General features: G+C 70.0%; 47 protein-coding genes, 1 other RNA gene and 1 pseudogene (2 of these 49 cut by a window edge). 28 read left to right on the top strand and 21 right to left on the bottom strand.

The window, feature by feature from the left end:
• From ACYQ8Q_RS13945 to ACYQ8Q_RS13955, 3 genes are all read right to left on the bottom strand, one after another.
• A protein-coding gene (locus ACYQ8Q_RS13945) for a bifunctional DNA primase/polymerase (RefSeq protein WP_460064912.1) crosses the window boundary here: on the bottom strand, positions 1-504 show its 5' portion. Its footprint begins 204 nt before the window's first position; the window shows 504 of its 708 coding nt (coding positions 1-504); its start codon is at positions 502-504; the stop codon falls past the left edge of the window.
• A 97-nt stretch (positions 505-601) separates the two neighbouring features.
• Positions 602-1225 carry a TetR/AcrR family transcriptional regulator gene (locus ACYQ8Q_RS13950; RefSeq protein ID WP_460064914.1) on the bottom strand — a complete coding sequence of 208 codons (624 nt, stop codon included), beginning with the start codon at positions 1223-1225 and terminating at the stop codon, positions 602-604.
• A 16-nt stretch (positions 1226-1241) separates the two neighbouring features.
• A complete protein-coding gene (locus ACYQ8Q_RS13955) occupies positions 1242-2237 on the bottom strand; it encodes a Gfo/Idh/MocA family protein (protein ID WP_460064916.1) in 996 nt (331 codons plus the stop codon).
• A 98-nt stretch (positions 2238-2335) separates the two neighbouring features.
• Here ACYQ8Q_RS13955 and ACYQ8Q_RS13960 point away from each other — a divergent pair, with 98 nt between their 5' ends.
• Genes ACYQ8Q_RS13960 through ACYQ8Q_RS13970 form a run of 3 tightly spaced genes read left to right on the top strand, consistent with a single transcriptional unit; the run spans position 2336 to position 5799 of the window.
• Positions 2336-3634, top strand: a complete 1299-nt coding sequence (locus tag ACYQ8Q_RS13960) for a multidrug effflux MFS transporter (RefSeq protein WP_460064917.1) — start codon at positions 2336-2338, stop codon at positions 3632-3634.
• Positions 3598-4755, top strand: a complete 1158-nt coding sequence (locus ACYQ8Q_RS13965; protein WP_460064919.1) for a serine hydrolase domain-containing protein — start codon at positions 3598-3600, stop codon at positions 4753-4755. The genes ACYQ8Q_RS13960 and ACYQ8Q_RS13965 overlap by 37 nt, the downstream gene beginning before the upstream one ends.
• A 42-nt stretch (positions 4756-4797) precedes the next feature.
• Positions 4798-5799 (top strand): small ribosomal subunit Rsm22 family protein, encoded by a 1002-nt coding sequence (locus ACYQ8Q_RS13970; protein ID WP_460064921.1) that lies wholly within the window; start codon positions 4798-4800, stop codon positions 5797-5799.
• Here ACYQ8Q_RS13970 and ACYQ8Q_RS13975 read toward each other — a convergent pair.
• Positions 5796-7436 carry an alkaline phosphatase D family protein gene (locus ACYQ8Q_RS13975; protein ID WP_460064922.1) on the bottom strand — a complete coding sequence of 547 codons (1641 nt, stop codon included), beginning with the start codon at positions 7434-7436 and terminating at the stop codon, positions 5796-5798. The genes ACYQ8Q_RS13970 and ACYQ8Q_RS13975 overlap by 4 nt on opposite strands.
• A gap of 156 nt (positions 7437-7592) precedes the next feature.
• On the opposite strand from ACYQ8Q_RS13975, the gene ACYQ8Q_RS13980 reads away from it, so the two are divergent.
• Positions 7593-8363 carry an SDR family oxidoreductase gene (locus tag ACYQ8Q_RS13980; protein ID WP_460073306.1) on the top strand — a complete coding sequence of 257 codons (771 nt, stop codon included), beginning with the start codon at positions 7593-7595 and terminating at the stop codon, positions 8361-8363.
• A 268-nt stretch (positions 8364-8631) separates the two neighbouring features.
• Here the strand turns inward: ACYQ8Q_RS13980 and ACYQ8Q_RS13985 are convergent, their stop codons facing one another.
• Positions 8632-9855: a D-alanyl-D-alanine carboxypeptidase family protein gene (locus ACYQ8Q_RS13985; RefSeq protein ID WP_460064923.1), complete on the bottom strand. Its 1224-nt coding sequence runs from the start codon at positions 9853-9855 to the stop codon at positions 8632-8634.
• 248 nt (positions 9856-10103) lie between these two features.
• Here ACYQ8Q_RS13985 and ACYQ8Q_RS13990 point away from each other — a divergent pair, with 248 nt between their 5' ends.
• Together ACYQ8Q_RS13990 and ACYQ8Q_RS13995 are read left to right on the top strand one after the other, a co-directional pair.
• Positions 10104-11570 carry an ABC transporter permease gene (locus tag ACYQ8Q_RS13990; protein WP_460064925.1) on the top strand — a complete coding sequence of 489 codons (1467 nt, stop codon included), beginning with the start codon at positions 10104-10106 and terminating at the stop codon, positions 11568-11570.
• 111 nt (positions 11571-11681) lie between these two features.
• Entirely contained in the window at positions 11682-12395 is a 714-nt protein-coding gene (locus ACYQ8Q_RS13995) for an ABC transporter ATP-binding protein (RefSeq protein ID WP_460064927.1), read from the top strand.
• 57 nt (positions 12396-12452) lie between these two features.
• Here ACYQ8Q_RS13995 and ACYQ8Q_RS14000 read toward each other — a convergent pair whose 3' ends face one another.
• Positions 12453-12779 (bottom strand): nuclear transport factor 2 family protein, encoded by a 327-nt coding sequence (locus ACYQ8Q_RS14000; protein ID WP_460064928.1) that lies wholly within the window; start codon positions 12777-12779, stop codon positions 12453-12455.
• 134 nt (positions 12780-12913) lie between these two features.
• On the opposite strand from ACYQ8Q_RS14000, the gene ACYQ8Q_RS14005 reads away from it, so the two are divergent.
• The 4 genes from ACYQ8Q_RS14005 (at position 12914) to ACYQ8Q_RS14020 (ending at position 14553) form a co-directional block, all read left to right on the top strand.
• Positions 12914-13477: a DoxX family protein gene (locus ACYQ8Q_RS14005; RefSeq protein WP_460064929.1), complete on the top strand. Its 564-nt coding sequence runs from the start codon at positions 12914-12916 to the stop codon at positions 13475-13477.
• A gap of 52 nt (positions 13478-13529) precedes the next feature.
• Positions 13530-13913, top strand: a complete 384-nt coding sequence (locus ACYQ8Q_RS14010; protein WP_460064930.1) for a MazG-like family protein — start codon at positions 13530-13532, stop codon at positions 13911-13913.
• A gap of 113 nt (positions 13914-14026) precedes the next feature.
• Entirely contained in the window at positions 14027-14299 is a 273-nt protein-coding gene (locus tag ACYQ8Q_RS14015; RefSeq protein ID WP_460064931.1) for a type II toxin-antitoxin system Phd/YefM family antitoxin, read from the top strand.
• Positions 14296-14553 (top strand): Txe/YoeB family addiction module toxin, encoded by a 258-nt coding sequence (locus ACYQ8Q_RS14020; protein ID WP_055511941.1) that lies wholly within the window; start codon positions 14296-14298, stop codon positions 14551-14553. The genes ACYQ8Q_RS14015 and ACYQ8Q_RS14020 overlap by 4 nt, the downstream gene beginning before the upstream one ends.
• Before the next feature lie 37 nt (positions 14554-14590).
• Here the strand turns inward: ACYQ8Q_RS14020 and ACYQ8Q_RS14025 are convergent, their stop codons facing one another.
• Together ACYQ8Q_RS14025 and ACYQ8Q_RS14030 are read right to left on the bottom strand one after the other, a co-directional pair.
• The gene (locus ACYQ8Q_RS14025) at positions 14591-16747 is read right to left on the bottom strand and encodes a tetratricopeptide repeat protein (protein ID WP_460064933.1); all 2157 of its coding nucleotides are present in this window, start codon (positions 16745-16747) and stop codon (positions 14591-14593) included.
• Positions 16744-17154 (bottom strand): hypothetical protein, encoded by a 411-nt coding sequence (locus ACYQ8Q_RS14030; protein ID WP_460064935.1) that lies wholly within the window; start codon positions 17152-17154, stop codon positions 16744-16746. Before ACYQ8Q_RS14030 ends, ACYQ8Q_RS14025 begins: the two co-directional genes overlap by 4 nt.
• A gap of 228 nt (positions 17155-17382) precedes the next feature.
• On the opposite strand from ACYQ8Q_RS14030, the gene ACYQ8Q_RS14035 reads away from it, so the two are divergent.
• Together ACYQ8Q_RS14035 and ACYQ8Q_RS14040 are read left to right on the top strand one after the other, a co-directional pair.
• Entirely contained in the window at positions 17383-17652 is a 270-nt protein-coding gene (locus ACYQ8Q_RS14035; RefSeq protein WP_460064938.1) for a hypothetical protein, read from the top strand.
• Positions 17645-18283: a DUF6879 family protein gene (locus tag ACYQ8Q_RS14040; RefSeq protein ID WP_460064939.1), complete on the top strand. Its 639-nt coding sequence runs from the start codon at positions 17645-17647 to the stop codon at positions 18281-18283. The genes ACYQ8Q_RS14035 and ACYQ8Q_RS14040 overlap by 8 nt, the downstream gene beginning before the upstream one ends.
• A gap of 115 nt (positions 18284-18398) precedes the next feature.
• On the opposite strand, the gene ACYQ8Q_RS14045 is transcribed toward ACYQ8Q_RS14040, so the two are convergent.
• The gene (locus tag ACYQ8Q_RS14045) at positions 18399-19259 is read right to left on the bottom strand and encodes a hypothetical protein (RefSeq protein ID WP_460064942.1); all 861 of its coding nucleotides are present in this window, start codon (positions 19257-19259) and stop codon (positions 18399-18401) included.
• A gap of 991 nt (positions 19260-20250) precedes the next feature.
• Here ACYQ8Q_RS14045 and ACYQ8Q_RS14050 point away from each other — a divergent pair.
• Both ACYQ8Q_RS14050 and ACYQ8Q_RS14055 read left to right on the top strand, forming a co-directional pair.
• On the top strand, positions 20251-25146 hold the full coding sequence (locus tag ACYQ8Q_RS14050) for a polymorphic toxin type 27 domain-containing protein (RefSeq protein WP_460064944.1): 4896 nt from the start codon (positions 20251-20253) through the stop codon (positions 25144-25146).
• Positions 25147-25189: 43 nt separating this feature from the next.
• Positions 25190-25597, top strand: coding sequence for a hypothetical protein (locus tag ACYQ8Q_RS14055; protein ID WP_460064946.1), 408 nt, complete (start codon positions 25190-25192; stop codon positions 25595-25597).
• 337 nt (positions 25598-25934) lie between these two features.
• Here the strand turns inward: ACYQ8Q_RS14055 and ACYQ8Q_RS14060 are convergent, their stop codons facing one another.
• Positions 25935-27629 (bottom strand): TIGR04141 family sporadically distributed protein, encoded by a 1695-nt coding sequence (locus ACYQ8Q_RS14060; RefSeq protein ID WP_460064947.1) that lies wholly within the window; start codon positions 27627-27629, stop codon positions 25935-25937.
• Between the two features lie 195 nt (positions 27630-27824).
• Here ACYQ8Q_RS14060 and ACYQ8Q_RS14065 point away from each other — a divergent pair, with 195 nt between their 5' ends.
• The 6 genes from ACYQ8Q_RS14065 to ACYQ8Q_RS14090 all read left to right on the top strand — a co-directional run bounded on the left by ACYQ8Q_RS14065 (position 27825) and on the right by ACYQ8Q_RS14090 (position 38441).
• On the top strand, positions 27825-29948 hold the full coding sequence (locus ACYQ8Q_RS14065) for an N-6 DNA methylase (protein WP_460064950.1): 2124 nt from the start codon (positions 27825-27827) through the stop codon (positions 29946-29948).
• Positions 29949-30027: 79 nt separating this feature from the next.
• Entirely contained in the window at positions 30028-32124 is a 2097-nt protein-coding gene (locus ACYQ8Q_RS14070; RefSeq protein ID WP_460064951.1) for a type I restriction-modification system subunit M, read from the top strand.
• On the top strand, positions 32121-33371 hold the full coding sequence (locus tag ACYQ8Q_RS14075) for a restriction endonuclease subunit S (RefSeq protein WP_460064953.1): 1251 nt from the start codon (positions 32121-32123) through the stop codon (positions 33369-33371). The genes ACYQ8Q_RS14070 and ACYQ8Q_RS14075 overlap by 4 nt, the downstream gene beginning before the upstream one ends.
• A 7-nt stretch (positions 33372-33378) precedes the next feature.
• Positions 33379-34620 (top strand): AAA family ATPase, encoded by a 1242-nt coding sequence (locus ACYQ8Q_RS14080; RefSeq protein ID WP_460064956.1) that lies wholly within the window; start codon positions 33379-33381, stop codon positions 34618-34620.
• Entirely contained in the window at positions 34617-35231 is a 615-nt protein-coding gene (locus ACYQ8Q_RS14085; protein ID WP_460064959.1) for a DUF4276 family protein, read from the top strand. The genes ACYQ8Q_RS14080 and ACYQ8Q_RS14085 overlap by 4 nt, the downstream gene beginning before the upstream one ends.
• A gap of 6 nt (positions 35232-35237) precedes the next feature.
• Positions 35238-38441 carry a type I restriction endonuclease subunit R gene (locus ACYQ8Q_RS14090; protein ID WP_460064960.1) on the top strand — a complete coding sequence of 1068 codons (3204 nt, stop codon included), beginning with the start codon at positions 35238-35240 and terminating at the stop codon, positions 38439-38441.
• Between the two features lie 43 nt (positions 38442-38484).
• Here ACYQ8Q_RS14090 and ACYQ8Q_RS14095 read toward each other — a convergent pair whose 3' ends face one another.
• A complete protein-coding gene (locus ACYQ8Q_RS14095) occupies positions 38485-38898 on the bottom strand; it encodes an ATP-binding protein (protein ID WP_460064962.1) in 414 nt (137 codons plus the stop codon).
• Between the two features lie 242 nt (positions 38899-39140).
• Between ACYQ8Q_RS14095 and ACYQ8Q_RS14100 the strand changes: the two genes are divergently transcribed.
• The 3 genes from ACYQ8Q_RS14100 (at position 39141) to ACYQ8Q_RS14110 (ending at position 41891) form a co-directional block, all read left to right on the top strand.
• A complete protein-coding gene (locus ACYQ8Q_RS14100; protein WP_460064965.1) occupies positions 39141-39992 on the top strand; it encodes a helix-turn-helix domain-containing protein in 852 nt (283 codons plus the stop codon).
• Between the two features lie 11 nt (positions 39993-40003).
• On the top strand, positions 40004-40195 hold the full coding sequence (locus ACYQ8Q_RS14105) for a hypothetical protein (protein ID WP_460064968.1): 192 nt from the start codon (positions 40004-40006) through the stop codon (positions 40193-40195).
• Positions 40196-40274: 79 nt separating this feature from the next.
• Positions 40275-41891 (top strand): serine/threonine-protein kinase, encoded by a 1617-nt coding sequence (locus tag ACYQ8Q_RS14110; RefSeq protein ID WP_460064970.1) that lies wholly within the window; start codon positions 40275-40277, stop codon positions 41889-41891.
• Positions 41892-41919: 28 nt separating this feature from the next.
• Here the strand turns inward: ACYQ8Q_RS14110 and ACYQ8Q_RS14115 are convergent, their stop codons facing one another.
• The 6 genes and pseudogenes from ACYQ8Q_RS14115 to ACYQ8Q_RS14140 all read right to left on the bottom strand — a co-directional run bounded on the left by ACYQ8Q_RS14115 (position 41920) and on the right by ACYQ8Q_RS14140 (position 48466).
• Complete coding sequence (locus ACYQ8Q_RS14115; protein WP_460064973.1) at positions 41920-44031, bottom strand: AIPR family protein; 2112 nt, start codon at positions 44029-44031, stop codon at positions 41920-41922.
• A 51-nt stretch (positions 44032-44082) separates the two neighbouring features.
• Positions 44083-45384: a hypothetical protein gene (locus ACYQ8Q_RS14120; RefSeq protein ID WP_460064976.1), complete on the bottom strand. Its 1302-nt coding sequence runs from the start codon at positions 45382-45384 to the stop codon at positions 44083-44085.
• 322 nt (positions 45385-45706) lie between these two features.
• An RNA gene (rnpB, locus tag ACYQ8Q_RS14125) (RNase P RNA component class A) lies at positions 45707-46111 on the bottom strand.
• 115 nt (positions 46112-46226) lie between these two features.
• Positions 46227-47006, bottom strand: a pseudogene (locus tag ACYQ8Q_RS14130) (DMT family transporter); the annotation flags it as partial.
• Positions 47007-47025: 19 nt separating this feature from the next.
• Positions 47026-47847, bottom strand: a complete 822-nt coding sequence (locus ACYQ8Q_RS14135) for a helix-turn-helix domain-containing protein (RefSeq protein WP_460064979.1) — start codon at positions 47845-47847, stop codon at positions 47026-47028.
• Positions 47848-47887: 40 nt separating this feature from the next.
• On the bottom strand, positions 47888-48466 hold the full coding sequence (locus ACYQ8Q_RS14140) for a Uma2 family endonuclease (protein WP_460064982.1): 579 nt from the start codon (positions 48464-48466) through the stop codon (positions 47888-47890).
• Positions 48467-48637: 171 nt separating this feature from the next.
• Here ACYQ8Q_RS14140 and ACYQ8Q_RS14145 point away from each other — a divergent pair, with 171 nt between their 5' ends.
• On the top strand, positions 48638-49405 hold the full coding sequence (locus ACYQ8Q_RS14145) for a MerR family transcriptional regulator (protein ID WP_460064984.1): 768 nt from the start codon (positions 48638-48640) through the stop codon (positions 49403-49405).
• The gene (locus tag ACYQ8Q_RS14150; RefSeq protein WP_460064987.1) at positions 49402-50028 is read left to right on the top strand and encodes a hypothetical protein; all 627 of its coding nucleotides are present in this window, start codon (positions 49402-49404) and stop codon (positions 50026-50028) included. Before ACYQ8Q_RS14145 ends, ACYQ8Q_RS14150 begins: the two co-directional genes overlap by 4 nt.
• Here ACYQ8Q_RS14150 and ACYQ8Q_RS14155 read toward each other — a convergent pair.
• Complete coding sequence (locus ACYQ8Q_RS14155; protein ID WP_460064990.1) at positions 49979-51412, bottom strand: RNB domain-containing ribonuclease; 1434 nt, start codon at positions 51410-51412, stop codon at positions 49979-49981. The two genes, ACYQ8Q_RS14150 and ACYQ8Q_RS14155, sit on opposite strands and share 50 nt — an antisense overlap.
• A gap of 76 nt (positions 51413-51488) precedes the next feature.
• On the opposite strand from ACYQ8Q_RS14155, the gene yaaA reads away from it, so the two are divergent.
• Positions 51489-52271: a peroxide stress protein YaaA gene (yaaA, locus tag ACYQ8Q_RS14160; RefSeq protein WP_460064992.1), complete on the top strand. Its 783-nt coding sequence runs from the start codon at positions 51489-51491 to the stop codon at positions 52269-52271.
• Positions 52272-52345: 74 nt separating this feature from the next.
• Positions 52346-53044: a bifunctional 4-hydroxy-2-oxoglutarate aldolase/2-dehydro-3-deoxy-phosphogluconate aldolase gene (eda, locus tag ACYQ8Q_RS14165; RefSeq protein WP_460064994.1), complete on the top strand. Its 699-nt coding sequence runs from the start codon at positions 52346-52348 to the stop codon at positions 53042-53044.
• Here eda and ACYQ8Q_RS14170 read toward each other — a convergent pair.
• Genes ACYQ8Q_RS14170 through ACYQ8Q_RS14180 form a run of 3 tightly spaced genes read right to left on the bottom strand, consistent with a single transcriptional unit; the run spans position 53016 to position 56101 of the window.
• Positions 53016-54494: a bifunctional RNase H/acid phosphatase gene (locus ACYQ8Q_RS14170; RefSeq protein ID WP_460064995.1), complete on the bottom strand. Its 1479-nt coding sequence runs from the start codon at positions 54492-54494 to the stop codon at positions 53016-53018. The genes eda and ACYQ8Q_RS14170 overlap by 29 nt on opposite strands.
• Before the next feature lie 12 nt (positions 54495-54506).
• Positions 54507-55250 carry a zinc ribbon domain-containing protein gene (locus tag ACYQ8Q_RS14175; protein WP_460073308.1) on the bottom strand — a complete coding sequence of 248 codons (744 nt, stop codon included), beginning with the start codon at positions 55248-55250 and terminating at the stop codon, positions 54507-54509.
• Positions 55247-56101, bottom strand: coding sequence for a Nif3-like dinuclear metal center hexameric protein (locus ACYQ8Q_RS14180; RefSeq protein ID WP_358998298.1), 855 nt, complete (start codon positions 56099-56101; stop codon positions 55247-55249). Before ACYQ8Q_RS14180 ends, ACYQ8Q_RS14175 begins: the two co-directional genes overlap by 4 nt.
• 847 nt (positions 56102-56948) lie before the next feature.
• Here ACYQ8Q_RS14180 and ACYQ8Q_RS14185 point away from each other — a divergent pair.
• Positions 56949-57671 carry the 5' portion of a hypothetical protein gene (locus ACYQ8Q_RS14185; protein WP_460064996.1) on the top strand. It continues 426 nt past the right edge of the window, so the window shows 723 of its 1149 coding nt (coding positions 1-723); it begins with the start codon at positions 56949-56951; the stop codon falls past the right edge of the window.

Consider the following 57671-nt stretch of genomic DNA (forward strand, 5'->3'; position numbering starts at 1 on the left):
GTGGCAGTCCAGCTCGCACGGCCACCACTCGTCCTCGTCCTCGGGGGTGCCCCGGGTGAGGGTGAAGAAGAGGAGGCGGCCGTCGTCGCTCTCGGCGACCGGACCGACCTCCACGCCCGCGCCGAGGAGCCGGTCGAGGGCCTCGCGGCCGGCTTCCAGGGGGACGTCGAGGACGTCGTGGGTCATGCCGGTCGCGGTGATGAAGTTGGCCTGCGGCTGGTGCCGGGCCCACCGCTCGATCTGGGCGCGGTCGGTGGTCGACTGGGTCTGCCAGGCGAAGGACACCGGGTGCCGGGCGGGGGTGGGGCAGCCCACGCGGTCGCAGGAGCAGCGGTAGTCGGCGGCGGGGTGCGCGGCGGGCGCGAGGGGCAGTCCGGCACCGGCGGCGGCGAGCAGCAGGGCCTCACGGCCGCCGTCGTCGGCGGTCCGGCTCGGGCCGCTTCCGCGCAGCCACTGGGTGAGTCTGCCCCGCAGGCCGCTCGGACCGGCGAACTCCGCGCTCATCTATCCCCTCGCCTCGCTGGTGATGCGGACAGCATGCCTTATGGTCCCATCATCCTGCGCATCGGGGGTCCCGTACCCCCAAAAGGGGCAAAGCCCGTCAGCGGGGTGCGAGTCCGTACAGGGCGTAGTCGACGAGGGTGTCCGTGTAGTCGTACGAGATCGGGCCCGTGTGCTGGAGCCAGCGCTGGGCGAGCGGGGAGACGAAGAACTCCAGGGCGATGCGCGGGTCGATGTCCGGGCGGACCTGGCCCGCCGCCTGGGCGGCGCGCAGTCGGTCGGCGTACAGCTGGAGGGCCGGTTCCATGAGCTTGGCCGTGAACTCCCGGCCGACCTGTTCATCGACCACGCCCTCGGCGGCCAGGGCCCGGGACGGCGCCTCGAACCGGGGGTCCTTCAGCTGGTCGACGGTGGCCCGCAGCACGGCCTTGATGTCGGCGGCGAGGTCGCCGGTGTCCGGGATGACGTAGGGCTCCTGGCCCGCCTCCCGCGCCGCCTGTGCGCTGAGGTCGAGGAACGCCTCCAGCAGGACGTCCGCCTTGGACCCCCACCACCGGTAGATCGTCTGCTTGCCCACACCGGCCCGTGCGGCGATGCCCTCGATGGTCGTCTTCGGGTAGCCGACCTCGCCGACCAGCGCGAGGGCCGCGTCGTAGATGGCACGGCGGGACCGCTCGCTGCGACGGCTGGTGTCGGGGACCTGTTTGACGGGCTTGGTGACCATGGGTCGACGGTACGGCCTACTCGTGCGGGTAGCGGACCCCGATCCGTTCCCGTACGGCGTCCAGGGTGCGCATCACGGCGAGGGTGCCGTCGAGCGGGGCGAGCGGGGACTCGGTCTCACCGGCCCTGAGGGCGCGCATGACCTCGCGGGCCTCGTGGCGGAAGGTGGTGCGGGGGCCGTCGGCGGGGTCGGTGGTGAACTCCTCGGGGTCGCGGCCGGCGCGGTGCAGGACCAGCCGGTCGGGGTGGAAGAACCCGGAGGGGATGTCGATGCGGCCGCGTGAGCCGGTGACGGAGGCGGTGGTGCCGGTGCCGCCCGTGACGGAGCAGTGCAGGGCGGCGAGCGCGCCGGAGTCCCAGGACAGGGCGAGGGCGGTCTGCAGGTCGACGCCCTCGGCGGAGAGGACGGCCTGCGCGGAGATGCCGTCGGGTTCGCCGAGCAGGAGGTGGGCGAAGGAGACGGGGTAGACGCCGAGGTCGAGGAGGGCGCCGCCGCCCTGGGCGGGGTCGCGCAGCCGGTGCGAGGGCGGGAAGGGGCCTTCGAGGCCGAAGTCGGCCTGGACGGTGCGGACCTCGCCGATCGCGCCGTCGTCGACGAGGGCCTTGAGGCGGCGGATCAGCGGGTTGCAGTACATCCACATGGCTTCCATGAGGAAGCGGCCGTTGTCGCGGGCGAGGGCGACGAGTTCCTCGGCCTCGCGCACGTTGAGGGTGAAGGGCTTCTCGCACAGCACGCCCCGCCCGGCCTTCAGGCAGAGGCCGGCGGCGGTGCGGTGGGCGGAGTGGGGGGTGGCGACGTAGACGACATCGATGTCCGCGTCCTCGGCGAGCGCGCCCCAGTCGCCGTAGGCCTTGGGGATGCCGAAGCGTTCGGCGAAGGCGCGGGCGGAGGCCTCGGTACGGGAGCCGACCGCGACGACCTCCGCGTCGGGCAGGTCGACCAGGTCCGCCGTGAACGCGGCGGCTATGCCGCCGGTCGCCAGGATTCCCCATCGCACCGTGTCCGTCGTCATACCCCGCCCCGTCCTCGTGCCGTACCAGCAGTCGTTCCGAGCTGAGAGCATAGGTGGCGAGGACAGGGCGGGGACAGGGAAGAGGGAGGGGCGGCGGCATGCCGGAGGGCGGGGCGATACCTCAGGTGCCGGAGACGGTGCCGGAGCCGGTGCAGGAGACGACGGCCGTCGCGCCGCCGTCGGCCGGCCCGCGCCGGACCGGTCTGCTCGTCACCCTGGTCCTGGGCGGTCTGACGGCCACTCCCCCGCTGTCGATGGACATGTACCTCCCGGCGCTGCCGGAGGTCACCCGTGGTCTGCACGCGCCCGCCGCGACCGTCCAGCTCACGCTGACCGCCTGTCTGGCGGGCATGGCGCTGGGGCAGCTGGTGGTCGGGCCGATGAGCGACCGCTGGGGGCGGCGGCGTCCGCTGCTCGCCGGGCTCGCGGTGTACGTGGTGGCGACCGTGCTGTGCGCGCTCGCGCCGACCGTGGAGCTGCTGATCGCGTTCCGGCTGGCGCAGGGCCTCGCGGGCGCGGCGGGGATCGTGATCGCGCGGGCCGTGGTGCGCGATCTGTACGACGGTGTGGCGATGGCCCGGTTCTTCTCCACGCTGATGCTGATCTCCGGGGTGGCGCCGGTGGTGGCGCCGCTGATCGGGGCGCAGATCCTGCGGGTGACGGACTGGCGGGGTGTGTTCGCGCTGCTCACGGTGGTGGGGCTGGCGCTGGCCGCGCTGGTGTGGGCCCGGCTGCCGGAGACCCTGGAGCCCGCCGGGCGGCACGCGGGCGGGGTGGGTGAGGCCCTGCGGTCGATGCGCGGGCTGCTGGCCGACGCGTCCTTCACGGGGTACATGCTCACCGGCGGCTTCGCCTTCGCCGCGCTGTTCGCGTACATCTCGGCGTCCCCGTTCGTCGTCCAGGAGATCTACGGCGCCTCCCCGCAGACGTTCGGTCTGCTGTTCGGGGTGAACTCGGTGGGGCTGGTGCTGGTCGGGCAGATCAACGGCAAGGTGCTGGTGGGCCGGGTCCGGCTGGACCGGGTGCTGGCCGTGGGGCTGACGGTGGTGACGCTGGCGGCGGCCGCGCTGCTGCTGATGGCGTCGGGCGTCTTCGGCGCGGTGGGCCTCGCGCCGGTGGCGGCGGCCCTGTTCGTGCTGATGTCGGCGATGGGGGTGACGCTGCCCAACGCGCAGACGCTCGCCCTGATGCGGGTCCGGCACTCCGCCGGGTCCGCCTCCGCGCTGCTGGGCACCTCCTCCTTCCTCATCGGCGCGATCGCCTCCCCGCTGGTCGGGATCGCCGGGGAACGCACCGCCGTCCCGATGGCCGTCGTCCAGCTGGCGGCCGCGCTGGTGGCGCTGGCCTGTTTCATGGGACTGTGCCGTCCCTGGAGACAGACCGTGGAGGAGAGCTGAGCGCACCGAGACTGCGCGTCGACACCCCGCAGCGGGCCGGGCTCGACCCGGAGGAGATGCGCCTCCTCGTGCACGACGTCAGAGACCTGACCACCGGTGACCGGCCGTGGGCCGCGGGCGCCGTGGTGGTCGCGGGCCGCGGCCCGGTGATCGCCGTCGAGGAGGCGGCGGGCTGGGCGGTGCGGTACGCGTCCTACGACCCGCAGGCCGGCGCCGGGGTGGAACTGCCGCCCGGGGAGCGGGTCCCGATGACCGTGGACACCCCCTTCGACCTGGCCTCCCTGACCAAGCTGTGCACCTCGGTGGCGGCGGTGCAGCAGATCGAACGGGGCACGCTGGGCATCGACGCCCGGGTCGGCGCCTATCTGCCCGACTTCCGCGGGGCCGCCGCGCACGGCGTCACGGTCCGCCAGCTCCTCACCCACACCTCGGGCCTGCGCCCCGAGCTGCCGCTGTACGACTGCGCGGACGCCGCGGAGCGGCTGGACCTCCTGCGGGCGGAGGCACCGACCGGAGAGCCGGGCACGTACGTCTACTCCGACCTGAACATGCTCCTCCTCCAGCGGCTCCTGGAGCGCCTCACCGGCCGGCCCCTCGACGTCCTGGTGCACGAGGGGATCACCCGGCCGCTGGGCATGACCGCGACCCGTTTCGGCCCGTGCCCGGGCGCGGCGGCCACCGAGGACCAGCGGCGGCCGTGGGCGAAGGTGGACCGGGGGATGCTGCGGGGCGAGGTGCACGACGAGAACGCGTGGGCGCTGGGCGGGGTCGCCGGGCACGCGGGCCTGTTCTCCACGGGCCGCGATCTGGCCGTCTTCTGCCGCACCCTGCTCGCGGGCGGCTCCTACGGCCCCGCGCGCATCCTGGGCCCCGACTTCGTCGAGCTGCTGCTGACCCCGCCGGGGCTGGGCTTCGCCGTCGACCGGCCGTGGTTCATGGGCGAGCTGTCCGGCGGGGGCGCGGCGGGCCACACCGGCTTCACCGGTACGTCCCTGGTGCTGGACCCGGCCACGGACACGTTCCTCGTGCTGCTGGCGAACACGGTGCATCCGGTGCGCCGCACCCCGGACAGCGGGCCACGGGCACGGGCGGCGACCCGGATGGCGCGGGCGGTGCGCTGAACCCGCCGCCACCCGCCGCCCACGACCTGAGAAAATCGGCGGGTGAACGTCTCCGTCTCCGCCGCCGAAACCCTCCGTAGCGCCCTCGGGGAACTCCTCGACGGCCTGCCGCCGAAGCAGGCCGCCGCGGCCGTCGAGCGGCTCATCGCCAACTACCGGGGGGCCACCCCCACCGACACGCCGATCCTGCGGGACCGGGCGGACGTGGCCGCCTACGCCGCGTACCGGATGCCGGCGACCTTCGAGGCGGTGTGCTCGGCGCTGGAGGCGTTCGCGGACGCGGTGCCGGAGTGGACGCCGGGCAGCCACACGGACGTGGGCGGCGGGACGGGGGCGGCGACCTGGGCGGTGAGCGCCGTCTGGGAGGGGAAGCGCCCGGTGACCGTGCTCGACTGGGCGGAACCCGCGCTGGCCCTGGGCCGGGAGATCGCCGCCGCCAACCCGGCGCTCGGCGACGCCCACTGGCGGCGCTCCCGCATCGGGTCGGCCCTCGCGCTGGACCCGGTCGACCTGGTCACCGTCTCGTACGTCCTCAACGAGCTGGCCGCCCCCGACCGCGCCGCGCTGGTGGACGCCGCCGCCGGAGCCGCGCAGGCCGTGGTGATCGTGGAGCCGGGCACGCCCGACGGCTACGCCCGGGTGATCGAGGCCCGTGACCGGCTGATCGGCGCCGGTTTCCGGATCGCCGCGCCCTGCCCGCACAGCGCCGGCTGCCCGATCGTGCCCGGCACGGACTGGTGCCACTTCTCGGCGCGGGTCAGCCGCTCCTCCCTGCACCGGCAGGTCAAGGGCGGCTCCCTGCCGTACGAGGACGAGAAGTTCTCGTACGTCGCCGCCGCCCGTTTCCCGGTCTCCCCCGCGCCCTCCCGGGTGGTGCGCCGGCCGCAGATCCGCAAGGGGCAGGTGCTCCTCGACCTGTGCGGGACCGAGGAGCGGCTGACCCGGACGACGGTGACGAAGAGGCACGGCGAGCTGTACCGGGCGGCCCGGGACGCGGACTGGGGCGACACCTGGCCGCCGCTCACCGACCAGGACAGGTCCTAGGCGGGCTTGAGGCCCTGGTCGCCGACCTCGGTGACGAAGGACGCGGCCGTGGTGACCGGGGCGCCCTGGGTGGTGACGTACGGGACGGTCTTGAAGTCGGCGCGGGCCAGGCCGGGGCCGAGGGTGACCGTCGCGTAGCCGCGCAGGCCGTTGTAGAACCTCAGGTGCGGGTTGGCGGTCATGAAGGTGGCCCAGTTGGACGGCCGCTCCGAGCCGTTGCCGCCGCTGGAGACGGACGTGGTGACGATCTCGGTGCCCAGGGTGCGGGAGGCGGGGTCGGCGAAGTCGCGCTTGATGTCGAAGCCGTAGTGCACGTGCACGTCCCCGGTGAGGACCATCAGGTTCTCCACTCCGGCGTCCTCGGCGCCCGCGAGGATCCGCTCGCGGGAGGCCGGGTAGCCGTCCCAGGAGTCCATGGAGACGCGGGAGGGGACGGCGGTGGAGTTGTACCGCTGCGAGAAGGTGACCTGCTGCGGGACCACGTTCCACAGGGCCCGTGAGCGTCGCCAGCCGTCGATCAGCCACTGTTCCTGGGCGTCGCCGGTGAGGGTGCGGGCCGGGTCCTCGGAGTCGGGGCCGGGGAACTGCCAGCCGTCGCCGTAGGCCTGGTCGGAGCGGTACTGGCGGGTGTCGAGGACGTCGAACTGGGCGAGCCGGCCCCAGTGGAGCCTGCGGTACAGCCGGACGTCGGGGCCGTCGGGGAGCTGGGGGCGGCGCAGCGGCTGGTTCTCCCAGTAGGCGCGGTAGGCGGCGGCGCGGCGGATGAGGAACTGGTCGGCGGGGTCGTTGTTCTCCGAGACGGCTCCCGCGTAGTTGTTCTCGGTCTCGTGGTCGTCCCAGGTGACGACGAACGGGTGGGCGGCGTGCGCGGCCAGCAGGTCGGGGTCGGACTTGTAGAGGGCGTACTTCAGGCGGTAGTCGTCCAGGGTCACCATCTCGTGCCCGTACAGGGCCGGCACGGTCCCGGCGGGGTAGGCGCGGGCGCCGCCGACGCCGCTGACGGCGTACTCGTACAGATAGTCGCCGAGGTGGAACACGACGTCCACGTCGTCCTCGGCGAGGTGCCGGTACGCGGTGTAGTAGCCCTGGTCGTAGCGCTGGCAGGAGACGACGCCGAGGGTGAGCGCGGAGGACCTGGCGCCGAGGGCGGGGGCGGTGCGGGTGCGGCCGGTGCGGCTGATCCAGGTGCCGGCCCGGAAGCGGTAGTAGAACACCCGGTCCGTGTCGAGGTGGTCGACCTGGACGTGGACGCTGTGCCCGAACTCCGGGTGGGCGAGGGCCGTACCGCGTCTGACGGTCCGGTGGAAGTTCTCGTCGCGGGCCAGTTCCCAGTGGACGGGGACGCGTGCGGCGGGCAGTCCGCCGTCGGGCTGGTACGGGGCGGGGGCGAGGCGGGTCCACAGCAGTACGGAGCCGGGCAGAGGGTCGCCGGAGGCCACGCCGAGGGTGAAGGGGTCGTCGGTGAGCTGCGCGGGGTCGAGTTCGGCGGCGGCCGCGGTGCCGGCGGCGGGCAGGTTCACGGCGAAGGCGAGGGCGGCGGCCGCGCCGGTGACGGTGAGGAAGCGGCGGCGGGCGATACGGCGGGCGGCCTCGCGGAGTTCGGGGGTGTGCTGGGACGCGCGTGCTGCGGGTGTCATCCGGTCCTCCCCTGACGGTGGGTGTCCCTGGCATTGGAGTGGCCGGGGACGGCTCCGGGGCATCGCGAGATGGGCATGTGCACGACATTCAGATGACGGACGAGGGAGTTCCGCATGACGGACGTCGTCTTTCGGCCTGCCGTACGCTGCGGCTCCATGGACGCCAAGGAGAGTGTGGGGACTGCCAGGACCGCGATCGTCACCGGCGCCGGATCCGGCATCGGGCGGGCGGTCGCGGTGGAACTGCTGCGCGCGGGCTGGTCGGTGGGGCTCGCCGGCCGGCGGGTCGAGTCCCTGGAGGCGACGGCGGCGCTGGTGCCGGGGGCCGCGGGTCTCGCCGTACGGACGGACGTCTCGGATCCCGCGGACGTGACCGCCCTGTTCGCCGCGGTGCGGGAGCGGTTCGGGCGGCTGGATCTGCTGTTCAACAACGCGGGGACGTCCGGGCCGGGCGGCGTGCCGTTCGAGGACCTGCCGTACGACGCCTGGCGGCATGTGGTCGACACCAACCTCAACGGGGCGTTCCTGTGCGCCCAGGCGGCGTTCCGGCAGATGAAGGAGCAGGAGCCGCGGGGCGGACGGATCATCAACAACGGCTCGATCTCGGCGCACTCACCGCGCCCGCTGTCGGCGCCGTACACCGCGACCAAGCACGCGCTGACCGGGCTGACCAAGTCCCTGTCCCTGGACGGACGGGCGTACGGCATCGCCGTCGGGCAGATCGACATCGGCAACGCGGCGACCGAGATGACGGCCCGGATGGAGACGGGCGCGCTCCAGGCCAACGGCGAGATCACGCCGGAACCCGTAATGGATGTGACGGACGTGGCGCGCACGGTGCGGCACATGGCGGAGCTGCCGCTGGAGGCGAACGTGCAGTTCGCGACGGTGCTGGCGACGGCGATGCCGTACGTGGGGCGGGGGTGAGGGCCCCACGGGCCGTCAACTCCCTCACCCATACAAGCGGAATTTGGCCATCCGGGCCATTGCGGCCGGTAGCGGACCTATGCTCAACTCATCTCCACGAGAACTTCACACTTTCCGCACGGGAACGCTTCGCCGATTTGGCCGACTGGGGCGATTGAGGCGACTGGGCCACACCGAGGGGGGAAGGGCAGCCGCTCCACTGCACCGGGTGGGGGTGGGCCTCGCTGGGACCGCGAGGTTTGCGCCGGTGGGGTGGAGCGGCTGCCACTTATTTCGGGGCGTGGTGGGGGGTGCTGTCGTCTGCGGGGTGCGGGTCCGTTGTGGCTTGTCGCGCAGTTCCCCGCGCCCCTTCTGGGTGTCGGTCTGCTCGGAGTTTTCTTCGCACCGCGTATGCGCCCGCCCCCAGGAGGGTCAGGGCTCCCGCCGTTCCCAGTGCGGCCCAGCCCGTGCCCGAGCCGTCGCCCTTCGTGACTGCTTTCGAACCCGCGTGCGGGGACTTGGCGGCCGGTGAGGCAGTGGCGCCGCCCTCGCTCAGCGGGTCCACCAGCTGCCCCACCGGGGTGGCCGAACTCCCCCTCCCGAAGCCCCAGTCCAGGAGGGCGGCGGTCTCCTCGTAGACGGCGTTGTTGCCGCTCTTGGGATGCAGCACGGTGACCAGGAGGGTCCGCCCATTCCGGGTGGCGGCACCGGTGAAGGTGTTGCCGGCGTGGGTGGTGTAGCCGTTCTTGACGCCGATCATGCCCCGGTACGGCGTGACGCCGTACGTCCCCGACAGCAGCCGGTCGGTGTTCTCGATGCGGAAGGTCCTGCGGCCCCCGGCGGGGAAGTCTGCGGCCTTGGTGGCGCAGTAGGCGCGGAAGTCGGCGTCGCGCAGGCCGTGCCGGGCGAAGAGGGTGAGGTCGTAGGCGGAGGAGAGCTGGCCGGTGTGGTCGTAGCCGTCGCAGGAGACGACATGGGTGTCCAGGGCCTGGAGGTCCGCGGCCCGCGCCTGCATCTCGGCGACCGTCCGGGCGACCCCGCCGTTCATCAGGGCGAGGATGTGCACGGCGTCGTTGCCGGAGCGCAGGAAGACGCCCTGCCAGAGCTGCTCGACGGTGTAGGTGAGGCCGGGCTTGAGGCCGACGAGGCTGGAGCCGGCGGGGATGTCGGCGAGGTCGGCGTCGGTGACGGTGTAGCGCTCGGTGCGCTCGAACTTCTCCAGCAGGGTGTCCGCGAACAGCATCTTCAGCGTGGAGGCGGGCGCCAGCCGGGTGTGCGCGCGGTAGGCGGCCAGCACCTCGCCGGTGTCGTGGTCGGCGACCAGCCAGGCGCGGGCGGTGAGCTTCTTCGGCAGGCCGGCGGGAACGGCCGCCTGGACGCCGTCACGGGCGAGCCGGGCGCCGCCGATCACCGTGCCCGTCGCGGCGGCCGCGGGGGCGGGGGCGGGGGCGGCGAGAGCCAGGGGCGCGAGCGCGGTGAAGGACAGCAGCGAGCGGCGGGAGAATGCGTGCACGGCGGGACCGTACAAGGGGATCCTGTGGGCGGCAAAACACCGTGAGCGTCGGCCAGCCAACCCCTTCGACCTGGGAAAACCCCCTCCACAGCTTAGGAATGAGCTGTCTGATGGAATTCTGATCCTGGCGTCCGGAATCCGTCCTCATTCTCAGTCCTTACACATCTTTTACTCAGTTCGACTCAAAGGTTCCTCCCTAGTTTTTGGGTCGCGTCCACAGCGGGCGCCAAGAACCTTCGAGGAACGGGATGTTTGGCATCTATCTCAAGCGCGAGCTGGGCCGGCGCAAGAAGGCGGCCCTGGTCATCGCTCTGGGTCTGGCGCTCGGTATCGCGCTGGTCATCACCGTCAACTCGGTGTCGGCCGGTATGACGCAGGCGCAGGACAAGGTCCTGCAGTCGCTGTACGGGCTCGGCACCGACATGACGGTGACCAAGGCCCGCACGGCGCCCACCAGCAACAGCTCCGGTCAGCCGAGATTCGAGTTCGACGCCAAGTCGAACGACGACGACACCGAGCAGAGCTCGGACCGGGTGATGACGCAGGGTGGTCAGGCTCTGAAGTCCTCGCTGGTGACGAAGGTCGCCGCCCAGAAGGGCGTGTCGGACGCGGTCGGCGCGATCACCCTGAACGTCACCAAGGTCGACGGCTCCTTCACCCAGGGCAAGGCGCAGTCCTCCACCAGCGGCAGCAGCAGCCAGGGCGGTCCGGGCGGCGGCCAGGGCGGCGGCTCCACCGCGGCCCCGCAGGTCCAGGGCGGCGGCGCCTCCTTCGACGTGAACTCCTACTCCGTGGCCGGTGTGGACGTCACGAACCAGGACCTCGGCCCGCTGGCCGGCTCGAAGATCACCACGGGTACGACCTTCACCTCCTCGCAGACCAACGCGAAGGTCGCGGTCGTCAGCAAGTCGTACGCCAAGGAGAACAAGTACAAGGTCGGCAAGACCCTGAAGATCTCCGGCACCAAGTACAAGATCATCGGTATCGCGACGCCCGACAGCAGCGAGTCCACCACCGATGTCTACCTGCCGCTGAAGCAGGCGCAGACCCTCGCCGACGCCAAGAACCAGGTCACCACGATCTACGTCAAGGCGACCGACTCCAAGCAGATCGACACCGTCAAGGCGACGATCCAGAAGAACATCTCGGGCACCACGGTCACCACCTCCGCCGACCTGGCCGAGACGGTCTCCGGCTCCCTCTCCACCGCCTCCAACCTCGCGACCAGCGTCGGCAAGTGGCTGTCGATCGCGGTGCTGGCCGCCGCCTTCCTGGTGGCCGCGCTGCTCACCTCCTCGGCCGTGTCCCGCCGGGTGCGTGAGTTCGGCACCCTGAAGGCCCTCGGCTGGCCGAGCCGCCGGGTGACCCGGCAGGTCGTCGGCGAGTCCATCGTCAACGGTCTCCTCGGCGGTGCCCTCGGTATCGGCCTCGGCCTGGCGGCCGCGTACACGGTGACCGCGATCAGCCCCAAGCTGACGGCCGAGCTCGGCAGCAGCGGCGGCGGTGGCGGCATGGGCGGCGGCCCCGGCGGCGGCGGCCCCGGCCAGCAGTCGGCCTCCAACACCATGGAGATCGCCCTGTCGGCCCCCGTCTCCGCGACCACCATCGCCCTCGCGGTGGGCCTGGCGGTGGCCGGCGGTCTGATCGCCGGCGCGATGGGCGGCTGGCGCGCCTCCCGGATGCGCCCGGCGGACGCGCTGCGCAGCGTGTCGTAACACCCCCCCTGCTGGGGCGCCGCGGCCCACTCCCCCCGGTCAGCGGCGCCCCGCCCCCCCCTTCTTCTCTTCTTCTCTCTACGCGGCCACGGATACGGAGCTGGAGCACCCATGTACAGACTGACCGGCGTCACCAAGCGCTACTCGCGCGGCAAGGAGACGGTGGAGGCCCTGCGCGGCATCGACCTGACGATCGAGGACGGCGACCAGCTGGTCATCCAGGGCCCGACGGGCGGCGGCAAGTCCACCCTCCTGCAGATGATCGGCGGCCTGGACCGCCCGACCGAGGGCAGCGTCGAACTCGACGGCGTCGACCTCGCCCGCATCAGCGAGGCGAAGCTCACGCGACTGCGCGCCGAGAAGATCGGCATCATCTTCCAGTCCTTCAACCTCATCCCGACGCTGACCGCGCAGGAGAACGTCGAGACGGCCCTGGTCCCGCTGGGCGTGAAGCCGGCCGAGCGCCGCGAGCGCGCGGCGGAGGCCCTGCGCTCGGTGGGCCTGGGCGAGCGCCTGGGCCACGCCCCCTCGGAGCTCTCCGGCGGCCAGCAGCAGCGCGTCGCGATCGCCCGCGCGCTGGTGAAGAAGCCGAAGGTGCTGCTCGCCGACGAGCCCACCGGCAACCTCGACGAGGGCACCCGCGACGACATCATGGCCCTGCTGGAGGGCCTGTGGCACGAGTACGGCCTGACCTTCATCATGGTCACCCACGACTCGTCGATCGCGAGGAAGGCCCCGCGCCTGGCCACGATCAAGGCGGGCCAGATCACGCTGACCGAGCAGGCGCGGAACGCGTATGCGCAGCAGGGATACCAGACCTACTGAGCAGTGGCCGGTGAAGGGGCTGCTCGCCGAAGACGGCGAGCAGCCCCTTCCCCATGTTCACGCCTGCCCGGTCTCGAACCGTGCGATGTGCCCGTCACCGGTGACGTCGAAGTGCCAGCGGGTGCGCATCTCGCCCCAGGTGTCGTTGCGGTAGTTCACGACGAGGTCCTGGCCGTGGTTGGACTCGTTGACGACGTCCATGTGGCCGCGGGAGGAGAAGATCTCCCGGTCGATCCACTGCGCGATGTCACGGTCGGAGCCGTCGTCCGCCATGGTCGCGTCGGGCGTCAGGATGCTGAGGAAGGCCTCCTGGTCACCGTCGTTGACGGCGCTGACGAAGGCCCGGACGGCAGGGTCGGTGAGCTTGCCGGTCTTGATCGTCATAAGGGCAGCGTCACACCAGCCCACTCCCCCCGCCACCCGAACGGCGCGCAGGAGGGGCCGGGTGGGGGGCAGGGATGCAACGGTGGGACGAGGGGGAAGCCGCTGCTGTCTGCTCAGGGAGTGAGTGAGTCCCCATGACCTTTTGCAACCGCCGTGACGTGGGTCTCCTACTGCTCCGGCTGGGCACGGGCGGCGTACTGGCCGCGCACGGCGCTCAGAAACTGTTCGGCTGGTTCGGCGGCCACGGTCTGGAGGGCACGGGCCAGTTCATGGAGTCGGTCGGCTACAAACCCGGCAAGGCCAGCGCGACGGCGGCGGGCCTGGCGGAGGCGGGCGGCGGCACACTCCTCGCCCTGGGCCTGGCCACCCCCGCGGCGGGCGCGGCGGCGGCCGGCGGCATGGCGGGCGCGGCGGCCGTCCACGCCCCGAACGGCTTCTTCAACGCCGAGGGCGGCTACGAGTACGCGGCCACCCTGGGCCTGGCCGCCACCGGCCTCGCCATCACGGGCCCCGGCCGCCTCTCCCTCGACCACGCGTTCGGCCACGTCTTCGACCGAGGCTGGATGGTCCCGACGGCGCTGGCGGCGACGGGCGTGCTGACGGCGGTGGTGGTGGGCACCCGCAACCGGCGCGTGCGCCTCCGGGAGGAGGGGGAGCAGGCGGCGCTGTTCGACGAGGGGGAGCTGTTGCTGGGGTGAGGTGAGACGGTTCCCGTCCTGCGGCTCGGCGGCACATGCCAGGCTGCCCGTCATGACCGACTCGAGCGCCGCTCCCGCCCCCACCCATGACTTTTCCGACCTCTGGCCCACGATCGACGCGCTGTGGACCTGGCTGGACACCAACCGCCCCCACGACGGCTCCACAGGCCTCCTCCTCCGCATGCTGAAACTCTCCGAGGAGGTGGGCGAGGTCGCGGAGGCGGCGATCGGCGCGATGGGGCAGAACCCGCGCAAGGGGGTCAGCCATACGTGGGAGGACGTGCAGGGGGAGCTGTGCGATGTGGTGATCACGGCGTTGGTGGCGCTGAGGACGCTTACGCCGGAGCCGGAGCGGGTGTTCGGGGAGCATTTGGCGGGGGTGGCGGAGCGGTCGATCGGCAAGGAAAGCGGGGCGGTGGGCGAAGGCGGGGAGTGACGTGCGGCGCGCTGTTCCAGCGCGCGCTACCTCACACCTCACCTGCAACCCGTACCGGAATGTCGTACCATTCCAGCACCATTTTCCAGTACCACCAGGAGAGGGTGCCGCAGATGACCATAAGCGCCAGCGAGGCCCGCAAGGACCTCTTCCCCCTCATCAAGCGCGTCAACGACGACCACACCCCCGTACGCATCAGCTCCAAGAGCGGCGACGCCGTGCTGATGTCCGCCGACGACTACGACTCCTGGCAGGAGACCGTCTACCTGCTGCGCTCGCCCGCCAACGCGCGCAGCCTCATGGAAGCCGTCGCACGGGACAGGGCCGGCGAGGCCGTGGTCACCAAGACCATGACCGAGCTGGAAGAGCTGGCGGGTGACGGGTGAGAAGCGTCCACTTCGACCCGGCCGGATGGGAGGACTTCCTGTTCTGGCTCGGCTCGGACCGCGCCATGGCCCGCAGGATCACCCGCCTGATCGCCGAGATCCAGCGCACGCCCTTCACCGGCATCGGAAAGCCGGAGCCTCTGAAGGGCGACCTGTCCGGCTACTGGTCACGTCGGATCGACGACGAGCACCGGCTCGTCTACCGCGTGGACGAGAAGGAAGTCAAGATCCTCAAGGCCCGCTACCACTACTGAGGCCACCGCTGGCCACTGCGCCAAACACCCCGCCGCGTCATCCGCCAGGCGGTTGCGGCGGGCGCCATCGACTCGACCGGTACTCGTCCAGCAGCCGGCGACTCGCGACCGTGAAGGGGTGCTCGGGGCCCAGGTCGCGTTCCCGCCGTGCGACGACATCGGTCATCAACTCGATCCCCTCCTCCACGTGACCGAGCGCGGCCCGGGTCCGGGAGAGGAGTTGCCGGGCGGCGAGCACGATCGGGTACTCGGGCCCGAAGCGCCACACATACGTCTCGGCGACCCGCCGGATCTCACGGTCGGCCTCGTCGAAGCGGCCCAGGAGGTACAGCGCCCACGCGTGGTTGTGTCCGGCGCCCAGTGTCACGGTGTGGTCGGGGCCGAGGAACCGACCGCATTCCGACGGCAGCGCGAGCAGGGTGCCGCCCTCCTCGGTGACCACTTCGGCGGCGGGCAGCATCTCCAGCAGGCTGGCGCGGGCCCGCAGGGTCAGCGGATGCGTGGGGCCCAGTGCCGAGCGCCGCCCGGCGACGGTGGCGCGGAGCAGCGCGACGGATTCCTCGCGTCTGCCGAGGTTCGCCAGCACGAGCTGGAGGCCGTAGCCGCTGTCCGTGGTGTCGGGGTCGTCGGCGCCGAACAGGCGCTCCTGGGCGTCCCGGACCGCGCGGAGCACCGCTTCGGCTTCGGCGTACCTGCCCAGCCGGAACAGTGACCGCCCTGCTCTGGAGCGGGCGGCGAGGACCGTACGGTGGTCGGCGCCGAGGAGTCGCTGTGCGAGGTCCGCCGCGGTTCGGGCGGTCTCCCAGGCGGAGAGGTAGTCACCGGTCCGGTGCAGGGCCATCGACAGCCGCGTCGCGACGGCCAGGGCGTCGGCGGCGGACGGCCCTCCGATGTGCCCCAGCAGGGCCAGCGCATGAGGTACCAGCAGGCGCAGTCGCGGATCGTGCGGCCCCGCGTCGGGTGCGGCGGGCACGGCCGCGTCGAGCAGCCGGACCGCTGTCGCGTCGAGGGCGTGCATCAGGTCCGCGGGGGTCGCCGCCGCAACGCTGTCGAGCAGGATGCCGTGACTCTGTACGCAGCGCGCACCCGCGGTGTCGACCAGCTCGGACAGGGACTGATCGAGGAGGGCTCTGAGGGCTGCCTCGGTGCGGGCACGAGGCAGTACGGCACCGATACCCGCGTGGTTGAGCAGAGTCAGCGGCAGCGGCTCGGCGGCGAAGCGGGCCAGCAGTCTGAGCAGGGCCGCAGCCTCGGGCAACCCGCGTACTTCGAACGCGTCGAGGGTCAGTTGCCAGGTCAGGCCGACCAGATGCCGAGGGTCCGCTTCGGACAGCGCGTCGGCTCCCCGGTCGATCAGCTGGACCCGTTCGTCTCCGTCGAGCTGGTCCCCGTAGGCGTCCATCGTCCAGGGGTCGATGACCTGATGGGAGAGGAAGCCGCCCGCCAGGGTGAGGGCGAGGGGCAGCCGTCCGAGCCGGTCCGCGACCCGCGCCGCCTGCTCCGTCGTACCGCTGTGCGGTGCGAGATCGCGCAGCACGAGCGCGGCGTCCTCGCGGGGCAGTACGCCGATGTACTGCAACTCGGCACCCGGCCACCACGGGGCCGCCGCGCGCCGTGTGGTCACCAGGACGGTGCCGCGCGGGCTGGTGCGCAGCCAGTCGCCGTCCCGCAGGATCTCCGGCTCATCGGTGTTGTCGAGGACCAGTAACCAGGGTTCGGCGGAGCGGTCGAGATAGGTCCAGACGAGATCTGAGGCAGGTCTGAGGCCGTTGCGTGCGGCGAGCAGTTCGCCGTCGCCCGCCCCTCGGTCGGCGGCGACGGCGAGCATGCCGGCGCGCAGGCTCGCGCGGTCGGAGGCGTTGACCCACAGGCCCACCCGGCCCTGTTCTCGGGTGACCTCCTGGAAGAGTGCGCAGGCGACCGCCGTCTTGCCCGAGCCGCCCATGCCGTACAGCACGTAGACCTGGCCGCCGCGCTCCGTCTCGGCGCTCGCCCGCAGGCGTTCCATCACCTCGCTGCGGTCGCGCAGTGCGACGGGGGGCCGCCCGACCGCCGGGCGTCGCACCGAGTCCGGTCCGCCGCGCTCCGGCCCGTCACCGCCGTAGTGGTGGTGGTGCTCGCTGATGTGCTGGTCGCCCGACGACTGGTAGACACGCCCCTGGTCCTCGGCGTGGCCGTCCGTCCCGCCCGTCATCGCTCTGCGATGTGCTGGTCACGTCCCGCCTGGTAGACCCGGGCCTGACCGGACGCGGTGGCGTGCTGGGTAACCTGCCGGGCGGCCGAGCCGCCGGGATCGAGTTGGTCCAGCAGTGCGCGCAGTTCCTCGACGCCAGCGGGCCGGGCCACGAGCAACCGCCGCACCAACCCCTGCCACTGAAGGCGCAGTTCGTCCAGGGTCTCCTGGTCGTCCGCCGCCACGGCGGCCAGTACGTCCTCACGACCGGCCTCCAACTCGGCGGCGACGGTCTCGGCGCGCTCGGGTTGCGTCCGGCGCCAGAGCTGCGTGATCCCGTCGCGCACACGGTGCCAGGCATCGGTCGCCATCAACGCGACCAAGGTGGTCCCCGCGCTCTGTGCGAGCAAGGTCACTTCTGAGTCCACAACCGCCCCACCATTCACCCGATTTTCCGACAGCACAGATGGAAAGTGTCACCCGTCAGGCGCTGACATGATTTTCTTTCCGATCAATATCATTCCAGCCATGAGCGACATGAGACAAGGAGGAATCAATCCTCGCCATTACCCCTGCGGGCAGGTTCCCACACATGGCCGGGCAGGCAAGTTGCACGCTACAGTGAGGCCTCCTGACGGATCGAGGGGGCGACGGAAATGGCCAGGCCATGGGAAGCGGATCCGTACACGAGTTTCAAACAGCGACTGGGGAAAACGCCCCAGGAACTCGGAAACACCACCGGAACTCCTGACTGCCCGGACATCTGGGAACTCGCCAACGGCGACATCGCCGTCATCGGCCGGGACCTCACCCAGTCGCTCGGCAGGAACCTGCCCGACGGGGTCTCGATCGGGGCGGACGAACGCCTAGTGGTCATCCCCAGGAACATGCTCATCGCGGCGAAGCCGGACATCCCCAGTGTTTGACTCCTTCCCCGGCGGCACCTCCGAACGCCTGGACCGCCCCACGTACCACGCGGACTTAGGTCGGCTCTACACCAGCGGGATCGACTTCCTCAACAAGCTCGAGCGCGGCCAGCACTTCAAGGAGCGTGGCTTCCCGAGCTGGGAGGCCTTCGCCGACGGCGACTGGGAGAGGGCACTGTCCCTGGCCGGCGAGAGGCGCGAGGACTACGCCCAGGAACTCCGCCAGGCGTCGCAACTGGGCGTCACGCACCGCCGCCTTCGCGTCGTGGAATTCCCGATCACGCCGTATGTACAGTGGGAGTTGTTCGTCCTGCGTGTGCGGGTGGACGTGGGCGACGACATCAAGGTTCTCGATGCGCACGATATTTCGAACATCGAGCGAGCTCGCCCGGTTCCGGAAGTAGTGATTCTCGGCGATGTGGTCATGTATGAGGTCGTTTACGACGAGGACGGAAATGCGGCCGGCGCCAACCGCTACACCGACCGCTCACTGATCCGGGAGACGAACGCCGGATTCGATGCGCTGTATGAGCGCGGCGAGGGATTCCACGATTTCTTCGACCGGGAGATCCTCACCCTGGCTCCGCCCCAGGTGTCCGGCACTCCGACAGGCTTTCGCGGGCCGCGGTGATCAGCGGGGCGGGATGACGAGCAGGCTCTCCTGCCAACCCGTCACCGCCCCCGACGACGACGGGAACGCCCGCCGCGTCAGCCGCCCCTTCGGCAGCAGGCGTGTGCTTCCGGCGTCAGGACTGCGGATCCTGCACTGCGGTAGCAGTGGCGTCTGCGCCGCGCTGTTCAGCGCGTGGGGTGGCGAAAGGCCTGTGGTCTTCCACGACTTCGCCATCCGTTGCTCGGGGCGACGGTTCCGCCAGCGGCAGGTTGGAGAGGTGCCTCTTGAGCCTCTTGGCCATCGGAAGGTAGGTCGCAAGAGTGAGTCCGCCGGAGACGGCAGCCCCTACGAGAGGGATGGCCTTCGAGACGGTCGTCGCGAAGGACTGCGTCGTCATCCTGACACCAAGGTAGCCCGCGACTTTCTTCACCATCGGGTAGACGACCCCGTGGGTAAGTGCCTTCTGGGGTAGCTTCTTGGCGACCTGCTCCGCCATCATCCCTGCAACTTTCCCCACCGCGACGTTCGCCGACTTGGTGCCGAACATTACACCGAAGAACAGCGTGAGCACCCCCTTGGTCGCGTCATCGACGTCATCGCCCTCGTCGGAGAACAGATCGGGCCAGCTGTAGAGATAGGCAAGCTTCTGCGCGATGCGCAGCATGTGGCCGACGTACTGTGCCGTATCGGCGGGCACCGTGGCGGGAAGGGCGAAGACGCCGGGTATCCCGGCGGCGGCAGAGAGAGCGCTGACTTTGGCAGTTTCGTAGCGGATGGAGTCGTTGGCTACCTTGTCGAGAACCTCGACAGGGATGCCCGCGGCAGCGGGAGTCTCTTCTATCGCTCTTCGGATGTCATCCTCGGAGCATTGGCGAGCCAGCGCACTTCGGAGGTACGCCTCCCTGCGTATACGCACACCCGGAAGCTTCGCTGCCGCCAGCAGCAGCGCGAAGAAACGCGATTCGGGATTCTCGACCTCTTTACCCTGCTTCATGGCAGGAACCTACAGTAGGCCCCTGCGCCAAGGGCCATACTCTGTAAGCTCAGTTGGGCCCATCCACGCCGCAGTTCCTCCGTACGACGATTACAGCCACCGCACTCCGCCCCCAGACCGGGCGAGCAGGCGCTCCCACACGGCCGAACGGTAGCTGTAGCGTTAGGTGAACATCGCCTCCCCGGCGAAGCCCCCTTGTACATGCCCTGCTGCCCATACGCACCCCCGATCGCCAGCAGCTGCGAGAACACGAAGACACCGCCGGGCCTGAGCCGTCGGCGGACAAGAGGAACGAGTAAACCGCGCCGTACTCCTCCTCGCGCTCGGTCAGGTACTCCGGCGCCTCGGAGCACACGAACCCCGCACCGATACCGTCCACTTCGTGATGGACTTCCTGACCATGATGGGCGACAGGTCAACGTCCCGGGCGGCGATGCCACGCTCAGCAAGGTGGGCGAGAGCGCGGCCAGCGCCGCAGCCGATCTCAGCCACGACGCTGGCCGGCAGACTCAGACGGTGCGGATCAACGAGTCCGGTCAGCAGAGTCCGACCCTCCGCGCGGCGAAGTCTCTCGCCCAGTCCACGCCTCAATCGGCCTATGACGCTGATCACATCGTCACGGACGGTATGGAAGGCCAGCGACTCGACAAGAGGCCGATAAGGCGTTCTCGCAGGCCTCACACAGCGTCCACCCAGTTCCCTCACAGGCATCACCGTTACCAGGCGTAACTGCCCTGTGCAATAACGTCCTTGCCTGGCGGATCATCGACATGCCTATGGTGGCGTCCGCTCCCGGAAGGACCTGACCAGTCCGCTTGTCCCGGAGTGAACGGCGTGTCCACGGGGGGAACGCCACACAACCCGAGGTCCCAGAACTCATGCGGGCCTGACGTTTCCCTCCTGGGAGTGCGCCTGAAGCAGCCACCCCCTACAGAGAGGGATGCGCGTGTTGCGCAGACCTGCACGGAAACAGGACAAACGACCCAGATGGATGGCGGTCCTGGCGACTCCGATCGTCCCGCTCACCTCCCTCGCTCTCCTCGCCACCATGGCGGTGCACCCGGAGCCGACCGCCGACCGTGATCCGCGCACCAGCCCAGTCGCCGACTCCTACGACGGGTTCGACACCAAGGCAGCGGAGCAATTACGTCTGGACCAGTGCCTGATGGCCGACGGCCTGCGCAGAGGCGGGCCGAACCTGTACAGCCTGGCCAACACCTCCCTGCCGCTACCGGCGGACCAACTGCATCAGAAGGCAGACCGCACCTACGGCACTGGTGCGTTTGCTCAGGCATGGCAGAAGGACAGTGACGACTCCGACGCCTGGGTGAAGAAGGCCCAGGACACAGACCTGTCATGGAAGAAGACCATCAGCGGCCTGGAAGACTTCCCCGGCTCTCCCGAAGCGGAGAAGGTCTTCGAGAAAACGGGACTGCTCCCCTGGCTCTACCAGTCGTACTTCAAGTCGGTCGACTTGATGTCGCCGTACTACGACCCATCACCGCAGGCGGACGACAAGACCAAGAAGGCCGCCCTCGCCATCGGGGACCCGCTGTACACCAGCGGTGGGACGAGCGAGGAGCGGGAGGCCTGGAAGCTCTGGAAGAAGAACTCCGGAGACGTCATCCCGAACGAGCTGTTCGTTCCGCGGGTGTTCGAGGACGACGCCAGGATCTTCCTCGCCTCCGGGGGCTTCCCCCGGACCGCACCGGAGCCGGACACCCCGGAGTTCCGCATCGCGGTCGAGGACTTGAAGTCCCGCTTCGCTTCGTGCTCGTGGCACAACCCGATCGACCCTGACCGGGTGCTCGGCAAGGAGGCGGCGCAGGCGTCCCGCGAATGGCAGCAGGAGATCACCTCGCAGGCCACGCAGCGGCAGCAGATCCTCTCCGCCGGCAGCACCGCCACCAAGTCGCTGCAGGACGGCACCTTCGCCCTGGGCAAGATGCTGGGTCAGTCGTGGATCGCGGACTACTCCACCCGCTGGCTGGACTACTACACCGAGGGCGGCCTCAGCTGGATCGGTGACGGCCAGCTGGAGATCCAGGTGCCCGGGGCTACCGGCAAGTGCCTCGACGTGGCGGGGGGCGCCAAGACCAACGGCACCCCGGTCCAGGTCTACACCTGCAACGGCGGCGCTGCCCAGAAGTGGCAGCTGCTGGGCTCCTACGACGGCGGCTACACCCTGGTCAACCCGAACTCCTTCAAATGCCTCGAGGTCCTGAACGGCAACAGCGCCGACGGCGCGAAGATCCAGATCCGGGATTGCGGCAGCGCCAAGGCCCAGCAGTGGAAGTTCGACGTGCGCAGCGCCGGTCCGCTGGTGAACGCGGCGTCCGGCAAGTGCCTGCACCTGCCGACATTCGACAACAGCAAGGACGCCGTGTCGTCGGCCTGCAACGGGTCTGCAGCGCAGAAGTTCAGGATCGTCGCCAAGACCCACACGGGCACCGCACCGGCCAAGGCCGATGTGGACAAGGCCAAGGCCAACGTCACCGCCGCGCAGACGGAGGCGAAGAAGCAGCTCGCCCTCCTCAAGACCCAGCTGGAGACAGCCCAGAAGGCCGCGACCGCTTCGGACACCGCGCTCCAGACGGCGTACGGCATCGCCGACACCAACGGCGCTCCGCGGGGTCGTGGTCTGCTGGTCGGTCTGCAGAAGAACCAGGTCACCAAGGGTGCGGCTGCCGCGCTCCAGGCACTGGCGAAGGCGGGCGAAACTGCCGAGGCCGCGACCCGCGCCTCGGCCGGGGACAGCGCGACCATCGCACAGCGCGCCCTAGCGCAAGCGGCCCAGTCGACGGCGGAGTTCCGCACGAAGGCCGTCGAGGCGGCGGAGGCCCAGGCCAAGGCGGCTGCGGACGCGGCCAAGGTGCACCGCGACAACGCCAAGAAGGACAAGGAGACGGCGGAGGCCAAGCTTGCGGTCGCAGTGAAGGCCGAGAGCGACGCCAGAGCGGCCGCTGCCGACGCACACGCCAAGCGGCTCTCAGCGGAGGCCGAGGAGAAGACGGCCAAGGCGGAGAAGGAGAACGCCGCAGCCAAGCAGGCCGAGGCCGCCCAGCACCGCACCAACGCCGAGTCCGAGGCGACCAAGGCCAAGGACGCTAGGGACAGGGCGGAGGCCGCCGAGGCGACCGCCGGGAGCAGGCGCGACGACGCGGTCGCGGCGAAGGAGCGGGCCAGGGCCAAGCGGGACGACGCGTGGGACGCCGAGCAGAAGGCGGACGCGGCCCGTGCGAAGGCGGATGCGAAGGAGGCCTACGCCGCCTCCCTCGACGCAGGCGACGCCGCCGATGCGGCCCGTACGGCGGCGAACGATGCGGACAAGGCGGCTGACGACGCCGAAACCGCGGCACGGAAGGCCCGTTCGGAGGCGGACGCCGCCACGCGGGCCGCGGCCGACGCGGACGCGGCGGCGACGCGCGCGGAGGCGGCGGCGACACGGGCCCGTTCGGACGCGGATGCCGCGCAGGCGGCCAAGCTCAAGGCCGACGCGGCGGTGAAGACCGCCACCAGCGCCGCCGCGGACGCCATCAAGGCGTCCCAGCACGCCGCCGCCGAGGCGGCGACCGCGGTCAAGCTCGCCGACGAGGCCGAGAAGCACGCCAAGGACTCCAAGACCGAGGCCAACGGCGCCAACAAGGAGGCCGGCCTCGCGGTCGCGGCCGCGGCGAAGGCCGCAGGCTACGCCCACGTCACCGCGCGGGCGGCCGTGGAAGCGTGGGAAGCGGCCCGGCAGGTCGCCAGCCCCGCCAATGACGCGATCCAGCTCGGCTCCCCGTACGTCGACACCGATTCCACCGCCGGCCTGGTCGTGATGACCGGTCAGGCGTCGAAGACGATCGCCGAGCAGCAGCAGGCCGTCGCCGACGCGCACGCCAGGAACGCTGCCACCGAGGCCGACGCAGCCAAGAACCTCGCCGACCAGGCCAAGGGCGACGCCAAGGAGGCGTACCAGCACGCGGCGAACGCCGCCAAGTACGCCGCCGATGCCCGCACCTATTCCAAGGAGGCCCTCGGCTACGCGGCCGACGCCGCCAAGGCCGCGGCAGCGGCGCAGGCATCACTGGCCCGCACCATCGAGTACGACAACCAGGCGGCTGCCGACGCGGCAGCCGCTGACAAGGCCGCCGGACGCGCCGAGGGCTACGCCAAGGACGCCCGCGACTCCGCGGACGCCGCCGCACTCGACGCCGAGGCGGCCCGCTCCGCAGCCGCCCAGGCCGAACAGGACGCCAAGGAGGCCCGAGCGGCGGCCGACCGCGCGGATGCGGCGGCGACGGAGGCGGAACAGGCGGCGAAGGACGCCGACGCGTACGCCAAGGAAGCCCAGGAGACAGCCCGGCGCACGGAGACAAAGAACCGCAACGACGAGATCGCGACCGGCAGTGGCGGCGTCGGTGGCGTCTTCTTCAGGACACGGGTCGAACCCGTCGGCGACCCGGATGTCCTGCACAAGGAGAACTGCAACGTCATCCTTCACGTCGGTGACTGCGTCATCACCGCGAACATCACCTCCAGACCCTTCGCCGATGTCTACCTGTGCACGGTTACGGACATCCCGGATGCCCAGTCCGGATGCCCCGCTTCCGAAACCCTCTTCCTCGACACCATCGAGCTGAAGCCCCAGACCCAGAAGGTCACCTACACGATCACCCAGACGGAGTTCAACGACGCCGTCGGCAAGGGGTTCGTCAAGGCCCTCACCGAGAACTTCACCGGCTGCTGGGACAGGATCACCACGGGTGGCGGCGGAACGTGGGGCAACTGCGGCTGGGCGGCCTTCGACATCGCCACCCTCGTCTTCGGCAGCGTCGCCTTCAAGGCCATCAAGGACGCCGTGACGGCTCTCGACGCCGCCCTGAGAACCGGCATCGCGATCGACGCGGCGTGGAAGGCCCTGCGCACCGCCGGCCTCACCGAAGCCGCCATCGAGGGAATCACCGCGAAGCTCCTGCTGACCAAGTGCTTCCCGGCCGGCACCAAGGTTGCGACGGAAAACGGTCCCAAGTCCATCGAGGACATCAAGGTCGGCGACCGGGTCTGGTCGCAGGACCAGGTCACGGGCAAGAAGTCCCTGCAGCCGGTGTTGAGGCTGTTCCACCGGACCGTCGACTCCCTGGTCCGGATCAGCACCACCGACGGCCAGGTCGAAGCGACCGACTCGCACCGCTTCTGGGTACGCGACCGCGGCTGGGTCGAGGCCGGCAAACTGCGCGCCGGAGACACCTTCGAGGCGCGGGACGGCGGCTCCACACAGGTCCTCGGCACCACGGTCGTCAAGGGATCCGTCGACGTCTTCAACTTCGAGGTCGCGCGAAACCACACGTACTACGTGTACACGGGGTCGACGCCGGTCCTGGTGCACAACGACTGCCTCAAGGGGATCGTCGACAACCTCGTCAAGGACGGCGACCACATCGTTCTGGGGATCAACCCGTACTCCGATAGGCTGGCCAGTGAGTTCCTCGGCGGTACCGGCGGCCTGAGCGGCCCCGGGGCACGGACGTTCAACCTCAAGATCCTCGGTGAGGCGGCCCCCAACAGCGACGGGCGTCCGATCTGGATGGCCGGCGTCGAGAAGGCGCTGGACAACAAGTCGGTGAAGTTGAGCATTTCGCTGGACGGTGTCCCGGGCGCGAAGACCGCGGCGGAAGCCCTGGACAAGCTCGTCGAGCGCGGGAAGCCACTGGTGGGCGGCGACTGGCGGAAGGTGGCCGAGCGCGGAAGCAACAACGGCACTGCGTGGGAAGTGGCGACGCTGCGTCTCAAGGTGATCCTCGGACGCCGGAACTTCGAAGCCGTCGACTGGTACTTCACCAAGCCTGGTGACAAGGCGCCGAGCCTCATCAAGGACATGCCGAAACCGGACTGGGCCCAGTGACCCGAGAACACCAAAAACAGGAAGAACAGGAAGAACACAGAGAATGCCGGATTTCGCACGAGAGGGACGTCTGTTCCGGGTGGTCAGCTTCGCGGCGTCACACCGGCAGCTGCTGCTGCGCAGCGACGACACCGCTGTCGACAACACGGACACCCGCGTCGAGGTGTACTTCGGACATGTGGAACTCATGCTGCTCAAGCCCATCTATCCGAAGGGGATCCACGTCCGTCCGGCGTCGGAGGCGGAGTTCGCGGTACTGAAAGAACGCCATGACCTCCCCGCGGGGGATGCGGCATTCACCTGGATGATCGAACCGGGCGGGGAAAGCTTCGTCGTATCCGCTGCGCCCGCGTGGCGCGAGGCAAAACGCGATTTCGAAGACCCGTCCCTGTTCGACTTCACCCAGCCCTGGCCTCCGGACTTCCCCGTGGAGTACGGCAGCGTCGGCTGACACGGATGACACGCTGAGGGCGCCCGTTGGGGGCGCCCTCAGCGCCGTGCACACGCCTTCTACCCGACCGCCACTTCGTCGCTCGTCAAGGTCTCTGCCCCCGACTTGACCGCATCCCGGAAGAACGCCGGATGCTGGGCCCGAGCCACGTCCTCTTTGCTCGCGAGCCGAACCCTGCCGAGGAGTCTGGTCGCTCCTCAAGCGCGGCGACGCCCTCGGCCCGACCTGATCGACGGCTGCCTGCCGCCCCCGGCCCGATCATGAACTACGACCTGACCAGGTCATCGGAGTCCATGAGTTCACCTGAGCACCCATGGACGTGCCGGGTGAGGCCCCGCTACGCGGCCAGGTGGCGGATTCCCGCACGGCTCGGAGGCACCGAGGTGGCCTGGATCCCGATGGCCTCGACGGCGACGCCCCACGCCTCAAGCATCTTGGCCGTCTGCACGAGGGTGACCTGGGAGAACGGGAACAGCGTGTCGGCGGTGAGGTCGGTCCCGCTCTTCAGCAGGATCGCGAATACGACCTTCGACGGCCTGAAGCCGTCCGGCAAAGCCCGGCCGGGCCGGGCCCCGGCCACCTTTCGAGCGAACCCGTCCATGGCCTCCGGCGAGTGCAGCAGGGCCTGCACGGCGACCACGGCCTGGCCGAACAGATGGCTCAGCGCGTCGGATCCCTTGGCCCGCTTCACCATGACCAGGACGTCGTCCGGGCTCAGCAGGTCGCAGATCTCCACGCCGTTGCCCCGGTGCAGCGCCGTCCGGACGTTGTCACGGTCGAAGCAGACGTACCCGGGCCTCAGGTCGGGCACCGACTCGTTGTAGTCCCGCTCCTTGTCCCCAAGCACCCAGGCCGGAAGGTCGACCGAGGGCGTGTCGGTGATGAGCCGCTCCACCTGCGAACGGATCGCCTTCAGATACGCCTCACCGATCTCGTACCACTGCCCGTCCAGCAGGAAGAACCGGCGGGCTGCGAGCGCCACCTCCGCCTCGATCCAGCGCAGCACACTCGACGTCCAGATGACGTCACCCTTCTCCGCCCTGGTGTGCGCATGGAGAGTGACAGTGCCGTCCCGGAGCGCGGCAAAGCGCGTTCCCGCCCTCTGCACGCGGGCCCGGTTGAGGACGTACTCCAGGCTGAAGTCGTCGGCGAGGTAGGCGTCCTTGCTGTGCACCTTGATGGCGAACGCCTGGGCGGCGCCGTAGTCGTCCCAGTGGTCGGACGGGACGGCGACCGCGATTCGGCCGTCCGGCGGCTCGCCCAGCATGTCGTCGAGCCGCCCCTCCAACTGCGTGACGAGGCCTTCGTCCTTGACCGGAACGATGTGCTCGACGAACTCCAGTTCCGGAGTCGGGGCCTCCTCCCGAAGGACACGGGCGATGGCCCGGATGTCCGCGACCAGGTCCGCGGCGTCGATTCCGAGGCGCATGCGCAGCCCGGTGCCGCCCTCGACGCTTGAGATCTTCGTACGGTCGTCCTGAGCGATCGTCAGCTGGAGTCCGTCCAGCCGACCGCCCAGCCGCCGCACGATCTGCGCGTGCTCCTGGACACCCAGGCTCCAGACCGGAGCGCCGCCGGGCACGAGGGTGATGTCGGTCCGGCCACCGCCCGGCGTATGGGAGACCATGTCCCGGATCTGGGCGGGGTCCACCCTGCGGATCACGAAACTCAGCCCGAACCGCCGGTCCTTGACCCGGTCGGGCACCAGGCGGAAGCCCTGGTCGTAACCGACGGCGTACACCTCGTCGTCGACCGACAGCATCAGCAGCCCGGCCGACCGGTTCACCGGCCGCGACACCTCGCACCCGGTCGTGCGAGTGATCTCGCCGCACCAGCTCGCGACCGGCTGCTCGAAGCTGCCGGTGACCAGCAGCGCCGGGACGCCCAACCGCTCCTCCGGGAAGTGCAGCTCCGCGTCAACGGCTTCGAGCCGAGCCGGGTCAAGGACGTCGAACATCGCGTCGACCGTGGGAGCGATACCCGTGAGCCGGTACAGGGTGCGCTTGGACGTGCCGGAAGTGCTGGTGGCCATGGTGCTGCTCCATTCGAATCGACGTGTTGCGGGCATAGGGATGCCCGGGAGACCCGGGGAAGCCGGGAAGCCAGGTGAAAGCACAACCAGTAGAGCGACAACTGAAAGCACTGTCAAACGCTTCACATCGGTTGGGTGTCGGTATAGAGTGAAGCCGTCCAGTACGCCCACCCCCACGTCACCCGGCAGGAGCCCATGAACCAGCAGGCCAGTGCCCTCGTGACCGCCGCCGACATCTCCCGGCTGGCCGGCGTCACTCGCGCCACGGTGAGCAACTGGCGTCGTCGGCATCCGGACTTCCCCGCCCCTACAGGAGGCACGGACGCCAGCCCCGCTTACGATCTCGACGCCGTACGCGCCTGGCTCTCCGCCCGTGGACAACTTCCGGAGGACACGCCGGCGGACCGGCTTCGCACCGCGCTGCGCACCCACCCCGGCCACGACGAACTGGCGCTGCGCCTGCTCCCCGTAGTACTCGCGGCTGCCCAGTTGGACCGGAAAGAGAGCGACGCCCTTCCCGAACTGCGGGATGACGCACTGATGCGTTGGGTCCGATCAGCTGCGGACGACGGAGCCCACGACATCCTGGGAACCGAGGACACCGCATACGGCCCCGAGGCAGCCGGGCCGCTGAGGGCCTTGTTGCAGTACGTCGTCACGGACGGCGCCGAGGCTGCGACGGATGTCCTTGCCGAACGCCTGCTGGAGGACACGGGCGGCACCGGCACCTATCTCACGCCGCGACCGTTGGCCTCCCTCATGGCCCGGCTCCTGACCGACAGCACGGGCGCTTTCCCCACGACCGTTCTCGACCCCGCGTGCGGCACCGGATCGCTGCTCGCCGCTGCGGCATCCGCCGGCGCGACCGGCCTGTGCGGTCAGGACATCCTGACCGCGCAGGCCGCGCAGGCCACAGTGCGGCTCCGGCTGAGCGCCCCTGACGCCGCCGTCACCGTACGTGCGGGCGACAGCCTGCGCTCGGACGCCTTCAAGGGCCTCACCGCTGACGCCGTCCTGTGCAATCCTCCGTACGGAGTCCGTGACTGGGGGCACGAGGACCTGGCGTACGACCAACGCTGGGCCTACGGCGTACCACCCAAAGGCGAGCCCGAACTCGCCTGGATCCAGCACTGTCTGGCCCACCTCGCGCCCGGAGGCCGTGCCGTACTGCTCATGCCGCCCGCGGTCGCGGAGCGCACCGCCGGCCGGCGTATCAGGGCTCAGCTCGTACGCGACGGAGCCCTCCGGGCGGTCGTCGCGCTTCCCCAGGGCGCGGCCACCCCACTCCACATCGGCCTGCACCTGTGGGTGCTCGAACAGCCCGATCCGCAGGCTGAACCTCCGGGGACGGTTCTGCTCGTCGATGCGGCCACCTTCGAGAATCGGGATCTCGACTGGGCCGCCGTCGACGACACCGTGCTCTCGGCGTGGCGGCCATACCTCGCCGATCAGGACGGCTTCACCGGAACCCCGGGCATCGCCGGCGCCGTACCGATCACCGACCTCCTCAACGAGGCCGTGGACCTGACTCCGGCCCGCCACATCCGAACGGCTTCCCGGCAAGCTCTGCGCCCTGCCCTACTGGCCCGGCAGGCATCGGAGTTGTACGGCCAACTCCACCAAGCCGCGAGGGACCTGACCGACCTCAGCACCGAAGGCGACTGGCCACCGGCCGACGACCGCCCCCGCGACTGGCGTACGGCGACGGTCGCGGATCTTCTGCGCGGCGGCGCGCTCAGTCTGCATCGCACCGCGGCCGGAAGCCGCCGGACTCGTAGCGGCCAACCACTACCGCGGCCCGAACCAGAACTCGGCGGACGACCGACGCTCACGGCTACCGACGTCGTGAAGAACCAACCCGCCTCCGGAACGGAAGCGGATCTTCCCATCGGTGCCGCCCTCCCCTTGATCCAGGTTGGTGACGTGCTGCTCACAGAGACGCTCCGCGTGGGGCATGACACCGTGGCCCGGGTTGTCGAGCCGAGCGAGACAGGCTGTCTCCTCGGACCCCATCTGCTGCTCTTCCGCCCGGATCAACGTCGTCTCGACCCGTGGTTCCTGGCCGGGTTCCTCTCAGCGGAGCAGAACGTCAACGCCGCAGCCACCGGCACATCCATCGTTCGAGTGGACCCTCGACGACTGCGCGTTCCCTTGCTCCCACTCGCCGAACAGCAGCGCTACGGCTCCGCGTTCCGCCGCCTGCACGAGCTGCGTACCGCCGCCCGCCGTGCCGACCAGGCCGCCGAGGACGTCACGCGTCTCCTCAGCACCGGACTCACGGGCGGCGCGCTGTTGCCGCACGGTCACGGATCGGCGTGAAACGTACGGCCCGGCACCGCGAACGGCCAGACTTGACCTCTCCGTCCCACGGGGACGGCGAAACCCCGGAAGGACAGCGTTGAACAGCAGTAAGCACACGGAACTGGCGAACCATGCGTGGTCGGTCGCCGACCTCCTGCGCGGCGACTACAAGCAGTCCGACTACGGCAAGGTGATCCTGCCGTTCACCGTGCTGCGACGCCTGGAGTGCGTCCTCGCCCCGACCAAGGACAAGGTCCTGGAGGTCGCCGCCCACTACGAGGGCCAGGACATCAACCCCGACCGCTTCCTGCGCAAGGCGTCCGGCCACAGCTTCTACAACACCAGCACCTACACGCTGAAGGCCATCGCGGGCGACGCTTCCCACGCGGCGAAGTACCTCAACGAGTACTACGGCGCCTTCTCCCCCAACGCGCGGGAAGTCCTGGAGCGGTACGACTTCGCCCAGCAGATCAAGCGGCTGGCCGGGGCGGACCTGCTGTACCAGGTGGTCGGGCGGTTCGCCGACCTCGACCTGCGGCCGGTGAAGAGGGACGCGGACGGCAATGTCGTACTCGACGAGCACGGCAAGCCGATCGAGATCGTCACCAATCACCAGATGGGTTACGTCTTCGAGGAGCTGATCCGGCGCTTCGCCGAGCAGTCCAACGAGACGGCCGGTGAACACTTCACGCCCCGGGAAGTCATCCGGCTGATGGTCAACCTGCTCGTCGCACCGGACAGCGACGCGCTGGCCCTGCCGGGCACCGTCCGCACGGTCATGGACCCCGCCTGCGGCACCGGCGGCATGCTCAGCGCGGCCGAGGAGTACATCACCGCCCACAACCCGGACGCCACCGTCAAGGTCTTCGGCCAGGAACTCAACCCCGAGTCCTGGGCCATCTGCCGGTCGGACATGATGATCAAGGGCCAGGACCCGGAGAACATCAAGTTCGGCAACTCCTTCAGCGACGACGGCTTCAGCAGCGACGACTCCAAGAGGGACAAGAACACGCCCACCACGTTCGACTACCTGCTGGCCAACCCGCCGTTCGGCGTGGAGTGGAAGAAGGTCAAGGACGCCGTCGAGGACGAACACGAACGCCTGGGTGAGAGCGGACGGTTCGGCGCCGGCCTGCCGCGCATCAACGACGGCTCGTTGCTCTTCCTCCAGCACATGATCTCGAAGATGAAGCCGGTGGACTCGTCGGGGGCAGGCGGCAGCCGGATCGCGATCGTCTTCAACGGTTCCCCACTGTTCACAGGGGCGGCCGAGTCCGGTGAGTCCAAGATCCGGCAGTGGATCCTGGAGAAGGACTGGCTGGAGGGCATCGTCGCCCTGCCCGACCAGCTCTTCTACAACACCGGCATCTCCACGTACTTCTGGGTGCTGAGCAACCGCAAGGCCAGGGACCGGCGCGGCAAGGTCGTCCTGCTGGACGCGCGTGACTACTGGCGCAAGATGCGTAAGTCGCTCGGCGACAAGCGCAAGGAACTGGGCGAGCAGCACATCTCCGAGATCACGCGGCTCTACACGGAGGCGCTGGCGGTCGTTGACGCGGCGGAGAGGGGCGGCGGCCACGACCTGGCCGACCGCGCCGGGAAGATCAAGGTCTTCCGCAACCAGGACTTCGGGTATCACCGGATCACCGTCGAAAGGCCGTTGAAGCTCCGCTTCGAGGTGACGGAGGAGACGCTGGCGGCGATCACCGCGTCAAAGGCTATTGGAAGGGTCACGGACGCCGAGGCGTTCACGGAGGCGCTGCGCCCGCTGGTCGGCAAGTCCTGGACGACGAAGTCCGACGCGTGGATCGACCTCAAGGACGCGGTCGTCGCGGCCGGCCCGTTGTGGCCGACGGGTGCGCCGTTCGCCAAGGCGCTGCGGGAGGTGGTCGGCGTCCGAGACCCGGCGGGCGAGGTCCAGCGCGTCAAAGGTGAGCCGGAGCCGGATCCGGAGCTGCGGGACTACGAGAACGTGCCGTTGGACGTGGACGTGGAGGACTACCTGCGGCGGGAGGTTCTGCCGCATGTTCCGGACGCGTGGATCGACCACGGCAAGACGAAGGTGGGGTACGAGATTCCGTTCACGCGGCATTTCTATGTGTACGATCCGCCGCGGGCGTTGGCTGAGATCGACGGGGAATTGAAGGAGCTTGAGGCCCAGATCCAGGAACTGTTGGGTGAGGTGACTCAGTGAAAACTCCCACTGCTAACTGGCCCCGTTTCCGCATCAAGCACTTGGCTCAAGTTGGTTATGGCTTGGGCCAGCCACCACGATTGAGCGAATCAGGCGTTCCTATCCTGCGGGCCACAAATATCAACAGGGGTAAAATTAGCGAAACCGGGTTGATTTATGCATCTCTGAAGGACCTTCCACTGGATCGCGCCCCCTTGCTCAGGTCTGGTGAGATCTTGGTCGTTCGAAGTGGCGCTTATACTGGCGACTCCGCTCTCATTACAGATGAGTGGGCAGGGAGCGCACCGGGGTACGATCTACGCATTACTCCAGCACGGGTGGAACCTCGATATCTGGCTTACTGTCTACTCAGTTCCGCCGTGATGCAACAGATGGACATCGCCAAGGGGAGGGCAGCTCAGCCACATCTCAACGCAGAAGAGTTGGGAGAAGTGACTGTCAACCTGCCCGAGCCTTCCGAGCAGCGCCGCATCACCCAATTCCTCGACGCCGAAACCGGACGTGTCGAGCGGCTGATCTCACTACAGCGCAGGATCGTGATTCGACTAGAGGAACGTGAAGCCGCACAGTTGGACATTGCCATCGACGAACAGATCGCTCTGTCGGGAGTGGTACCGCTTCGTCGTTTTCTTTGGGGAGTCGACCAAGGAACTAGCCCACAATGCGATGCCGTCCCTGCCGGCGAGGATGAATGGGGCGTACTCAAGGTGAGCTGCCTTCGTCCGGGAGAATTTCTCGCCCATGAAAATAAGCGCCTCCCTACCTCCGAGCAGCCGATGAAGCGCAGTGAAGTACACGAGGGGGACTTGCTCATCACGCGGGCCAACACACCTCAATTGGTTGGGTCTACGGCCGTGGTCCCCAAGGTACGAAGCAAGTTGCTACTTTCGGACAAGATCTTCCGCATCCGGTTGCGGAACGGTTTGGATCCGGAATACGTGGCAACGGTGGCCCGGGGAACTCGAATCCGATCTCTCTGCTCTGCAACGTCGAATGGGGCCTCACAATCGATGGCCAATATTCGGTTCGACGAGGTCAAAGCATGGCCCATCCCTGTTGCCGATCTGCCGAAGCAGCGAGACTTTATCGACAAGGCTAATCGCAGCCGTGAGCAAGTTAACACGCTCCGCTTGGCCATCACGCGTCAAATCGACCTCCTGACTGAGCGACGCCAAGCCCTGATCACCGCCGCCGTCACCGGCCAGATCGACGTGTCCACCGCCAGCGGACGTGGGATCGAGGAATGATCGCGCCATGAGCCCCGCCGCGCCCCACTCCCCGATGCCGCTCATCACCCGTGTCCGCGTCGACAACTACAAGTCCATCGCCCATTGCGACGTGGCTCTCGGCCCGTTCACCGTGCTGCTCGGACTGAACGCCGCAGGCAAGTCGAACTTCCTGGACGCCCTGCGCTTCGTCCGCGACGCACTGTTGGACGGTCCGGCCGAGGCCGTAGCGGCGCGTGGCGGGTGGGAGGAGGTTGTGCGCCGGGTCCCTGAGCCGGCGACCTCCTGCACGATCGGTCTGGAGTTTTACCTGCCACCGTTCCCCCACGACAGGAAGCCATGGGTGGGGTCGTACGAGATCACTCTCGCGTCGGCGGCCGCTACAAGGTCGGGCCGATACTCAGGATCTGATGTCCGTGTCCAGCGTGAGTTCTGCGAAATGAGTCGCCCTGGCGACCAGAGCGGGACTGACGCCGAGCGATTCGAGGTGCCAGACCGCCCGGAAACGGGACGTCGTCAGAGTCGGCTGGAGCTTTCACGAATGGCTGACGCAGAGCCGTTCTTTAAACTTCACGGGACTCTCGCGGATATGTTCTTCTACAACCCTGATCTGTCCAACCTCCGTGCGGCCCGCCCCAACATTCCAACCGCCGGGACGATGAAGGAAGATGGCAGCGGTCTCGGCCCGGCACTGGCCGCGCTCGGAAAGCGGCAGCGGGAGCGCATCTCGCAGTACATCGGGGCAATCGTGCCCGGAGTCGTAGAAGTCGGCCCCACAGACCCCTCCGCCGACTACATCGCGGCGCGGATCAGCTTCGCCACCGACGGCGACACCGAACCGCACATCTTCCGGGCCGAGTCCATGTCGGAAGGGACCATCCGCGCCATCGGCCTATTGACTGCGCTCTTCCAGCAAGATGCCCGCGACGGCTGGATTCCGCTCATCGCCGTCGAGGAACCCGAACTCGCCCTGCATCCGCTCGCGGCCGGCGCCCTCTACGACGCGCTCACGGAAGCGAGTGAGCACGTACAGGTCCTTGCCACCACGCAGAGCGCGGAGCTGTTCGACCGCAAGGAGGCCGACCTGTCGGCCATCCGCGTGGTCGCTGCCGAGCACGGGGTGACAGTGATCGGCGAAGTGGACCCGGTGAGCCGGTCCATCGTGGCCGACGGCCTAGCGACCACGGCCGAACTGCTGCGCTCCGACCAGTTGCGCCCAGTCCTCGAACCCCCAGCCCGCCCGGACGAGCAGCCGGAGGGTGAGGAGTGAACCAGCCGAGGGTCACGATCGCCTCAGTCGTGGAAGGCGAGGGCGAGATCAGCGCACTGCCCGTACTCCTCCGGCGGCTGATGTACGAGGCGGAGATCTGGGACGCGGACATCCTGAAACCCTTCCTGGTCGACCGTGGCCGACTCGTCCGGCAGGGCGGCGTGGAAAACGCCGTAGAAGCCCAGGCTCGACGCGTACCCGCAGACCACCCGGGCGGGATCCTCGTCGTAATCGACGCCGACGACGACTGCCCGGCCAGCCTCGGGCCTTCGCTGCTGGCCAGGGCCGAAGCCACCCGCCCGAACCGCCGGACGGCCGTCGTACTGGCGAACCGGGAGTTCGAGGCGTGGTTCCTCGCATCAGCACCCTCCCTCGGCGGCCGGGCGGGTCTCGCCGAACAGCTGGAGGTCCCGGCCAACAGCGAGACCTTGCGCGACTGCAAGGGCTGGCTGACCCACCACCGGCGCGACGGGGTCCGATACCGCCCCCGCGTGGACCAACCTGCCCTGACCCAGGACATGGATCTCGACCTTGCCCGAGCCAACTCACCGTCCTTCGACAAGTTCTGCCGCGACATCACGTACCTGATCACCGGAAAGCGGGGGGAATAACCGCTCATGTCCGTCCACGACGAAGCAGCATTCGGGAACGCCATAGCCGCCGCCATGTTGGAGCGCGGTTGGACCGAGGGAACTCGGTCGCACTACGAACCCCAACTCGGCCTGGACACCGCCCAGCTCTTCGAGTTCATCGGTAAGACCCAAGCCGACGACTGGGCCGAACTGATCGCCCTCTACGGCGAGGATGTCAACGCCGCCCAAGCCGGGTTCGCCAAGCGCGTGGACCAGGCGATCGGAACCGACGGCGTCCTGGACGTACTCCGCAAGGGCGTGAAAGACCACGGCGTCCTCATCAGGCTCGCCTACTTCAAGCCGTCGCTCGTCGCCTCGGACGCTGTCCTGGACGACTACCGGGCGAACCGTCTGACCTTCGTCAAGGAATTGCAGTACGCGACGAAGCAGGCGGACAAGGGCAACGAGCTGGACCTCACCCTCTTCCTCAACGGAATCCCGCTGGCGACCGCCGAGTTGAAGAACGCCCTCACACGGCAGGGGGCGGAGCACGCCAAGGAGCAGTACCGACTCAAGCGGGACCCCACCGAGCTGATCTTCGCGCGACGCGTCATCGCGAACTTCGCCGTGGACACGGACGTGGTCTACGTCGCGCCCGAACTGCGCGGCAAGCTCACGCGGTTCCTGCCGTTCAACACCGGCTCGGAGGGCCCGGGAAAGCCCGGCGGCGCGGGAAATCCGGCGCCCACCGTCCCCGGGACGTACGCGACTTCCTACCTCTGGGAGCAGATCTGGGAGCGGGACACCTGGCTGGACCTGATCGAGCGGTTCGTGCACCTCAGCAAGGAGAAGGGGCCGGACGGGCGGACGCGCAGGAAGCTGATCTTCCCGCGCTACCACCAGTGGGACATCGTCAAGAAGCTCGCCGGTCACGCGGCCCGCCACGGCGCCGGTCACAACTACCTCGGCATGGCCTCCGCCGGCTCCGGCAAGTCGAACACCATCGGGTGGCTGGCGCACCGCCTGTCGTCACTGCACACACCCACCGACCCCGCCGAGATCGACCCCGATGCCCTGGCCGCCGGACTCAAGCCCGGTGCGCCCGTCTTCGACAAGGTCGTGATCATCACCGACCGCCGCAATCTCGACGCCCAACTACGCGAGACCGTCGGCAGTTTCGAGAAGACCGCCGGCCTGGTCGTGAAGATCGACGAGAAGCACGGCGCAAAGTCCGACCAGCTCGCCAAGGCGCTGTCCCGCGAGACGGGGAAGATCATCACCGTCACGCTGCACACCTTCCCGGCCCTCATCGATTACCTGCGCCGCAACCCCACCGAGATACAGGGCCACAACTTCGCGATCATCGTGGACGAGGCGCATTCCTCGCAGTCCGGCGACGCGGCCACGGCGGTCCGCGCGGCGCTGCGCGACCTGGGGCTCGACTCGGACTCCGACGAGGCCGGGGCCACCGAGGTGGAAGCGGAGGCAGACACCACCGACGCCAAGCTCACCCGCAAGGCCATCCAGCGCAGCAAGGCCTCCAACCTCTCCTACTTCGCGTTCACGGCCACGCCCAAGGCCAAGACGCTCGAACTCTTCGGCACCCTGGACACCGTCGACGGCAAACCGGCGTACGTCCCCTTCCACACGTACTCGATGCGCCAGGCCATCGAGGAAGGCTTCATCCTCGATCCCCTGCGCACCTACGTCACGTACGACACGTACTGGAAGCTGGTGAACAAGAACCCGGACGAGCGCGAGGTGGACGCGTCCAAGGCGAATCCGCTGCTCGCCCGGTACGCACTCACGCACGACTCCACCGTGGCGCAGCAGGCGCAGGTGATCGTCGAGCACTTCCGCACGCACACCGCCGGCCGGCTCGGCGGGCGCGCCAAGGCCATGGTGGTGACGGCCTCCCGGCACAGCGCCGTGCAGATGGCCCGTGCGATCAGGAAGTACGTCGACGATCTGGCGTACGCCGACCCGGGCGTCCTGGTCGCGTTCTCCGGCAGCCTGACGTACGACGGCGAGGAGACGACCGAGCCGAAGGAGAACGGTGGCCTGGCCGAGTCCGCGCTGCCGAAGGCGTTCGCTTACACACGCAAGGACGACAAGGCCGTGCGCACCGGCGGGAAGGCGACGCAGCGCGAGTACCGCATCCTGGTCGTCGCCGAGAAGTACCAGACCGGCTTCGACCAGCCGCTGCTCACCACGATGTACGTGAACAAGAAACTCGCGGGCATCAGCGCCGTCCAGACCCTCTCCCGTCTGAACCGCACCGCTGACCGCAAGTCGCAGGCGGACCTGGCCGTACTGGACTTCGTCAACGACGCCGAGGACATCAAGGAGTCCTTCCGCCCGTACTTCGAGGAGGCGAACACCCTTCCCTCCGACCCCAATCTCCTCTACACCGCGCAGAGCCAGGTGATGAGGCCCGACATCCTCGTCGAGGAGGAGATGCGGGAGTTCGCGGATGCCTATCTGGCCGCCGAGGAGAAGGCGGCGGGCTCGGCCGCCCGCTGGGAGAAGCTTCACGCGGAGCTGTACCGGCATCTGGACCCCGCCGTCAAACAGTTCACCGAGCTGCTGGACCGCAAGGACGAGGCGGGCGACCCCGACGAGGAAGCCGCCGAAGCCGCCGAGCAGTTCCGCGCGGATCTCAACGACTACGTACGGAAGTACGGCTTCCTCTCGCAGATCGTGCCCTACCGTGACGCCGACCTCGAATGCCTCTACCTCTACGGCCGCCACCTCCTCAACCGCCTGCCACGACGCGGAGACGGCGGCGTGGACATCGGGGACGTCGACCTCAGCCACCTGCGCATCCAGAAGACCGGGGAGCACGACCTCGCGTTGGCCTCCGAGGGAGCAGCGGAGCTGCGCGGCTTCGGCGAAGGTGGGAACGGTGCCAAGGAGCAGGAGAAGTCGCTCCTGTCGGAGCTGATCGAGAAGTTCAACGACAAGTACGGCACCAGCTTCACCGATCAGGACGTGATCACGCCGTGGATGGAGACGAACGCGGAACCGAGGGTCCGCGCCGCCGCCGTCAACGACCTGGAGAACTTCGGGCTCGTCTACGACGAGGTCTTCGAGGACAAGATGGCCGAACACATCGACACCATCGCCGACTTGGGACGCCAGTACTTCAGCCACGACGACAGCTTCAAGCAGTCACTCAACCAGAGTGCGCGCCGGGCGGCCTGGCGGATGATCCGCCGGGAGGAGAACATCGACGACGAGGCGGCCTGACCTGCCCGGCCCTCCGTCCCCTCCCTACCGACCACTCCCCCGGTCAGCCTCCCGGCTGGTACGAGAGCCCCGCGATCACGGACGTTCCCCGCGCGAGGCGAGGTCGGACGGTCCAGGCGGTGGCGAGGCTCTCGACGAGGATCAGGCCCCGACCGCTCTCGGAGTCCTTATCCGGGCGAACCAGTTCGGGTTTGCCGGTACCCGGGTCGGAGACGGCGAGCCAGTAGTGTCCGTCGGCGGGCCACAGGACGAGTTCGACGAGGTCCTCGTCCTCCCGGCACGCGCCATGGCGGATGGCGTTGGTGACCAGCTCCGAGGTCAACAGGCCCAGGTCGTCGCCGAGGTGGGGCCGAAGGATGTCCGGCAGCGATGCAGCGACGGCATGCCGGGCCCGCCCTACGGAGGCGGGATGGGCGGGGAAGCGCCAGTGGACAGGGACGAGGGGGATCTCGGGCATGGCGAACTCCACGACTCTGTGAGGGGTTTGGGGTCGCCGGTGGCCTACCGCCCTGGTCGCGGGCGCACCCGTCCCAGGGCGGACGGGCATGCTCGCGCGGTGCACTTCCGGCGTTGCGGTGTGTAGCGTGCGCACTACTCACGGTAGAGCAGTGGGGGTACATGTGCTACCAAGTCCCGAAGGTCCATTGGAACGAACTTCGCCTCGCGGCAAACTGAGCCGCACGCGACGAGAGGGAGCGCATGCCGCCGAGGAGCAATCCAACCGCGCGCCAGCAGCGTCTGGGCGCAGAGCTTCGCAAGCTGCGGGAAGGGGCGGGACTGTCGACTGAACAGGCCGCCGCACTGCTGGACACGAAGCGGACCGTCATCACCAGCACCGAGGCGGGACGCCACGGCGTCAGCCCCGAGCGTGTCCGACGCATTTCCTTCCGGTACGAGTGCACGGACCAGGCCCTGGTGGAGGCGCTGGTCGCTATGTGCGGCGACCGTCCGATCGGCTGGTGGGAGGAGTATCGGAACCTCCTGCCCGCGACATTCATGGATATCGCCGAGTTGGAGTGGCACGCCCAGGGCTTGCGTGTCAGCACGATGACGCACATGCCGGGACAGTTGCAGACCGAGGCCTACGCGCGCGCCCTCTTCCAAGCCGCCATCCCACCACTGCCCGCCGAGGAGTTCGAGGCCAGAGTGGCCCACCGCGTACAACGCCATCAAGCCATCGACAGGCATGGAGCTCCGACGTACGTCGTGATCATCCACGAAGCCGCCTTGCGGATCGAAGTCGGCGGGCGAGGGGTGCTACGAGACCAGCTCGGTCACCTCATGGCAGCCGCAGACCGCGACAATGTCACGGTCCAGGCCATCCCGTTCTCGGCCGGCGTATTCCCCGGTTCGGGCCAGGCGATCCTGTACGCCCTCGGCCAGGTGCCCCCGCTGGACACCGTGCAGTTGGATCGCACGACGGCGGGGGAATTCCTGCATGCCGGAGCTCACTTGTGCAAGTACCGGCTGCAACTTGACGAGATGCAGAGGATCGCGCTTCCGCCCGAGAAGACCCTCGATCTCATGCACTCCATTTCACAGAGCCTTTAGGAGAGTTCGCTGTGCCTGACATCACCTGGGAAGCACCCTTCTGCCAGGATGCGAGCAACTGTTTCCGCCTCGGTACGGACGCCAACGGCAACGGCTACATAGCTGTTGTCGGCCAAGAGGACCGCTACCTCACCGACTCCCTCGAAGCCCTGCGCACCCTCATCACCGACATCAAGGCCGGCAAGGCCGACCACCTGCTGTAACCCCTGCCGTGCGCCCCGCGAATAGGTACCGTGTACAGCGATCGACTGACGTGGCATCAGGACGACGGAGGCGCAACGCGTGTCGCAGGCACGGAGAATCGGCGAGCAGGGCCGCTATGAGCTGATCGAGGAGATCGAGTCCGGCGGTATGGGCACGGTCTGGCGGGGCTACGACGCCGTTCTCGACCGGGAGATCGCGGTCAAGCTCATCCGGCCCGATGTCGTCTCATCGCCCGCGCAGGCGAAGGAGTTCACCCGCCGCTTCGAACGCGAGGCCCGCGTCACCGCTCGGATCGGGCATCACGGCGTGCCACAGGTGTTCGACGCGGTGCTGGACGAGGCGTCGTACGACCGGCTGTACCTGGTGATGGAGTACGTGCGCGGAATCTCCCTGCGCAGCGTGCTGGCCGGTACGGAGGACGGAACGGCGGCGCTGCTCCCGGTGAGCTGGGCCGCGTCGATCGCGGCGCAGATCTGCACGGTCCTGTCGTACGCGCACGCCATCCCTGTCGTGCACCGCGACCTGAAGCCGGACAACGTCCTGATCGCCGCTGACGGCACGGTCAAGGTACTGGATTTCGGTATCGCGAAGCTGCTGGGCACGGACGTCACCCGGCTGACAGCCACCGGCAGCCAGATCGGCACCAGCCGGTACATGCCGCCCGAGCAGATCGACTGCGCGCAGATCACCCCTCTCAGCGACCTCTACGCGCTCGGCTGCGTGCTGCACGAACTCCTCGCCGGGCAGCCGGTCTTCAGCGGCGACAACGAGTACCAGCTCCAGTACCAGCACATGGAAGTGTCGCCGGAGCCGTTGCGCACCCTGCGGCCCGAGGTGCCGGAGGACCTGGAGGGGCTGACTCTGGACCTGCTGGCCAAGGTGCCCGAACAGCGTCCTGCCGATGCGTACGCGGTGTACGAGCGCCTGTCGCCGCACCTGCCGCAACCGGGATCGGCAGCCGAACCCGTGGCCTTCACCCACGACGGCTCCCCTTCCGAAGTCCCCGACCCGACGGTGGTCTACCGACAGCCGAACGCACCCCTGCGGCGGACCACGCCGCCCGCGCCCTCGCTCGGGCCGGTGGCTCCCGTACCGGTCCCGGCGCGCGCCGACACCGTGCTGCGGGACGCGATCCGGGACGCCTACGCCCGGTCCGCGGACCTCGCCGAGAGCGGGCGGTTCGCCCAGGCCGCGGACGTCCTCAAGGCGGTGATCGCCACAGCGGCCACCGCCCTCGGCGTGCACAACCCGCGTGTGCTCGGTCTGCGGCGGCAGCGCGCGGCGGTCCTCATGGCCGGCGAGGACTTCCGGCGCGCCTTACCGGAGTTCGACGCGCTGGCCGCCGTATACGCACGTACGGCGGGACCGGCCGACGAAAGCACGCTGGAGTGCCGTCGGCACGCCGCCTACTGCCGGGCCAACCTCGGCCAGGCCACAGTCGCCCTGCGGGAGTTCCAGGAGGTCCTGGAAGTCGTGTCCGACGCGGCCGGGGACGCCTCCGAAACCGCTCTCGACCTGCGCCGCAGTATCGGCGTGCTCCTCTTCTCCGAGGGCCGCCGCACCGAGGCAGAGGGAGTCCTCGACGCCCTCCACGAGGACATGTGCGTCCTCCTTGGTGAGGACCACGAGGAGACCCGCGAGATCGCCGATCTCCTCGCCCGGCTGCGCGGCCCGGAGGGACCACGCCCTTACTGACGTCCTGCCGGTGCGGTGCACACGGTAGTCAGGCCTCGTCCTCGGCCTCGTCTTCTTCGCTGTGGATGCGCTTGGCCATATCCCACAGGCTCAGGCCATCCGACGGGAACCAGCGAGCCGTTCCCTGGTTGGCCACGGGGCGCTCGTCCCACTCGGCGTCCGCCCACATCTTCGACACCAGCCCGGACGGCGAGTACTGCTGCTCGTCGTACGCCCACAGGATCGGCTTGGTCCGGTGATTGACCCAGGTCGCCTGGCGTCGCCGTTCGTCCTCGACAAGCCACTCCTCGATCGCATCGCGCTCGGGCTCGTTCAGAGCCACGTACTGGAGAGGCGCTCCGTCCTTGATGACACGACGGTCGACCAGGAGCGGCACGGTGTTCGGGCGCCGCGGCTTGCGCTCCTTCACCGCAGGTGCGGGAACGGCGACGCCATCGGCCAGATCGCCGAGAACGTGCTTCGCGAGCTCCCGGCATGTCTCCGCGGTCTGGAAGGCGGTCCTGATCTGGGGACGCGGCCCGTAACGAGTCACGATCTGATGGGTCAGCCGACGCACCAGATCCGGTACGAGGGCGGGAACCTTCTCCAGGACCTCGCTGTCCCAGTCGAAGTCGGGGTCGTCGATACTCGTGGCACCGAGATGCTGGAAGAGCAGGTGGGTGACGAGGAAGCCACCGTGCTCGGTGGTCGCGGCCTCGCGGCTGTTCTGTCCACTTCCCAGTTCGTAGACCGCGCTCCGTGTCGCGCGCAGCGTGAGCACGGAGCGCCACACCTTCTGCGGCGAGGGTTCGCGTTTGAACAGCAGAGTATGGCTGCCCGTGGAGCCCTGCTCCCAGAGGTTCTCCGTGGAACTGGCGGCCCGGGCGGCCTGTTCCGCGTCCGGGTGCAGGCACGCGAGTGCGAGAGCGAGCTCGTCCAGTGAACAACCGGTCTCGGGCGCGGCGACCGGCTCACCTCGCTTGATCACGTACTGCTTGCGCAGTTCGGCGCGCAGGTTGGCCTTGATCGCCTGGTGCACGGGTTCCAGCGCGATGTGATCGCGCTGCTCGATGGCGTTCTGCCGGTTCGCCGCCTGCGAGACCTGTACGCCGAATTTCCGGTCCTCATGCGTGTTGATGACCTTGATGCTCAGGGTGGCGTTGGCTGCGGCCTCACCGTCGTCGTGCATGGCCCTGGCGACCGCCCGTACCGTCTGAGCCCCGTTGACGATGCTCGCCCCCGACACGGTGAGAGTGGTCGGCCTGCTCTGCGGTGCCTTGGCGCTGTCGTTCTTCGCCGTGAGCGAGGTGCAGATCATGGTGATGCCATTGTTCAGGTGCCAGAATCTGGTGGGATCGGACGTGAGGGTCTGGCCGATCTCCACATTGGTGACGGTGGTCCCGAGCGGGGCCCGGAGATTCTGCTCGAACAGGCCGGTACCGTGCGTCTCGTACCACTCGGCGACGCTCTCGGCGGAGACCGTGCCCTGATAGGCCTCGAGTGGCCCCTTCTGCTGGTACCAGTCGTCAAGGCGGACGTCCAGACAGATCGGCTTCGGCCGAAGATCCGCATGGATCTGGTCATGGAAGTCTGCCGCGTACAGCACCTCGACGCTCAAGCGGGCACCGTGCTTGTTGAACTCGTCGAGAGCGTTGTTGAGAACCTCGAGCGCCGGCGGAGAGGGCTTCACTGTGCCCATCAGCGCGATGAGCAGGGTGGCCTTCTTGTTGATGATGAACGGCCTGGCTTCCAGAGCGAGGGCGCCGGCACGCTGGTTGAACTGGTCGTACAGTTCGTTCTCGATCCGGTTCAGGCCGTCCACCATCGCCTTGGCAGCGTCCACGTCGAAGGTCGCCGTGCCCTTGTCGCTCCACTTCGCCTGGACGAGCAGGGCCTGCCCGCTCTCCGGCAGGGGGGCGATGGCGTCCAATCCCTGGTCCGCGATGCCGTCCGTGACGAACCGGGCCGCCTCGGCCACCGTGCATTGGGCCACGCGTCGTACCGCGAGGGCTGCGAGAGCGCGGGAGAGGAAGCGCTGTTCGTAGTTGCCCCCGCGGAAGTGGGCGATGTCGCTGTCGTCTATCACCCCGTCGAATGTCTCGTGCAGCTGCTCGCGCACCTGCGTGACCTGGCGAGGTGTGTCCGCCCCCGAGGTGGCCATGGATGGTCGCCTTCCCACTGGTGGTGTCTTGTTGATGGTCTGGGCCCGCGCCTAGATCCCTGAGCCGTTGCCACGCTGCCGGAGGTTGAAGTCCACGACCAGCAAAGCAACACCAGCCGTGTCGATCGTGGCCTCCACCCAGTCCAAAACCACCCCGAAGGGCACTCCGCTCGCGCCGAACCAACCGTCGCGAACCAACTGGGCGAAGTGGGTCGGTGCCAGGTGGCGGATGAGCGACCCCAGGGAAAGGTCTGGAAGACCGGGTTCCGCCGCGGGCGAGAGCGCTACGGCGACCTGGTCGTAGGGGTAGATCGCACCGGAACTCGTGCGGTGCAGGGCGGCGGTGAAGGGCACCGGCTTATGAATGCGGAGAAAAAGCGGGTCGTCCAGCAAGCTGTAATCGTCGGTGCTCCGCCGGTCGGCTCTCGGCAGGCGGCGAACACGGCCGTGGAACTCGTCCAGACGGTGCCGGGCGTCAAGCGCTAAGAGCCCGTTCGGGCCGGGACGCACGTAGCGCAGCATGACGAGCGTCCGAGTGCCGAGGTGGTAGTAGTACGCGTCGAGGGAGCCCTCCCGACCGTCCAGCACCGACTGGTCGGTTATCGATGTGGCCTCGAAGTCATAGCTTCGATGACCTCCGCGACTCGCGAACGCTCGGACGACGGTCTCACCGATGCCGCTGAACCTCGTGGCCGCCCGCCCGCGGATGTCGTCGAGCATCGGCTGGACCTCAGTCCCGACAAGTCCGCTGATGAAGGCTGCCCGGGCCGCTGTCCTGTCCCAGAGCTGTATCTCCGAGAAGTCGCTCTGGGGCATCCCGGCTATCTTGGCGAAGAGCAGAAGAGCGTCACGCTCATCACGCCAGCGGAGCTCCCCCTCGTTCCAGCCTTCGGCATCGTCGAGCAGAGGCATCAACCGCTGGACTTCGGCCTCGACATCGGAGGAGATCCGCCGGAGATTGGCGAACACGGTGTCCGCGCCGACCGTGACAGGACCGCTTTCCGGTAACGACTTGGCGAGTGCGGCGTCTTGCTCGCCGCCGACGCACCAGAGTCCTGAGACAGGCACCAGGTCTCGAAGGCTTCGCGCGCGGGTGACGATGACCTTCCGGTCTCGGTCGGTCTCATGAGCAGGGCGCACGATACCCAGCCCCCAGATCCGCTCCGGTTGCTCCTCGCCGCCTTCGTCACCCTGCTGGTCGACAGGAGCAAGCAGGATCGCAAGGTGTGACTTGACCTCGGGCCAGTCGCGGCAGGGTTGGGAGTAGGACCTTTCCTTGGTGCGGTCGGCATCGAGCAGACGAAGTAAGTCGTTATCAGGACGCAGAATCGCCAGCCGCGGCGATCGCGCCAAAGACGGGAAATCTACCCGCCTTGGTTGTGCGAATGTCATCCACTCCCCCGAATCGCCTGCCACCACGCCGAGCCAGGCTCAGGGGGATGGTAGCGCGCCGACTCCAGCGTTCGGCTCACACGTCCCCAGTTCTCGCCGTCCCGGCCAGCTCTGTCACTCCGTCGCCCAGTTCCTCGGAGACCAAGCCGGAATCGACGTTGTCCCGCATGGTCGTCGAGCCGATCACTGAAGGGAGCACCGTTTCAGCTGGACGACCGTCTGTCTGCCCCCTCCCCCACCAACCGTTGCACAGAGACAAACTCTGAGGTTAAGGCCATGAAGGCAGACGAGTCGGGCTGTACGCCGGGTTCTGTCGCCCGACCGCCTCGCGGCGGCCGGGGAGACGGCCATCCATCTAGGGCCGGTGTTGCCACCGGCCTCGTGCGGTCTACCCGCGGACTCGGGCGGGCAGCCCTCCAGCGTCCGCGCAGAGCGCTTTTTACGGCGCTCCTTTTGACCTTGCTCCGGGTGGGGTTTACCTAGCTGCCCAGGTCGCCCTGGGCACTGGTGGTCTCTTACACCACCGTTTCACCCTTACCCGGCGCCGAAGCGCCGGGCGGTTTGTTTTCTGTGGCACTGTCCCGCGGGTCACCCCGGGTGGCCGTTAGCCACCACCTTGCCCTGTGGAGCCCGGACGTTCCTCGGGAAGCCCCCTAGGGGGACTCCACGCGGCCGTCCGCCCGGCTCGTCTGCCGTGTCGACCATGTTACCGGGCGGCGGTCGCGCCGAGGACCGGAGGCCGTCGCCAGGACCGAGCCCGCCAGGATCAGGGCGAAGGCCGCCAGGACGGCGACTGTCAGGGGCTCGTCCAGGAACAGGGCGCCTGCCGCCACCGCCACCGCCGGGTTGACGTACGTGATCACCGTCGAGCGGGTGGGGCCTATCTCCTTGATCAGTTCCAGGAAGGCCACGAAGGCGATCGCCGTGCAGATCGTGCCCAGGGCCGCCAGGGCGGACAGGACGGAGGCGGAGGGCATGGTGTCCGGCCGGGTCAGCGCCGCCGGGAGGGCGTAGACCACCGCGGACAGCGCCAGGCAGGGGGCGATCAGTTGCAGGGTCGGGACGTCCTTCAGGCGGCGGGCCGCGATGAGCGGGGCCGTCGCGTAGCCCACCACCGTCAGGAGGACCTCGGCCAGGGAGCGGGCGTCGCCTCCCGTCAGGTGCGGGACCGTGAGGACTCCCACTCCTGCCAGGCCCACCGCCAGGCCCGTCATCCGGCGGGCGCCCAGCACCTCGCCCTCTCCGAGGAAGCGGGCCGCGACCACGCCCACGATCGGGACTCCCGCGATCAGCAGCCCGGCGGTGGAGCTCGACAAGTGCCTCTCCGCGTCCGTCAAGGTGAACCAAGGACCGATGATCTCTATGCACGCGAAGGCCAGCATCGGCGCCCAGTGCGCCCGGACGGTCTTCAGGAAGCCGCCCTGGCGGATCGCGAACGGCAGCAGGAGCAGCGCGCCCAGCGCGCAGCGCGTGAACACCACCATGGACGGGGAGAGGTCCTCCACCGCCACCTTGATCAGCAGATAGGGAATGCCCCAGACCACTCCCATCAGGGAGAACAGGAACCAGCCGCGTGCAGTCATGGACCCACCATCGGACGTCTCAGTGCCTCGCGTCTTGAACGCTGTTGCGGTAGGCGGCCGGCGTCACGCCCAGGACCCTGCGGAACCAGCGGGTCAGGTGCGCCTGGTCCGCGAAGCCGACCAGGGGGGCCACCTCGGCGGGGCGCAGGCCGGCGTCCAGGAGGGCGCGGGCGCGGTGCACGCGGTGCTGGGCCAGCCAGGCGTACGGCGGTACCCCCATCGTCGTACGGAAGGCGCGCAGGAGTTGGTAGCGGGACAGGTCCAGGCCTGCGGCGAGATCGGCCAGGGAAGGGGGTGCCAGGAGTTCGTCGGCCAGGCGGTCGCGTACGGCGAGCGCTATGCGGTGCGCGCCGGGGACGGCGTCCGGCGCCGGATTGGCCGTCGAGTGGCGGCGGGACAGGGCCGTGAGGAGCCAGGGGAGGCGGGATTCCGCCTCCAGGGGGTCGGGGCAGGTGCTCAGGGTGGTGTGGGCGGCGCGGAAGGCCTCGGCCAGTTCCGGGTCGTCTATCAGCGGTTCGCGGAAGTGCGGTACGCCGCCGAGGACGCCGTCGGTGAGGAGAGCAGGGCCGGCGTACAGGGCGCGGTAGGCGTAGCCGTCGGTGGTGTTCCCGGGGCCGCCGGTGTGCATCTCGCCGGGGGCCAGGACGACGATGGAGCCGGGGCCGGTGCGGATGTGACCGCCCCGGTAGTCGATGATCTCCGAGCCGCCGACGCAGACGCCGACCGTGAACTCGTCATGGGCGTGCGGGGCGTACACGTGCTTGTCGAAACGGGCGGTCAGGAGGTCCAGGGGCGGGCCGCAGCGGCCGAGTCTGGCTCTTGTCCACAGTGCCTGTTCCATGCCGCGCCCCTTCTGTCCTCAGGGTGCAACACGGGGCGGGTCAGAGAAAGTCCGAGGTGTCCAGGTCGAAGGCGAAGGGCTCGGGGAGGGTGAGGGGTTTGCCGTAGGGGACGGTGCAGCGGCTGCGGTAGTCGTCCTGCCCCGGATCGCTGAGGAGGGTGACCTCGGAGATGTCGCGGTCGACCAGCAGGTAGAGCGGAATGCCCGCACGGGCGTAGCACCGGCGCTTGACCTCCCGGTCGGCCTTGGGCTTGGTGGAGGTCACCTCCAGCACCATGACGACGCCCTGGCTGGGCATCCAGGGGTCGGCACCTCGGTAGAGCTCCAGCGCGCCGGGGGCGAAGGTGCCGTCCGGGATCACATGGTCCTTGGGGCACCCCTCCGCCTTCTTCAGCCTCAGCCCCTTGTTGCCCGAGAAGTCCATGTCGGTCCGGGACTGCCTGATCACCTGGCGGACGATCCGGCTGATGTAGTGCTCGTGATCCCCGTCCGGCGGCGGCGTCACAACGATCTCCCCCTCGACGAGCTCCGCCCGGAATCCCTCCGGGGTGTCCAGGGCGAGAAAGCCGTCCAGCAGGATCTCTTCCTGCGTGAGCGGCTCATGGGCCATGGCAGTCATGTCACGCCCCTCCTTCGGTCGCTCGCCAGACTCGGGCATCGGTGGATCACCTGTCCGTGGGATCGGGAACCGTTCCCTCGATCGTGGCACAGGATCACGGCCGCGGTCGGGCACGGCGCCGAACCGCCCGCGCTTGACCCTGCCGCGACGTCAACGTCTCTACTGGGGGACATGCGGATCGGAGAACTCGCCGAGGCCGTCGGCGTCACCACGCGGGCCGTGCGGCACTACCACCATCTGGGGCTGCTGCCCGAGCCCGAGCGGCTGGCCAATGGGTATCGGGACTACACGCTGCGGCACGCGGTCGTGCTCGCGCGGATCCGGCGGCTGACCGAGCTGGGGCTCGGGCTGGCCGAGATCAGGGACGTCCTCGCCGAGGACGCGGCCGCACACGACACGGGCAAGGATCTCGTCGAGGTCCTCGCCGAGCTCGATCAGGACCTGGCCCGGCAGGAGGCGGCGATCCGGGAGCGGCGGGCCCGCTTGCGGGTGCTGCTGGAGGCGGAGCATCTGCCCGCCGAGGGGCCGGTCTCCCCGGAGCTGGCCGCGCTGTTCGCGCGGACCGCGGGCCGGCTCGCCGACTCCCCCATGGCCGCCCTGGACCGCGAGGTCCTCGCGCTGATGGAGACGGCCGCTCCCCCGGCCGAACGGGAACGGCTGCTCACGGCCCTCGACTCGCTCCTGGAGTCACCGGAGGCGGTGGCCCGCGTCGACGAGGCGTACGCCCTGCTGGACGCGCTCGCCGACGCCGACGCCGACGACCCCCGGGTGGAGGCGGCCGCCCGGCGGCTCGCCGAGTGCACCCCGCGCGAGCTGCTCCCGGACAGCGCCGTCGTCGACCACGAGCACGCGTTCCTGCGCGCCCTGTACGCCGACTTCGCCCCGGCCCAGGCGGAGGCCGTCCGCCGCACCCTGCGCATCCTCACGGAGGAGTCTTGAGAGTGGTCCGGACCGTTGTCGTGCAGGAGATACGGCTTCTCGTCAGCCTGGTGCTGTGGGTCGCCCGGCGGCTGCACGGGGTCGGGGACGGGCGGGCGTTCGGGTATGCGCGGGGGCAGGGCGCGGTGATGGCCGGGTTCGGGTTCGTGTGTGTCGTCGAGACGTTCACCATGTCGGTGCTGCTGCGCGAGTGGCCCACCGCGCACCGGGTCGTGCTGGTCCTCGACGTGTACACCCTGCTGTTCGTCGTCGGGCTGTACGCCGCGACGGCGGTGCGGCCGCACGTCCTGTACGGCGATGAGCTGCGCGTACGGTACGCCGGCCACGTCGATCTGCGGATCCCGCTGGAGCGGATCGCGGCGGTACGGCGTGAGCGCGCCCATCCCCATGAGCGCGCCGACGGCGAGCTGAACCTCGCGGTCGGGTCACAGACGTCCCTGACCCTGGAACTGACCGAGCCCGTAGCGCACTTCACCCTCCTCGGCCGCCGCCGGGACATCACCCTCGTCCGGCTGCACGCCGACGACGCCGACAGTCTCGTACAAGCCGTCGTACAAGCCGTTGTGCACGCCCTCACGCGAGAGCGAAACGCACCGTCCGGTGTGCCGGATCGGCCGCGGTGAGGCGGACGCGGAGGCGTTCGCCCAGGGGGAGCGGGTCGCCGTCGACGCGGCCGACGACCGCCGGGGACTCCAGCTGGACGGTGCCGGTGGTCGGGTGGTGGTCGTCCAGGTCGACCACGCAGCCCTCGAACACCTCGCCCACCCGGTCCTCGAGCAGCGCCGCCTCGACCAGGTCGACGCAGGCCCGTTCGACGGCGTTGGCGCGGCGTCCGCCCTCGGCCATCTCCTTCGGGAGGGCGTCCAGCGCGGCGAGGACGCCTTCGGGCGGGGGCTCGCCGGCGACGGCGGCGAGGCAGAGTTCGGTGGCGTAGCGGTCGGCGAGGCGGCGGAGGGGGGCCGTGCAGTGGGCGTAGGGGGCGGCGACGGCGGAGTGGGTGGTGATGTCCGGCAGTCTCCCGTCGCGGAAGACCGTGTAGCCGGCGCCTCGCAGCAGGGTCGTGCACTCCTGGAGGAAGGCCGCGTGGGCGGGGATGCGCGGGTCGAGGGAGCGGACGAGTGCGGCGTACGAGACGTGGTGCGGCCAGTCGATGCGCAGGGCGTGCGCGACGCGGCGCAGCCGGCCGACGGCGCCGTCGGGGGCGGGGTGCAGGGTGCGCAGGATGCCGGTGCCCGAGGCCAGCATCAGATCGGCCGCCGCCATGCCGGTGAGGAGGGAGAGCTGGGCGTTCCAGCCCTCGACGGGGAGCGGGGCGCGGTAGGTCAGCTCGTAGCCGTGGTTCCGTTCGGCGATCTCCTGTTCGGGGGCGTTGAGGGAGATGCCGCCGCGCTCGGCCTCCAGCGTCTCCCGCAGGCGGCCCACCGTGGCGAGCAGGCTCAGCGGCTCCTCCGCCGTCCCGGCGTCGATCCGCCGCTGGGCTTCCGCGTAGTCGAGCCGGGTGCGGCTGCGGACGAGGGCGCGGCGCAGGTGGACGGCGAGCGTGCGGCCGTCCGCGTCGAGGTCCACGGTCCACAGCGCGGCGGGCCGGTCCCGGCCGGGCAGCAGGCTGGCGGCGCCCTCGCTGAGGACGGCCGGGTGCAGCGGGAGCTTCCCGTCGGGGAAGTAGAGGGTGGTGACGCGGCGGTGGGCCTCCTCGTCCACCGGTCCGCCGGGTACGACGAAGGCGGCGACGTCGGCGATGGCGTACCGGACGCGGTAGCCGGTGCCCTGCCGGGACAGGTGCAGTGCCTGGTCGAGGTCGGTGGCGCCGGGCGGGTCGATGGTGAGGAACGGGATACCGGTGGCGTCGTACGGCGGCAGGGCGGGTGCCCTGGCCGCGCGTTCCGCCTCGGTCAGGACGCCGAGCGGGAAGGCGGGCGGCGCCCCGAGCTCGGTGCGCAGCCGGTCGAGGGCCTCCCGCAGGGCGGCTTCGGGGGCACCGGTCACGCGGATGTGGCGGCGGGGCATACGGCGAGCGTAGGGCGAGGGCGGCCCGGTGGCACGCCGTACGCTGTCCCGGAGCCCCACCGAGAAGGAGAACCCCGTGCTTGTCCTGCTGCCGCCCTCCGAGGGGAAGGCCTCGTCCGGTCGTGGCGCGCCGTTGAAGCTGGAGTCGCTGGCGCTGCCGGGGCTGACCGCCGCCCGTGAAGCCGTGCTCGGTGAGCTGGCCGAGCTGTGCGCGAGCGACGAGGAGAAGGCGCGCGAGGTGCTGGGGCTCAGCGAGGGACTGCGCGGCGAGGTCGCCAAGAACGCGGAACTGCGCACGGCGGGTGCCCGCCCGGCCGGGGAGGTCTACACGGGGGTCCTGTACGACGCCCTGGACCTGGCCTCGCTGGACGCGACCGCGAAGAGGCGGGCGGCGCGGTCGCTGCTGGTGTTCTCCGGGCTGTGGGGCGCCGTCCGGGTGACGGACCGGATCCCGTCGTACCGCTGTTCGATGGGGGTGAGGCTGCCGGGGCTCGGCGCGCTGGGCACGCACTGGCGTGCGCCGATGGCGGACGTGCTGCCCGAGGCTGCCGGGGACGGTCTGGTGCTCGACCTGAGGTCGGCGGCGTACGGGGCGGCGTGGAAGCCGAAGGGCGAGGTGGCCGGGCGGACCGCGACCGTACGGGTGCTGCACGCGCCGACCCGGAAGGTCGTCAGCCACTTCAACAAGGCGACGAAGGGGCGGATCGTACGGAGCCTGCTGGCGGCCGGGATCGCGCCGCAGGGCCCTGCGGAGCTGGTGGAGGCGCTGCGCGGGCTCGGGTACGTGGTGGAGGTCGGGGAGCCGGCGCGGGCGGGGACGCCCTGGACGCTGGACGTGCTGGTGGACGAGGTGCACTGAACCGACAACCAGGGCTGTTGCAGCATGTGCAATGACCTTTGCGTGTGCTGCACCCCGAGGGCAGGATGAGGCGCATGACCTCACCGCCGCCCTCCTCTTCGGCTGCCTCGGTCTCTTCGGCTGCCTCCGTCTCTTTGGCTGCCTCGGTACTGGATCTGGCGCCGGTCGTGCCCGTCGTGGTCCTCGCCGACGTGTCCGACGCCGTGCCGCTGGCGCGGGCGCTGGTGGCGGGCGGGCTGACCGCGATCGAGGTGACACTGCGGACTCCGGTCGCGCTCGACGCGATCCGGGAGATCTCCGGGGCGGTCCCGGAGGCCGTGGTCGGGGCCGGGACCGTGATCGCGCCGGAGCAGGTGACGGCGTGCGCGGCGGCGGGGGCGCGGTTCCTGGTGAGCCCGGGCTGGACGGACGGGCTGCTGAGCGCGATGCGGGCGTCCGGGCTGCCGTGTCTGCCGGGGGTGTCGACCACGTCCGAGGTGGTGGCGCTGCTGGAGCGCGGCGTGCGGGAGATGAAGTTCTTCCCGGCGCAGGCGGCGGGGGGTACGGCGTATCTGCGGTCGCTCGCCGGGCCGCTCCCCCAGGCCCGCTTCTGCCCGACGGGCGGGATCGGCCCGGACAACGCGGCGGAGTACCTCGCGCTGCCCAACGTGGCCTGCGTGGGCGGGACCTGGATGCTTCCGGCGGACGCGGTGGCGGCGCGGGACTGGGCCCGGATCGAGGACCTGGCGCGCGCCGCCTCCCGGCTCAGGGACGCAGGTGGGACGTGTCGTTGAAGAGACGGACGCTGGCGTTCCCGTCGGCGTAGTACGCCACCGCCGAGAGCGAGGCCGCCGACAGTTCCATCCGGAACAGGGACTCGGGCGGGGCGCCCAGGGCGAGCCGGACGAACGTCTTGATCGGGGTCACATGGGTGACCAGCAGGACCGTACGGCCCGCGTACGCCGCGACCAGCTTGTCGCGGGTGGCGGCGACCCGGGCTGCGGTGGCCGCGAAGCTCTCGCCGCCGCCGGTCGGTTCGGCCTCGGGGTCGCCGAGCCACCGGGTCAGGTCCTCGGGGTGGCGCTCCTGGACCTCGCCGAAGGTGAGGCCCTCCCAGGCGCCGAAGTCCGTCTCGATCAGCCCTTCCTCGATCGTCACCTCCAGACCGAGGCGGGCGGCGACGGCACCGGCGGTCTGACGGGTGCGGGCCAGCGGGGAGGCGAGGATGTGCTGGATCGTGCCGCGCCGGGCGAGCGCCGCCGCGACCCGCTCGGCCTGCTCCCGGCCCACGTCCGAGAGGGAGGGGTCGGTGCCGCCCCGGCCGGAGAACCGCTTCTGGGGGGTGAGCGGGGTCTCGCCGTGCCGAAGCAGGACGAAGGTGGCGGGGGCACCCAGATCGGGGGCGGAACCCCAGCCGACGGAGGGCTTGCGGGCGGGGGTGGCGACCGTCCGGGCCGCCCGCAGATCGGCGGCGGCCTTGGGAGCGGCGGTGACCGTCGGGACGGCGGTGACCGTCGGGACGGCGGTGGGGTCGGTGTCGGCGGCGCCGGCCGTTCCGGTGGCGGCCGACCCGGTGGCGGCCGACCCGGGTGCCGCAGCGCCCGTCGGGCTAGTCGTCTCGGTCTCCGTCGCCGTCGCCGTCGAGTCGGTATCCCTCACATCAGCCTCCGCCGAGGACGGTACACGCGCCTGTGCCAGCGCCTCGCGGGCCCTTGCCGCGCCCGCCGCCGCGTCTCCGGGCGGGCCGGCGGGTTCCGGTGCGGACGCCGCTGCGGCCCGGGTGGGCGCGGCCGTGGCCAGGGCGGCCCGGGACGCCTCCGGGTCCCACTGCTCACCGCGCCGACCCGCGTCCATCGCCTCGTTGGCGAGCCGGTCGGCGTGCTTGTTCCGCTCGCGCGGTATCCACTCGTAGGTGACCTGCGCGGGCGGGAGCAGCCGGGCCGCCTCGGTGGCCAGCGGCTTCATGTCCGGGTGCTTGATCTTCCAGCGGCCCGACATCTGCTCGACGACGAGCTTGGAGTCCATCCGCACCCGCACCGTCGCCGACGGGTCGAGTTCGAGGACGGCGCGCAGACCGGCCAGCAGCCCCCGGTACTCCGCCACGTTGTTCGTGGCGACCCCGATGAACTCGGCGCGCTCGACGAGGGTCTCCCCGGTCGCCGCGTCGATCACGACACTGCCGTACCCAGCGGGCCCGGGGTTGCCCCGCGACCCGCCGTCCGCCTCGACGATGAACTCCCGCACGCCGCGGCCCCCTTACAGCCCGGACTCGGACGTGCGCACGAGGATCCGACGGCAGTTCTCGCACCGTACGACGGTGTCGGGCGCGGCCTGGCGGATCTCGCTCAGCTCGGTGATGGCGAGCTCCTGGCGGCAGCCCTGGCAGGTGCGGGCGTAGAGCTTGGCCGCGCCGATGCCGCCCTGCTGCTCGCGCAGCTTGTCGTACAGCTTGAGCAGGTCGGCGGGGACGGACGCGGCGACAACCTCGCGCTCCTTGGTGACCGAGGCGGCCTCGCCGTCGATCTCCTCGGTGGCGGCCTCACGGCGGGCGGTCGCGTCGTCGATCTTGCCCTGGACGGCGCCGACCCGCTCGGTCAGCTCGGCGACCCGCTCCTGCGCGGACTCACGGCGCTCCATGACCTCCAGGACGACGTCCTCGAGGTCGCCCTGGCGCTTGGCGAGGGAGACGATCTCCTTCTGGAGGTTCTCCAGGTCCTTGGGGGAGGTGACCGCGCCGGAGTCCAGGCGCTGCTGGTCGCGGGCGGCGCGCTGGCGCACCTGGTCCACGTCCTGCTCGGCCTTGGTCTGCTCGCGGGCGGTGTCGCTCTCCTCGGTCTGCGCGGCCACGAGCAGGTCGCGCAGTTGCGTCAGATCCTTGGTGAGCGACTCGATCTCGGCGTGCTCGGGCAGCGACCTCCGCTTGTGGGCGAGCTGCTGGAGGCGGACGTCGAGGGCCTGGACGTCGAGGAGGCGGATCTGGTCGGCGGGCGCGGCGTTCAGTTGGGGGCTCCCATTGCGCTAGAGGTGGTGGACGCCGCGTGGGCGGTCCAGGGGTCGGTGACCGTGCGCGAGACATGGACCCTGAGGCCCCATCCGTTGCGGTCGGAGATCTCGTCGAGCTGGGCTGCGGCCAGCTCGCACCAGGGCCATTCGGTGGCCCAGTGCGCCGCGTCGAGCAGCGCGAGAGGACTGTGGGAGCGGGCCTCCGAGGCGGGGTGGTGACGGAGGTCCGCGGTGAGGAAGGCGTCCACGCCGGCGGCCCGGACATGGTCGAAGAGGCTGTCCCCGGAGCCGCCGCTGACGGCGACCGTGCGGACGAGCGCCTCGGGGTCGCCGGCCACCCGGATGCCCTGCGCGGTGGCGGGCAGCCGTTCGGCGGCGCGGGCGGCGAACTCGCGGACGGTGACCGGGTGGTCGAGCGCGCAGATCCGGCCGAGGCCGCGCCGTCCCTGGGGGTCGCTCGCGTCGGGCACGAGGGGCCGTACGACCCGCAGGTCGAGCGCGCCGGCGAGGGCGTCGCTGACGCCCGGGTCGGCGGTGTCGGCGTTGGTGTGGGCGACGTGCAGGGCGATGTCGTTCTTGATGAGGGTGTGCACGACCCGGCCCTTGAAGGTGGAGGCCGCGACGGTCGTCGTCCCGCGCAGATAGAGGGGGTGGTGGGTGACGAGCAGGCCGGCACCGAGCTTCACCGCCTCGTCGACGACGTCCTGGACGGGGTCGACGGCGAACAGCACCCGGGAGACGTCCTGATCCGGCTCCCCCACGACGGTGCCGACCGCGTCCCAGGACTCGGCCCGCTCGGCGGGCCACAGGTTCTCCAGCGCGGCGATGACTTCAGACAGACGGGGCACGGGGAAAAGGCTACCTGGCCGCTCTGCGGACCTGGGACGGCCGGGAGCGTGTGCGCGTGACACCACCGCTCTCCCCGCCGCGTCCCCGCCGCGCCGCCCGTGGCGTCCGCCGTCACGTCCGCCGCCGCGTCCCGGCCGCGCCGCCCCGCCGCGTCCCCCCGTCACGTCCCGGCCGCGCCGCCCCGCCGCGTCCCCCCGTCACGTCCCGGCCGCGCCGCCCGTCACGTCCCCGTCCACGTCGCCGCCGCGCCCCCGACGCTGCCCCGCCACGCCGCCCGCCGCATCCCCACCGCGCCGCCCGTCACGTCCCCGTCCACGTCGCCGCCGCGTCCCCGACGCTGCCCCGCCACGCCGCCCGTCACATCCGCCGCCGCATCCCCGCCACGCCGCCCGCCGCATCCCCCGTCACGTCCCGCCGCTCCCCGCCGCGCCGCTCCCTCCGCCGCATCCCCCGCCGCGTCCGCGATCACGTCCCCGCCGCGCCCCCATCTCGTCCGCCGCCGCATCCCCCAGCCGCGCCCCCGCCACGCCCACCGCAGCTCCCCTCGGCCGTGCCCCAGCCACGTCCGCCTCACCTCCCCCAACCACGCCCCCACCCCGCCCACCGCAACTCCCCTCAGCCGTGCCCCCGACCTCGTCCCCCTCCGCGTCCGCCTCACCACCCCCGACCGCGCCCCCGCCACGCCCACCGCCGCGTCAAGCCCCGCGCCCCGCAGGGAACAGCACAGCCACCCCATCCGCCTCTGATGAATCGCTTCTGCACCACTCGTACGAGGGAAGCCCCCCGCCTCCGGCTCCCCCGTCCGCGCGTGCGAAAACTAGCTTCTTCGGCGGAGGTGACCCACCCATGACGGCCTGTGCCATCGAACCCACCGCGGAGGGCGGCGACGAGGACCCCGTCCCGCCCGTCCCCCCGGCCCCCTGTGTGATCACCGCGGACGGCGCCTACGCCGCCCGCCTCGCCCGTGGACCCCACCCCGACGCGTGGTTCCCGGAGCGCTGGACCCTCGACGGCCCCGAGCCCTACGCGGTCCCGCTGCCGGTCCACCAGCCGGAGGAGCCCGGCACGGAGGTGCAGCCGCTGGCCGACGGCCGGGTGCTGATCCGCCGGTACGTCCAGGACCGGCACACCTTCTCCCTCCTCTACCCGACCGGTCCCGGCACCGGCGAGCTCCCCCTGGGCGCCGTGGAGTGCCCGGACGCGCGGGCCCGGCTGCGGCTGCTTCCCCCCGCCCCCTGCGGCGAGCGCGCCTACGCCCTCGCCGTGGGCGAGCGCACCAGCACCGTGTGGCTGGTGGCCGGCGGCGCCTTCGGCCCCGAGCGGGTCGCCGTGGTCCCGGGCCGCTGCTCGGGCGGTGTCTGGCTGGACCGTACGGGCCGCATGCTCGCCCTGGACCGGGAGCTGGGCGGCCGCACCAAGACGGTCGTGGTGGACCTGGAGCTCGGCGAGGTCTCCCCGCTGCTCCAGATCGCCGCCGACAGCGACGACCGGCTGCTGCTCGCCGACCCGGACAGCGGCCTGCTGCTGATCCGCTCGGACGCCCCCTCCCCCGGCGCGCCCCGGCTCGGC

It is taken from the genome of Streptomyces sp. YKOK-I1, assembly GCF_054660435.1.

Coding starts and splice junctions, on each gene's coding strand:
- ACYQ8Q_RS13950 (WP_460064914.1), bottom strand. CDS start 1,225: ATGGTCACCAAGCCCGTCAAACAGGTCCCCGACACCAGCCGTCGCAGC.
- ACYQ8Q_RS13955 (WP_460064916.1), bottom strand. CDS start 2,237: ATGACGACGGACACGGTGCGATGGGGAATCCTGGCGACCGGCGGCATA.
- ACYQ8Q_RS13960 (WP_460064917.1), top strand. CDS start 2,336: ATGCCGGAGGGCGGGGCGATACCTCAGGTGCCGGAGACGGTGCCGGAG.
- ACYQ8Q_RS13975 (WP_460064922.1), bottom strand. CDS start 7,436: ATGACACCCGCAGCACGCGCGTCCCAGCACACCCCCGAACTCCGCGAG.
- ACYQ8Q_RS13980 (WP_460073306.1), top strand. CDS start 7,593: ATGGACGCCAAGGAGAGTGTGGGGACTGCCAGGACCGCGATCGTCACC.
- ACYQ8Q_RS13990 (WP_460064925.1), top strand. CDS start 10,104: ATGTTTGGCATCTATCTCAAGCGCGAGCTGGGCCGGCGCAAGAAGGCG.
- ACYQ8Q_RS13995 (WP_460064927.1), top strand. CDS start 11,682: ATGTACAGACTGACCGGCGTCACCAAGCGCTACTCGCGCGGCAAGGAG.
- ACYQ8Q_RS14000 (WP_460064928.1), bottom strand. CDS start 12,779: ATGACGATCAAGACCGGCAAGCTCACCGACCCTGCCGTCCGGGCCTTC.
- ACYQ8Q_RS14005 (WP_460064929.1), top strand. CDS start 12,914: ATGACCTTTTGCAACCGCCGTGACGTGGGTCTCCTACTGCTCCGGCTG.
- ACYQ8Q_RS14010 (WP_460064930.1), top strand. CDS start 13,530: ATGACCGACTCGAGCGCCGCTCCCGCCCCCACCCATGACTTTTCCGAC.
- ACYQ8Q_RS14015 (WP_460064931.1), top strand. CDS start 14,027: ATGACCATAAGCGCCAGCGAGGCCCGCAAGGACCTCTTCCCCCTCATC.
- ACYQ8Q_RS14025 (WP_460064933.1), bottom strand. CDS start 16,747: ATGACGGGCGGGACGGACGGCCACGCCGAGGACCAGGGGCGTGTCTAC.
- ACYQ8Q_RS14035 (WP_460064938.1), top strand. CDS start 17,383: ATGGCCAGGCCATGGGAAGCGGATCCGTACACGAGTTTCAAACAGCGA.
- ACYQ8Q_RS14045 (WP_460064942.1), bottom strand. CDS start 19,259: ATGAAGCAGGGTAAAGAGGTCGAGAATCCCGAATCGCGTTTCTTCGCG.
- ACYQ8Q_RS14050 (WP_460064944.1), top strand. CDS start 20,251: ATGGCGGTCCTGGCGACTCCGATCGTCCCGCTCACCTCCCTCGCTCTC.
- ACYQ8Q_RS14055 (WP_460064946.1), top strand. CDS start 25,190: ATGCCGGATTTCGCACGAGAGGGACGTCTGTTCCGGGTGGTCAGCTTC.
- ACYQ8Q_RS14060 (WP_460064947.1), bottom strand. CDS start 27,629: ATGGCCACCAGCACTTCCGGCACGTCCAAGCGCACCCTGTACCGGCTC.
- ACYQ8Q_RS14065 (WP_460064950.1), top strand. CDS start 27,825: ATGAACCAGCAGGCCAGTGCCCTCGTGACCGCCGCCGACATCTCCCGG.
- ACYQ8Q_RS14080 (WP_460064956.1), top strand. CDS start 33,379: ATGAGCCCCGCCGCGCCCCACTCCCCGATGCCGCTCATCACCCGTGTC.
- ACYQ8Q_RS14090 (WP_460064960.1), top strand. CDS start 35,238: ATGTCCGTCCACGACGAAGCAGCATTCGGGAACGCCATAGCCGCCGCC.
- ACYQ8Q_RS14095 (WP_460064962.1), bottom strand. CDS start 38,898: ATGCCCGAGATCCCCCTCGTCCCTGTCCACTGGCGCTTCCCCGCCCAT.
- ACYQ8Q_RS14100 (WP_460064965.1), top strand. CDS start 39,141: ATGCCGCCGAGGAGCAATCCAACCGCGCGCCAGCAGCGTCTGGGCGCA.
- ACYQ8Q_RS14115 (WP_460064973.1), bottom strand. CDS start 44,031: ATGGCCACCTCGGGGGCGGACACACCTCGCCAGGTCACGCAGGTGCGC.
- ACYQ8Q_RS14135 (WP_460064979.1), bottom strand. CDS start 47,847: ATGGAACAGGCACTGTGGACAAGAGCCAGACTCGGCCGCTGCGGCCCG.
- ACYQ8Q_RS14140 (WP_460064982.1), bottom strand. CDS start 48,466: ATGACTGCCATGGCCCATGAGCCGCTCACGCAGGAAGAGATCCTGCTG.
- ACYQ8Q_RS14145 (WP_460064984.1), top strand. CDS start 48,638: ATGCGGATCGGAGAACTCGCCGAGGCCGTCGGCGTCACCACGCGGGCC.
- ACYQ8Q_RS14155 (WP_460064990.1), bottom strand. CDS start 51,412: ATGCCCCGCCGCCACATCCGCGTGACCGGTGCCCCCGAAGCCGCCCTG.
- eda (WP_460064994.1), top strand. CDS start 52,346: ATGACCTCACCGCCGCCCTCCTCTTCGGCTGCCTCGGTCTCTTCGGCT.